Raw genomic sequence first — 50,160 nt, forward strand, 5'->3', positions numbered from 1 at the left:
CCCCCCACCCCCACCCACAAAGAAGCCCCGCAGCGCCACGAACGCGCTGCGGGGCTCTTTTTCCGGGCCTTCCGGACCATGTCCGTAAGGCCTCCTGCCCGTAAGGCCATCGATGCGGCCTAGTCGCCGATCAGGGCGTCCACGAAAGCCTCCGGCTCGAATGGCGCGAGATCGTCCGCGCCCTCGCCGAGGCCGACCAGCTTGACCGGTACGCCCAGTTCGCGCTGGACCGCGACGATGATGCCGCCCTTGGCCGTGCCGTCCAGCTTGGTCAGCACGACGCCGGTGATGTCCACGACCTCCGCGAAGACACGGGCCTGCACCAGGCCGTTCTGGCCGGTGGTGGCGTCCAGGACGAGGAGGACCTCGCCGACCGGCCCGTGCTTCTCGACGACCCGCTTGACCTTGCCCAGCTCGTCCATCAGGCCGGTCTTGGTGTGCAGACGGCCCGCCGTGTCGATGAGGACCACGTCGGCGCTCTCGGCGATACCTTCCTTCACCGCGTCGAAGGCGATCGAGGCGGGGTCGCCGCCCTCCGGACCGCGGACGGTACGGGCGCCGACCCGCTCGCCCCAGGTCTGGAGCTGGTCGGCCGCGGCGGCGCGGAAGGTGTCCGCGGCGCCCAGGACGACCGACTTGCCGTCGGCGACCAGGACCCGGGCCAGCTTGCCGGTGGTGGTGGTCTTGCCGGTGCCGTTGACGCCGACGACCATGACGACGCCGGGGATCTCCTGGCCGTCCTTGCCGACCGCATTGTCGGTGGCGACCGCACGGTCGGCGTCCGTGCCGATCAGCTTGAGCAGTTCCTCGCGCAGCAGGCCGCGCAGTTCCTCGGGGGTACGGGTGCCGAGCACCTTCACGCGCTCGCGCAGCCGCTCGACCAGCTCCTGCGTGGGCGCGACGCCCACGTCGGCGGTGAGCAGGGTGTCCTCGATCTCCTCCCAGGTGTCCTCGTCGAGGTGCTCGCGGGACAGCAGGGTCAGCAGGCCCTTGCCCAGCGAGTTCTGGGAGCGGGAGAGCCGGGCGCGCAGCCGCACCAGGCGGCCGGCGGTCGGCTCCGGGACCTCCACCTCGGGCGCCGTGGGGGCGGGCGGCGCCTCGGCCGCCGGCTCCGCGACGGGCGCCTCGGCGGGCGGCAGGTCGACTTCCTCTATGGTGCGACGGCTTTCGTCGCGGGGGGTCTCGGCGTCCTCACCGACCTGCGGTTCCGCAGGAGGCGCGGTGACGGACGGGGTGGTCGGCGGGGCCGGCGGCAGCTGCTGCTTCTTTCTGCGGCTGCTGACGACGAGCCCGCTGATCGCGCCGAGCGCGACCACAGCGATGACTACAGCAAGGATGACGATTTCCATAACCCGTCCAGTATCGGTCACACCCCGCCGTGCGGGACCGCACACGCCGAACCTGGATGTGTCATATCCAGGTTCATTCGCCGCGGGTCCGTCCGCGGGGCACCGGGAGGGGAACCCGGACGCCTGACGTCCTGATTTTGGGCAACGGATTTGCCGGGGTCTGGAGCGCGGCCGGTGTCGTACGGCTGCTGCGCGAGCATGGCGCGAACCGCTCGGCCGACCTGCTCACCCCGGGGCCGGCCTGGTGCTGCGCCCTCGCCTGTACACGCTCGCGGACGGTGCCCGTACGGAGATCGCGTACGGAGATCGCGTACGGAGATCGCGTACGGACGTCCGATGCCGGCCACCGGCAGCCGGCTCGTCCGCCTGGCGTTTCCCGGGGCCGGGCACCTGCACGCCATCGCGGCGCCACACGGCGCGCCGCACGAGCTGGGGCGCCGAGCGCCGCCTCGGCGTCACCGTGACCGGGCGAGCGAGCAGGCCGCCCGCCTCGACGGCGGTATGGAGATCACCGCCCGTACGGCCCTGTGAACCGCGGGCGTACGGGCCGCCCCGCTGACGGCGCAGATCCCCGCCGAGCGCGACAGGCTGGGGCGGCTCGCGGTGGACCCGCATCTACGGGTGGCCGGCGTGCCTGGTGTGGAAGCGGTGTCCACGACCGACCGGGAGCGCGCGCTGCGGCAGGCGCCCGCGGGTTTCGCCAAGGTGCTCAAGCGGGAGATCAACGAGACGTGGATCCGTCCGCCGGCCGATGCCGCGGACGCGTTGCTGCGGCTCGCGGACTTCCGGATTCCCCAGCGCCGGCCGGTGGCCGAGGCGCCCGCGCCGGGCGCCGGGCGCACCGCCTGACCTGCGCCAGGGCCGACCGGCCCGGATACTCGGACGAGATGGGGGACGGTCGGCGGTCATCAGTGGACACAACAAGGCGCAATGACCGAAGTTGGATCAAAGTACGATAGCTCTCGGCTGCGCAACGCGCGTAGAGTCCTGGCAACCCCCTCCCCTTCGCCAGGCATCACAGCCGCTGCCTGAACCCGCACGGAGACACCTGCACCATGGGCACCACGTCCACGGACACCCTGTCCGCTCCTGAAACCGAAGGCGCCGTCGAGCAACGAGGCATCGAGCCCGTCCCCGACCATGAACGCCACGGCCGCGTCCGCGAGCTCTTCCCCACCTGGGTCGCCGCCAACATCAGCGTGCTGCTGCTCACCATGGGGGCCTCCCTGGTGATCACCAACGGCCTGAACTTCTGGCAGGTCCTGATCGTGGCCGCCATCGCCTCCGTCGTCTCCTTCGGCATGGTCGGTGTGCTGTCGGTCTCCGGCAAGTGGGGCGGCGCCCCGGGCGCGATGCTCTCCCGCGCCGCCTTCGGCGTGCGGGGCAACTACTTCCCCGGCGCGATCCTGTGGGTGGCCCGGTTCGGCTGGGAGACGATCAACGCGGTCAGCGGCGCGTACGCGGTGCTCACCGTCCTGAAGCTGCTGTTCGGCATCGAGGCCAACAACGTCCTCACCGTCATCACGCTGCTGCTCTTCGTCGCCACGACGTTCCTGGTCAGCGGCATGGGCCGGAAGGCGCTGAACATCTGCAACAAGTACTCGACGTACCTGTTCAGCGTCTTCAGCGTCATGGTGCTGGTGTACCTGATCGCCGAGATGCCGTGGGGGAAGATCTTCTCCCAGTCGGCGGGCAGCACCGCCCTGATGATCGCCGGTATCGGCACCATCGCGGCGGGCGGCATCAGCTGGGTGCCCACCGGTCCGGACTTCGCGCGCTACCTGCCGCACTCCGCCTCCGGCAAGAAGATCGTCGGCACCACCATCTCCGGCGCGGCCCTGGTGCTCGTGCCGATGGTGCTGATGGGCGGCATCATGGCCGTCTCCAAGCCGGACCTGGCCAACCAGAACACCGACCCGATGTCGTTCCTCGGCTCGGTGCTGCCGACCTGGCTGGCGGTGCCGTACCTGATCACCGCGCTGGTCGGGATGCTGCTGATCAACAGCCTGTCGATGTACTCGGCCGGTTTCACCGCGCAGACCATGGGCGTCAAGCTGCCGCGCGCCCTGGCCGTGAGCATCAACGCGATCATCAGCCTGGTCGGCGGCGCGTTCATGATGCTGGTGGCCAAGGACTTCATCGGCCAGTTCATCACCTTCCTGACCCTGCTGGCGGTGTCCTTCTCCGCGTGGATCGGCGTGTACGCCGTCGACATGGCGCGCCGCCGGAACATGGCGGTCCGCTACGACGGCGACAGCCTGATGGACACCACCCGCACCAGCCGCTACTGGTACGCGGGCGGCTTCTGCTGGCAGGCGCTGACCGCCTGGGGCGCGGCGCTGGTGGTGGGCCTGTGCCTGACCAAGGTCACCTGGTTCACCGGTCCGCTGGCCGAGACCTGGCCGGGCAAGCACGGCCTGGGCTGGGCGGCCACGATCCTGATCGCCGCAGTGGTCTTCGCGGTGCTGCCGAAGCCGAAGGAGACGGTGCCCGCGGGCGCCGCCACCCTGGAAAAGGAGCCGGCGCCGGTCGGCTGATTCGGCGCCCGCGCCCTTCTCACCTGATGTGACGTCAGCTAACGTCCCCTTCGCCAACCGGGCCACGGCCCTCGGTGAAGGGGACGTTCGCCATGCCCGTAACGGTCCTGCGCTTCAATCTCGCCGACCCCTCCCCCACCCCCGCCTCGCTCGCCGCCCGCTACCGGGCCGCCGTGGAGATGTCCGTCTTCGCCGACGAACGGGGCCTGAGCACCGTCCAGACCGAGGAGCACCACGCCACGGACAACGGCTGGATGCCCGCGCCGCTGGCCTTCGCCGGCGCCGTCCTCGGCGCCACCCGGCGGATCACGGTCACCGTCTCCGCGCTGATCACGCCGCTGCACGACCCGCTGCGGCTGGCCGAGGAGATCGCCGTACTGGACCTGCTGAGCGAGGGCCGGCTGGTCACCGTCGCGGGTATCGGCTACCGGCCCGAGGAGTACGCGGCGCACGGCCGGGACTGGCAGTGGCGCGGCAAGCTCCAGGACGAGGTGCTGGAGACGCTGCTCGCCGCCTGGACGGGGGAACCGTTCCGCTACCGGGGCCGTACGGTACGGATCACCCCGCGCCCGTACACGCGGCCCCACCCGCTCCTGCTGGTCGGCGGCGCCTCCCGGGCCGCCGCGCGCCGGGCCGCGCGGCTGGGCCTGCCGCTGTTCCCCAGCGCGCATCTGCCGGAGCTGGAGGCGTACTACCACGCGCGGCGCGCCGCATACGGGACCGAGGGCTGGGTGCTCCAGCCCGCCGAGCGGACGTGTCTGCTGCACGTGTCCGAGGATCCGGACCGGGCGTGGGCCGAGTACGGCGGGCACCTGCTCCACGAGGCGCGTACGTACGCGTCCTGGCAGGCCGCCGGTGCCCGGTCGGCCGTGCGGTCCGCCGCCGGGGACGCCGAGGCGCTGCGGCAGGAGGGGATCTACCGGATCGTGACGCCCGAGGAATGCGTGCGGCTGGCCGCCGAGGCGGGGCCGTCGGGGTCGCTGATCCTGCATCCGTTGTGCGGCGGGATGCCGGTGGACGAAGGCTGGCGTTCCGTACACCTGTTCGCGGAGCGGGTGGTTCCGCGTCTGACGGGCGACTGAGGCGGCACGCCGGGAACGATCGGAGCGGGCGAGGGCGGCACCCGGGAAAAGGTTGAAGCGTCCACCGCTTTACGGAACGCCGCGCGGCGGGAAAAGGGAGCGCCGCGGAAAAGCCCCCGTAATGAAGGAGCTGCCCCGATCCGCAGGACGGACCGGGGCAGCTGCCCACAACTGAGGAGAAGGGCTGGCGGGGGGTGTTAGCCCATCTCCTCCAACGCCTTGCCCTTGGTCTCCTTCACGAATTTCAGCACGAAGGGGATCGAGAGCAGGGCGAAGACCGTGTAGATCACGTACGTGCCCGAGAGGTTCCACTCGGAAAGGCTCGGGAAGCTGACCGTGATGACCCAGTTGGCGATCCACTGGGCGCAGGCGGCCACACCGAGCGCGGCGGCGCGGATCTTGTTCGGGAACATCTCGCCGAGGAAGACCCAGACCACGACGCCCCAGGACAGGGCGAAGAAGAGCACGAAGGCGTGGGCGGCGATCAGGGCGACGGTGCCCTGGGCGGCCGGCAGCGTGTCACCCGTCTTCGACGCGAAGGCCCAGGCCTCCAGGGCCAGCGAGACGGCCATACCGGCGGAGCCGATCAGCGCCAGCGGGCGGCGGCCGATCTTGTCCACGAAGATCATCGCGATCACGGTGCCGATGATGTTGATGATCGAGGTGGTGAAGCTGTAGAAGAACGAGCTGCTCGGGTTGATGCCGACGGACTGCCACAGCGCCGAGGAGTAGTAGAACGCCACGTTGATGCCGACGAGCTGCTGGAAGACCGACAGGCCGATGCCGACCCACACGATCGGCAGGAAGCCGAGCTTGCTGCCCAGGAGGTCCTTGAAGCTGGACTTGTGCTCCCGGCGCATCGCCTCCTTGATCTCCTCGACCCGGTGGTCCAGGTCGACGCTGTGGCCCTCGACCTCGGCCAGCACCTCCTTGGCCTTGTCGGTCCTGCCGACGGAGATCAGGAAGCGGGGCGACTCGGGGATCGCGAACGAGAGCAGGCCGTAGAGCAGGGCGGGCACAACCATCACGCCGAGCATCCACTGCCACGCCTCCAGGCCGGCCAGCTTGCCGCGCTGGTCACCGTCGGCGAGGTTGAGGATGCCCCAGTTCACCAGCTGGGAGACGGCGATGCCGATGACGATCGCGGCCTGCTGGAAGGAGCCCAGCCGGCCCCGGTACGCGGGCGGCGCGACCTCGGCGATGTAGGCCGGGCCGATGACCGAGGCCATACCGATCGCGATGCCGCCCAGGACCCGCCACATGGCCAGGTCCCACAGGCTGAAGGGCAGTGCGGAGCCGACCGCGCTGACGATGAACAGCGCCGCGGCGATCTGCATGACCCGGATGCGGCCGATGCGGTCGGCGATCCGGCCCGCCGTGGCGGCCCCGATGGCGCAGCCGATCAGCGCGATGGCGATCACCTGGGCGAGCCCCGCGGAGCCCACCTCGTAACGGCCGCGGATCGCCTCGACCGCGCCGTTGATCACGGAGCTGTCGTAGCCGAAGAGGAAGCCGCCCATCGCGGCAGCCGCGGTGATGAAGATGACATGGCCGAGGTGGTCCGGCTGGGCCTTGCGGCCCTCCGGAATCGTCGGCGGCGCGGTGCTGGTCAACGTGTACTCCAGTGCCCGGCTGCGCTGCCGGGCGTAGGGGGCTGGCCCTTCCAGTGGCGCATAGGTTGGGGGTACCCACCACTTGAAGGTAAAAGCAACGTTGCAGACCCTATGCCTTCAAGTTTCGAAGTCAATAGGTCGTGATGAATTTGTTTCGGCGCGACTTCCGGGGCAATGCGTTCAAGTTATGAACCGTAGCGGGCCGTAATAATCGTGTACGTCACACCGAGTACCCGGCGCCGCACCGGCTACCCGGCCCGCGCTCAGCGCAGCCGCTGGCTGATGACCTTCGAGACGCCGTCGCCCTGCATGGACACCCCGTACAGCGCGTCGGCGACCTCCATGGTCCGCTTCTGGTGCGTGATCACGATCAGCTGGGAGCTCTCCTGGAGCTCCTCCATGATCCCGATCAGCCGCTGCAGGTTGGTGTCGTCCAGCGCCGCCTCGACCTCGTCCATCACGTAGAACGGGCTGGGGCGCGCCTTGAAGATCGACACCAGCAGAGCCACCGCGGTCAGCGACCGCTCGCCGCCGGACAGCAGCGACAGCCGCTTGACCTTCTTGCCCGGCGGGCGTGCCTCCACGTCCAGGCCGGTGGTGAGCATGTTGTCCGGGTCGGTCAGCACGAGCCGCCCCTCGCCGCCCGGGAACAGCCGCGCGAAGACACCTTCGAACTCCCGTGCGGTGTCCCGGAACGCCTCCGTGAAGACCTGCTCCACGCGCTCGTCGACCTCCTTGACCACCCGGAGCAGGTCGGCGCGGGTCTTCTTCAAGTCTTCAAGCTGCTCGCTGAGGAACTGGTGACGCTCCTCCAGGGCCGCGAACTCCTCCAGCGCGAGCGGGTTCACCTTCCCGAGCTGCTGATACGCCCGCTCGGCGGCCTTGAGCCGCTTCTCCTGCTCGGCCCGTACGTAGGCCACCGGCTGGTTGCGCGGATGCTCCGGGTCCTCGGGAAGCTCCTCGCCCTGCGCGGCGGGGGACGGCGGTACGGGCTGGTCGGGGCCGTACTCGGCGACCAGCGCGGCGGGCTCCACGCCCAGCTCCTCCAGCGCCTTGGCCTCCAGCTGCTCGATGCGCAGGCGCTTCTCCGCGCCCAGCACCTCGCCGCGGTGCACCGAGTCGGTGAGCTTGTCCAGCTCCGCCTTCAGCTCCCGGCTCGCGTTGCGCTCGGCCACCAGGGCCTGTTCGCGCTCCTGCTTGGCCAGCTCGGCGGCCAGCCGCTCCTCCTCGGCCCGGACGACCGAGACCTCGACATGCGCCAGCAACTGCCGCGCCCCGGACGCGACCGCCGAGGCCACCGCGGCCTCGTGCCGGGCCCGCGCGCGCCGCTGCTCGGCCCGGGCGCGCGCCTCGCGTTCGGCCCGCGCCGCCCGGTCCAGACCGTCGGCCCGTCCCGCGAGCGCCTTGACCCGCTCCTCGTGCGTACGGACCTGGAGGCGCGCCTCCATCTCCGTCTGCCGCGCGTTGGCGCCGTCCGCGGCCAGCCGGTCCCGTACGGAGGTGTCCGGCTCCTCGTCGCCCGGCTCCTCCTCGGCCACCTCCAGCCGCGCGGCCAGCTCCTCGGCCTCCTGGGTCGCCTTGACCAGCGCTTCTTCGGCCTTGGCCGCGGCGGCGGCCGAGCGCTCCGCCTCGTCGGCGGCGCCGCGCGCCTGCCCGCCGAGGCGGCCCAGGTCGCCCGCGACCCGGGACTTCTCGCGGTCCGCCGCGCGCCACCGCTCCCCCAGTTCCTCGGCCAGTGCCGCGCACGCGTCGCGCCGCTGCCGGGCGGCGTCCTGAGCGGCGGTCAGCTCGGCGCAGCGCTCGCCCAGTTCGGCGGCCTCGGCCGCCGCCTCGTCGACGGACGCCTGCACCTCCAGCAGGCTCGGCGCGCCGGCCGAGCCGCCCTGCGCGAAATGCGCCCCGAGCACGTCGCCTTCGGAGGTCACCGCCGTCAGTTCCGGCCGGGCCGCCACCAGTTCCTCGGCGTCCTCCAGCGTGGCGACGACCACGGTGTCCCGCAGCAGCCACCGTACGGAGCGCAGCAACTCCTCGGGGCCCTGGACCAGTTCGGCCGCGAGGGGCGCGCCTCCGGTGTCCGGGGTCCGTAGCTCCCCGGTCGCCGGGCCCGCCCCCAGCACCATGGCCGCACGCCCCGCGTCCTCCTTGCGCAGCAGGCGAATCGCTTCGGCTGCCGTGGCCGGGTCGGCCACCGCCACGGCGTCCGCCGCCGCGCCGAGCGCCGCCGCCACCGCCACTTCGTGGCCGGGCACCACGGTCAGCAGCTCGGCGGCCGGGCCGAGCAGCCCGGTCAGCCGGCTGGCAGCCCCGAGCAGCGCGCCGGTCCCGTCCTTGCGGCGCAGCCCGAGGGCCAGGGCGTCGTGCCGGGCCGAGACCGCGGCGCGCTGCCGCTCCGCGGCCGTCAGCGCCTCCCGGGCGGCGGTCAGCTCGGCCTCCGCGTCGGCCAGGTCCCGCTTCGCGTCCTCGTGCTGCCGCGACAGGTCGGCGTCGCCCGCGTCCAGCCCGTCGACCTCGGCCTTCAGCGCCTCGTACTGCTCCTGGGCCTGTGCGGCGCGCTGCTGCGCCTCGTCCCGGGCGGCGGCCAGCCGGCCGATCTCGGCCTGGGCGGACGCGGCCCGGCCGCGCGCCGCGGTGACCTGTCCGTGCAGCCGCGCCAGGCCCTCCCGCCGGTCCGCCAGGGCGCGCGCCGCGTCCCGCAGCCGCCGCTCCTCGTCCTGGAGCTGCCGCTCCAGCTCGGCGCGGTGCTCGGCGGTGTCCTCCAGCGCGCGGCTCGCCGCCTCAAGAGCGGCTTCCAACTCGGCTTCCTGCTCGCGGACCCGGGCCGCCTCGCGCTCCAGGTCCTCCGGGTCCCGGCCACGCCGCTCCTCGGGCGGGGCGGTCGTCGCGCTCTTGACCCGCGCGTCGGCCAGCGAGACCGTGCCGCGCACCCGCTCGGCGAGCTGCGACAGCTCGTAGTACGTCTGCTGGGCCCGCTGGAGCCGGGGCGTGAGCGTCCGTACCTCTTCCTCCAGGGCTGCCTCGCGCCGCGCCGCCTCCTTGAGCCGTTCCTCGGCTGCGTCCTTGCGCTGCTTGAGCGCGGCCTCGTCGGCGATCTCCGCGCGCAGCGCCTCGCGCAGCGTCACCAGGTCGTCGGCGAGCAGCCGCAGCCGGGCGTCGCGCAGGTCGGCCTGGATGACGGCGGCGCGGCGGGCCACCGCGGCCTGCCGGCCCAGCGGCTTGAGCTGGCGGCGCAGCTCGTCGGTGAGGTCCTGGACCCGCGCCAGGTTCGCCTTCATCGCCTCCAGCTTGCGCAGCGCCTTCTCCTTGCGCTTGCGGTGCTTGAGGACGCCGGCGGCCTCCTCGATGAAGGCGCGGCGGCCCATCGGGTCGGCGTGCAGGACGGAGTCGAGCTGGCCCTGCCCGACGATGACGTGCATCTCCCGGCCGATGCCGGAGTCGGACAGCAGCTCCTGGATGTCCAGCAGGCGGCAGGTGTCGCCGTTGATCTGGTACTCGCTGCCGCCGTTGCGGAACATCGTGCGGGTGATGGTGACCTCGGCGTACTCGATCGGCAGCGCGCCGTCGGCGTTGTCGATGGTCAGCGAGACCTCGGCGCGGCCCAGCGGCGGCCGGCCGGTGGTCCCGGCGAAGATCACGTCCTCCATCTTGCCGCCGCGCAGCGACTTGGCGCCCTGCTCGCCCATGACCCAGGACAGCGCGTCGACGACATTGGACTTGCCCGAGCCGTTGGGGCCCACGACACAGGTGATGCCGGGTTCGAAACGCAGTGTCGTGGCGGAGGCGAAGGACTTGAATCCCCGCAGTGTCAGGCTCTTGAGATGCACGCCGTTGGACTCTACCGGCCGGTCGCCGCCGGATACCGCCCGGCACGAGGGCCCGTCGGCGACCGGTCCGGGGGGCGCACCCGGCGCGGTGCGCGGGCCGCGGACGGGTCGTCCGCTCCCTCACACCTATTCGATTTCGGTTTCGCCGCTGAAGGTGCAGGGCACATCAGACGATGAGGGTGCCGCGGGACGGAAGAGAAAACGGCGCAAACGACGAAGGGACGCCGAAGCGTCCCTTGAAGATCTTGCTAGCGGTGCCTCAAGCGGCTGGCGAACAGCCCGTCGGCCCCGGGGGATGGGGTCAGGTGAGCGCGGGCTCCGCCTGGGGTACGTCGATGCTCTCCAGCATCGAGTCGTCGTGACGTGCGGCAGCGGACAGCATGTCGTTCTCGGCCTGCATCCGGATGAGCTCGGATTCCAGGTCCTGGACGCGCTGCTGAAGCCGTCGCATCTCGGAGAGGACTCGGGGGTCGGAGCCGCCGACGTAACCGAGAAGCGCCTTTGCCATGATGGATGGTCCTCCACACTGAGTGACCGACCGAAGCGGTGTGGGTCGTGAGGGATTCGCACCCGCGGTGCTTGTCATTATCCTGCGAGCTCAATGCCAAACAGCTAAGGTGCGCGGGGCTTCCAGAGTCTCACCAAAAGGTTTGAGGGTCAACACGATCACGCCCCGTATCCTTGGGCGCCCGGGAGCCCGCGGTCACGGCAACGCCGGACCGGCTCCCCAGAAAAGCGCCACGGGGGCGTGGAGATCATCCTTACAGCGGCAGCCTTCCATGGGTCGGCCCAGTTGGCAACCACCAGGTCATGACTGCATTGTGCATGTGACGGGGACACGCGAAACCGACCCGCGGGCCGGTTCGCGCATCCCCGGCGCCGCAGCGGGTCAGCGGATCGCGAAGCCGTCGTAACCGCCGCGCGGAGTGTCCCAGATCTCAGTCACCCCTTCGACACGCCCGGGCGTGTCGCCGTTCCGCAGCCACTCCAGAAGCTCTTCGCAGCGCTCGCGCGCGCCCTCGGCGACGACCTGCACCCGGCCGTCGCCGAGGTTGGAGGCGAACCCGGCGAGGCCGCCGATGCGCAGGGCGTTGGCCCGGGTGAACCACCGGAAGCCGACACCTTGGACCCGGCCGCGCACCCAGGCCGTCAGGCGGACATCTTCGTTCATGTCTGCACGTTAACCGGCCAATTGCTCGGCGAGCACATCCGCCCCGCACGGCATGGCGTACAGTCGCCCGGCAATGGGCTCACCCTTACGGGTGAGGCTCGTTGACGCTCGTGTGGACAGAAGGAAGGCAGTGGATGGGCCGCCATCGACGCTCCGCTCCCGCATCGCCCGAAGCCGCCGGAGCCGCTGAAACCGGAGTCGCGGACCGGACCGGGACCCCGGCCGCCGCGCACCCCGCGTCCGCCGGCCGCCACCGCGGCCACCGCTCCGCGCGCGACCGGCGCACCGCTCCGGTGCGCACCGGACTGCTCGGCGCCTCGGCCGCCGTGGCGATGGGCGCCGTCGCCGTCGCCTCGGGCCTGCTGCCCGGCGGCAGCCAGTACGACTGGAGCAGCAACGGCGGCGCCGGGGAACGCGTACGCGCGGGCTCCCTGCCGACCGCGCCGACACGCGACGCGGCGTCCGTGACGCCCTCGGACCGCGGTACCGGCCAGGCCAGCCGCGGTGAGGACCGCCGCGACCTCCCGGAGCGGGAGCGCCCCGCACCGGCCGCCACCCCGTCGGCCGCCCCGGCCTCGGGGCAGCCCTCCGCGCCCGGGGACACCAGCGCCGGCGCGGGTACTGGCGCAGACGCCGACACCGGCACCGGCACAGACCGGGACCGTACGGAGCGACCGGGCCGTAAGGTCCCGTCCTCCTCCGCCGCGCCCTCGAAGACCGCCCCGAGGGCCACCGCCGCACCCGACACCTCGCCCTCGACCGCCGAATCCCAGGTGCTGACGCTGGTCAACCAGGAACGCGCCAAGGCCGGCTGCTCCCCGCTGACCGCCGACCGCCAATTGAGCGGCCTGGCCCGCGACTTCAGCGCCGACATGGCCCGCCGCGACTTCTTCGACCACACCGACCCGGACGGCCGCAGCCCGTGGGACCGGGCCAAGGCTGCGGGCATAGACGGCCTCGGCGGCGAGAACATAGCCCGCGGCCAGGCCGACGCCCGCGCGGTGATGGACACCTGGATGCACAGCTCCGGGCACCGCGCCAACATCCTCAACTGCGAGTACAAGACCCTGGGAGTCGGCGCCCACTTCGGCCCCGGCGGCCCTTGGTGGACGCAGGACTTCGGCTTCTGACCCGGCCGGGGCGGGCAGCGGCGGACCGCTCTTCTCCGGCCGGGGCAGGAAGCCGCGGGCCGGCCTCCTCCGGCCGGGCGGCCGGCGGCGGGTCAGTCCTCCGCGGACTCGGGCAGGCTCTCCCACTCCGGTCCGTCGCGGTAGAGCTCGTAGTCGTGCTCGGCGGCGATCTCCTCCGCGTGGGCGCGGCTGCGCACGGTGACCTCGTGCCGCTCGCTTACCACCTCTCCGTGTACGCCGCCCTCTTCGACCACCTCGATCGCGTGTGTCTCGTACACGACGCTGCCGGGCGCCGTCGAGCTCCAGACCAGATGCATGCTCGTCGCCATCGGATCCCAACCTCCGAAGGTATGGCCCCCTGGCTACAGGGTCGCATCTCCATCCGTACGAAAGCACGCGTATGCGGGTGGGTCGGCGTGTACAGGTCCCCGCGTACGGGCGGCACGCGCGGAACGGGGCGCGCGGGCCGGGCGCGGACCCCACCCGCGGGCGCCCGGCACCCGTGGGAGGCGGATCAGGCGGCGACCGCGGCGCGGCCGGCGGCGTAGACCGCCGCCTGGGCGGCAACGCGGCGGCCGAGGTGGTCGGCGGTGGCTATGTCGGCCTTGTGGACACCGTCCGGGCCCCGGTCGCTGTCGGTCTGCGCACCGGCGCCCAGGAAGAACCCGAGACGGTTGAGGTCGTTCTCGGAAGCGGTGGAGGAGTTCCAGCCGGGCAGCAGCCCGAGATTGACCCAGTGCATGCCGTGCTGGGCGGCCAGCACGGTGAAGAACTGCAGGGTGTGCAGCTTGTCACCGCTCTTGGAACCGGAGTTGGTGAAGCCCGCCGCCAGCTTGTCCTGCCAGGCGCGGGTGGCCCAGCGCTTCGAGGTGGCCTCGGCGAAGACATGGAAGGCGCCGGACGCGGTGCCCATGTAGGTCGGCGAGCCGAAGACGATCGCGTCGGCGGCGTCGAGCAGCTCCCACTGCTCCTCGGTGATCTCGTCGACCTTGACCAGGTGGACGGTCGCCCCGGCGTCGGCGGCACCGTCACGCACCGCCTCGGCGAGCACCGCGGTGTGGCCGAAACCCGAGTGGTAGGCGACGGCGACGACCGGCGGGACGGCAGCGGCCGGAGAGGCGGAGGAAGGAGAGGCGGCGGAAGAAGCGGACGGGGCGGGCGTGGTCATGGCGGGGCTCCTCACGTTCGTGCCACGCCGAGCGGCGCGGCCAACTAACCAAAGGAAAGCACTAACTTTCAGAAAGCGCAATGGATTGGTGAGCGCTGTGTGGGAGTACGCTGGCGGTATGACGCATCAGGGCAGCTCGCAGCAGGTGACGCAGGTCCCGGACGTCGGGACGGACCTGGCGACGGACATGGCGTTCGACGTCTTCGCGCGTACGTGTCCGTCCCGCGACACGCTCAAGCACGTCACCGACCGCTGGGGCAGCCTGACGCTGGGCGCGCTGCACGACGGCACGTTCCGCTTCAACGAGCTGCGGCGGCGGGTGGACGGCGTCAGCGAGAAGATGCTGTCCCAGACCCTGCACGCCCTGGAACGCGACGGACTGGTGCGCCGCGAGGCACAGCCGACCAACCCGCCGCGGGTGGACTATGAACTGACGCCACTGGGGCGGGAGGTGGCCGAGCGGCTGCTCGGGCTCATCGACCTGGTGGAGAGCCGGATGCCGGCGGTACTGGCGGCACGGGAGCGATACGACACGGCGCGCGCGGACGCCTGAAGCCAGACCCCGCGGGAGACGCACCGCCCCCTACGAAGCGGCGGCACGGCGCGTCCTTGCGCCCGTAGGCATCCAGCGACCGTTCGAAGCAACCCGCTTCACCGTTGACGTTCGCATAGAGGCCGTCTCGACCTGGTGGAAAGCCAGACACCGGCGGTACTGGCAGCACGGGAGCGATACGACACGGCCCGCGCGGACACCTGAAGCCAGACCCCGCAGTACACGCACCGCCCCTACGAAGCGGCGCCCCGCTACGGCCGCGGCGGCCGCTGGCAGCGCGGACAGAAGTAGCTGGACCGGTTCATCCAGGGACGACGCCGCATCGCCGTACCGCAGCGGCGGCACGGCTCGTCCTCGCGCCCGTAGGCGTCCAGCGAGCGTTCGAAGTAGCCCGACTCGCCGTTGACGTTCACATAGAGGCTGTCGAAGCTGGTGCCGCCGACGGCGAGCGCGGCGCTCATCACGTCCCGGATGTGTCCGAGGAGCTCGGCGGTGCGGGGGCGGGTGAAGGTGGCGGTCGGCCGGTCGTAGTGCAGGCGGGAGCGCCACAGTGCCTCGTCGGCGTAGATGTTGCCGACGCCGCTGATCAGCGACTGGTCCAACAGCGCGCGCTTGACGGTGGTGCGGCGGCGGCGCAGCGCCTCGTGGAAGGCGGCGTCGTCGAAGGCCGGGTCGAGCGGGTCGCGCGCGATGTGGGCGATGACGTCGGGCAGCCCCTCGGGGTCGCCGGGTACCGCGTCGTGCAGCGACAGTCCGCCGAAGGTCCGCTGGTCGACGAAGCGCAGTTCGGTGCCGGCGTCGTCGTCGAAGGTGAAGCGGATCCGCAGGTGCTTCTCGTCCGGGGCGTCCTGCGGCTGGACCAGGAGCTGTCCGCTCATGCCCAGGTGGGCCAGGACGGACAGGCCGTCGGTGACCGGCAGCCACAAGTATTTGCCGCGCCGCCGGGCCTCGCCGATGCGCTGTCCTTTCAGACGCGTGGCGAAGTCCACGGCGCCCGCGGTGTGCCGGCGGACCGCCCGCGGATGCCGCACCTCGACGTCGGCGACGGTTCGGCCCCGTACCCAACGTTCCAGTCCGCGGCGTACGACCTCGACCTCGGGCAGCTCGGGCACGGCTCTCCTCGTCAGGGAGCGTCCGCGCGGACGGCGGACGCGGTACGGATAGTGCAAGGCCGGGTACGGCGGCGAGCCCCGCACGGCGGCGCCCAGGGGCCCGGTCGGGCGCACGCGAAGCTCCACGAGTCCGTACAACACGCGCACGAACCCCGGCGAACCCGCACAGCACGCGCACGAACCCCGGCAAACCTGTGCAGCGCGCACACGCCCCCCGGCGAGCCCGCACAGCGCACGCGCGCCCCCGTATAGCACTATCCGGCCGCCCTTCCCATGCGGGAACCCCCACAGGACGGACGACCGGCAGTGCGTGAACCTCAGCCGACGACGGGCGGTTCCCCGGCCGGGGGAACCACCGGCTCACCGGCCGGCGGCGCGTCCACGGCCCGCTCGGCCGCTTCGTCCGCCGCCGCGCGGATCGCCCGCCAGGCGGACTCGGCCGCCTGCTGTTCGGCTTCCTTCTTGCTGCGGCCGGTGCCGGTGCCGTACGAGACACCACCGACGCGGGCAGCAGCAGTGAAGGTCTTCTCGTGGTCCGGACCGGTCTCGCTGACCATGTACTCCGGCACACCGAGACCTTCGGTCGCGGTCAGCTCCTGGAGGCTGGTCTTCCAGTCCAGGCCGGCGCCGAGACCGGCGGACTTCTCGATGAGCGGGTCGAAGAGCCGGTGCACCAGCTCGGCCGCCGCGTCGAGACCCTGGTCGAGATAGACCGCGCCGATCACCGCTTCCAGGGTGTCGGCCAGGATGGATGCCTTGTTGCGGCCGCCGGTGCCCTCTTCGCCCCGGCCGAGGCGGATGAAGGCGCCGAGGTCGAGGCCGCGGCCCACCTCGGCGAGCGCCCGCGAGTTGACCACCGCGGCCCGCAGCTTGGCCAGCTGGCCTTCGGGCAGGTCGGGGTGGGTGCGGTACAGCGTGTCCGTGACCACCAGGCCGAGCACCGAGTCCCCGAGGAACTCCAGCCGCTCGTTGGTGGGCAGGCCGCCGTTCTCATATGCGTACGAGCGGTGCGTCAGCGCACGCACCAGAAGGGCGGACTCGAGGTGGTACCCGAGCCGCCCTTCCAGAAGCGTGTGGGACGAGGCCGTGTCCGCCGGTGCCGTTTCAGCCGCGCGCTTGCGGGGAGACGTATGGGCGTCTGACATAGAGCCTGTCACCAGCCGATCAGACCTCGAGGACCTGTCGCTTGTTGTAGGTGCCGCAGCTCGGGCACGCGATGTGCTGCTGCTTCGGCTCGTGGCAGCGCTCGCACGCCACCAGGGTGGGGACCGCAGCCTTCCACTGCGACCGGCGGTGGCGCGTGTTGCTGCGCGACATCTTCCGCTTCGGAACAGCCACGGCTACTTCTCCTGCTTCTCGGCGGCGCGCGCTGAATCAGGCCCGTCGCCGCTCATGTTTTCGTCCTTCTCGCCGTCCGGGTCGGTGGCGAGTCCCTGCAGTGCCGCCCAACGGATGTCGACGGCGTCGTGGTGGTGGTCCGGGTCGTCCGCGAGCCGCTCTCCGCACTGGGAGCACAGGCCCGGGCAGTCGTCCCGGCACACCGGCTGCATCGGCAGTGCGAGCACCACCGCATCACGCAGCACGGGTTCGAGGTCGAACAGGTCGTCCTCGAGGAAGAGGGTGTCCTCCTCGTCCTCGGCGTCGTCGCCGGGCTCCGCGGTACGGGTCCTGGCATCGGCGTCGGGGTAGGAGAACATCTCCTGGAAGTCCGCTACGAGCTCACGCTCCAGCGGCTCCAGACACCTTACGCACTCCCCCTGGACCGATGCACGGCCGGTACCTGTGACAAGCACCCCGTCCATGACGGACTCCAGGCGGAAGTCGAGTTCCACCGGCGCGCCCTCGGGCACTCCGATGACCTCGTTGCCGAGGTCCCGGGGGGCCTCGACGGTGCGGGAGAGCCGCTGCAGCGCGCCGGGACGACGTCCCAGATCGCGCGTGTCGAACACGAGCGGGGAACGGTGGTCGAGGCGGGCGTTGATGGCTTCCTGCTTTCTACGCTGACGTACGGGCCGCCCGTTCACCGGGGGCGAGGCGGGCAGCAGAGATCGCGGACGTACACGCGACCGAAGAGCCAGGATACTGGAACGGTCCCGATAGGCCCAATCCGCTACTGCCGCCCCTCCTCGTACTGCCGCAGCCGGTCGAGATCGATCATGCTCGTGTCGAAGAGGCTGGTCTCGTCGAGCGCGGCGGGCTGCGGCGCCCGGCCGCCCGGGGCCTGCCCGGGGATCTGGGCCTGCTGCTGCGGCTGGAGGTAGCCCGTGTTCGGGTCGTAGGGCTGCTGGTGCTGCTGCTGGGCCTGCGGGTCCTGCCAGCCGTAGCCGTACGGGTCCTGCTGCGCGTACGGGGCCTGCGGATAGCCGTAGGCGTCCTGCTGCTGGTAGGCCGGGTCGGTGTAGTACCCCTGCTGGGGGTCGGGCTGCGCCTGGGGCGGCACGGTGGGCTGCGGCGGGGCCTGCGGCTGCGGGGGTACGGGGTCGGCCAGTTCGGCGAGGCCGGCGAGGTACTCGGCGTCGCCGGTGTGGCCCGGGTGCCGGCCGTCGGGCTGCGCGGCGAGGCCGCCCAGCTCGTCCGTCGGCCGGACGCCCTGGAGCTTGAGCCGCCCGCGGCCGACCGCCTCCAGGGTCTTGGTCAGTACGGCCTCGAAGGCGCCGAATTTGGCGTCCACGTACCGGTCGGCGCGCTCCCTGAGGGTCTGCGGGTCGGCGGTGGGCTCGGGCACCTGGATGCCGTCCTCGTCCTCGTGGCCGCCCTCGCCCGGCGCGCGGCCGAGCAGCTTCTCGCGGCCGCGGTCGACCGAGCCGATGGTCTTGGTGAGGACGACCTCGAAGTTGGCCAGTTTGCTGTCCACGTAGTCGTCGGCCTCGGCGCGGATCTCCTCGGCCTCGCGGCGGGCCTCGGCCAGGATGCGGTCGGCCTCGGCCTGGGACTGCCGGGCGACCTCGGTGTCGGAGATCAGCGAGCCGCGGTGGGCGTTGGCGGACTCGATGATCCGCTCCGCCTCGGCGCGGGCCTCCTCGACCATCCGCTCGCGGCCGCCGAGCAGCTCCTGGGCCTCGGCGAGCGACCCGGGCAGGGCGGCGCGCACCTCCTCCAGCATGGCGAGCAGCTCGGCGCGGTTGACCACGCACGAGGCCGACATGGGCATGGACCGGGCGCTGCCGACGGTCCTGACGATCTCGTCGAGCTTCTTCTGCACGTCCACCTTGGACTCGCCACTCTCCGGGTCGGTACGACGGAACGGGGACGACTGTACGTCCACAGGGCCCCGCACCGACACCTGCTGACGAGGCGTCAGCGGATCACTTGGCGCCCAGCCGCGCGGTCAGCTCTTCGAGGACGAAGGGCGGCACCAGGTGGGAGACGTCGCCGCCCCAGGCCGCGACCTCCTTGACCAGGCTGGAGGAGAGGAAGCTGTAGGTGGGGCTGGTGGGGATGAAGAGGGTCTCGACACCGGAGAGGCCGTTGTTCATCTGCGCCATCTGGAGCTCGTAGTCGAAGTCGCTGACCGCGCGCAGCCCCTTGACGATGGCCGGAATGTCACGCTGCTTGCAGAAGTCGACGAGCAGGCCGTGGAAGGACTCGACCTCGACGTTGCCGTACTCGGCGGTGGCACGGCGGATCAGGTCGATCCGCTCGTCGATCGAGAACAGGCCCTGCTTGGCCTTGTTGATCATCACGGTGACGTGGACGACGTCGTAGAGCCTGGAGGCCCGGGCAATGATGTCCAGGTGCCCGTTGGTGATGGGGTCGAACGACCCCGGACAGACTGCGCGGCGCACGTGAGTTTCCTCGCTCTCCGGTCCGGTCATGACGCGTTGTCGCACGTCGAAGCGGCGCGACCGTACCAAAGCGTTCCCTCGCCGTAGCGCCGGGACCGGATGGGTGCGAAACCGTCCGGCCAGGGGAACGGACCGCCTCTGGTGCTCCGCTCCACGGTGACGAGTGCCTCCTCGGCACACCAGCCCCCCTGGCGGAGTGTGAGCAGGATCTCCCCAAGATCGTCGTTGGTGACGGCGTACGGCGGGTCGAGGAAGAGCACGTCGTACGGGTCGGCCGGGGCCGCGCCCGCGACGATCTGCTCGGCCTTGCCGGGCCGGACCTCCGCGCCGGGCATCCCGAGGGTGCGGACGTTGTCGCGGATGGTGCGCACGGCGCGGGCGTCGGCCTCGACCAGCAGGACGTGCCCGGCGCCGCGGGACAGCGCCTCCAGGCCCACGGCGCCGGAACCCGCGTACAGGTCCAGCACCCGGGCGCCGGCCAGCGGCCCGTCCAGCGACTCCCAGGTGGAGAACAGGCCCTCGCGCGCCCGGTCGGAGGTCGGACGGGTGCCGTTGCCGGGGGGCACGGCCAGGCGCCGGCCGCCGGCCGTACCGGCGATCACGCGGGTCATGGTGCTCGGTCCTTCGCGCTGCGGATGGAAGCGGCCCGCCTGCGCGGGCCACTCCCCCACGATATGGCGTCACGGGGGCCGGGGCCGCGCCGCCCGGTGCGGGGCGGGGCGGGAGCCTGTGTCCGGCCTGCCTTGGGGCCGGTGCGGGGCGCGCCGGGGCCGGTACGGGGCCAGTGCGGGTGGCGCCGGAACTGGTACGGGTGGCGCCGGAGCCGGTACGGGGGCGGGGCGCCACGGGGAGCCAGCACGTGGACCGGGGTGGGTCGCGGCGGGTCCGGTACGGAAGCCGGAGGCAGCTCGCGCCGGGGCCCGTACGGAGACCGGAGGCGGGCTGCACCGGGGCCCGGAAGCGGGTCGCGCCGCGGGCCGGTACGGAGACCGACGGCGGGTCGCGCCGGGAGCCGGGGCAGGGCCCGGGGGACGGGTCGCGCCGGGAGTCGGCGCGGGGTCCGGGGGCGGGTCCCGCCGCAGCCCGGCGCCGGGCCCTCACCCCTTGTCCAAATACTGCTCCCGCTCCGCGTCCAGCAGGGCCTGGAGGGCGGTGCGCAGCTCCGGGTAGCCGGTCAGCTCGGGGTCGGCGGTGACCACCGCGGTGGCCTCCTCGCGGGCGGCCTCGATGACCTGCTCGTCCTCGATGACGGCGAGCATCCGCAGGGATGTGCGGGCGCCGGACTGGGCCTGGCCGAGGACGTCGCCCTCGCGGCGCTGCTCCAGGTCGATACGGGAGAGTTCGAAGCCGTCGAGGGTGCCGGCCACCGCGGCGAGCCGGGCGCGCGCGGGGCTGGCCTCGGGCATCTCGCTGACCAGCAGGCACAGGCCGGGCGCCGAGCCGCGGCCGACCCGGCCGCGCAGCTGGTGCAGCTGGGAGACGCCGAAGCGGTCCGCGTCCATGATCACCATGGCGGTGGCGTTGGGGACGTTCACGCCGACCTCGATGACGGTGGTGGCCACCAGCGCGTCCACCTCGCCGGCCGCGAACCGGCGCATCACCGCGTCCTTGTCGTCCGGGTGCATCCGGCCGTGCAGCACCTCGACGCGCAGCCCGGCGAGGGGGCCCTTCGCGAGCTGGTCGGCGACCTCCAGGACGGCCAGCGGGGGCCGTTTGTCCTCGCCCACGGCGGCCTCCTCCGCGGACTTCTTCTTGGCGCCCTTGCCCTTCGGCGCGTCCTCCTCGTCGCCGATCCGGGGGCAGACCACGTACGCCTGGTGGCCGGCCTCGACCTCCTCGCGCACCCGCTCCCAGGCGCGCGCGAGGAAGTGCGGCTTGTCCTTGGCGGGGACGACGTGGCTGGCAATGGGCGAGCGACCGGCGGGGAGCTGGTCCAGTACGGACGTCTCCAGGTCGCCGAAGACGGTCATCGCGACCGTACGGGGAATGGGGGTGGCCGTCATGACCAGCAGGTGCGGCGGCTGCTTGCCCTTGCCGCGCAGCGCGTCGCGCTGCTCGACGCCGAAGCGGTGCTGTTCGTCGACCACGACCAGGCCGAGGTCGTGGAACTGGACCTTGTCCTCGATGAGGGCGTGGGTGCCGATGACGATCCCTGCCTCGCCCGTGACGAGGTCGAGCAGCGCTTGGCGCCGGGCGGCGGCGCCCATGGAGCCCGTCAGCAGCACCACCTTCGTGCCCTGCTCGGCACCCCCCAGCGTGCCCTCCCGTCGCCCACCACCACCCTTGGTGGACTGCGCTTCGCGCAGGCCCCATTGATCGGCCAACTCCCCCATCATTTCCGTGATGGACCGATGGTGCTGCTGGGCCAGCACCTCGGTGGGCGCGAGCATCGCCGCCTGGCCGCCGGTGTCCACGACGGCGAGCATGGCGCGCAGGGCGACCAGCGTCTTGCCGGAGCCGACCTCGCCCTGGAGGAGGCGGTGCATCGGGTGGTCGGTGGCCAGGTCGTCGAAGATCTCGCGGCTGACCTTCTGCTGGCCTTCGGTGAGCGTGAAGGGCAGCTTCGCGTCGAAGGCGTCGAGCAGCCCGCCGGGTGTCAACGGGCGCGGGGTGGCGGGGAGTTGGGTCTCGGCCATCCGGCGGCGGGCCAGCGCCACCTGGAGGACGAACGCCTCGTCCCACTTCAGGCGCGAGCGCGCGTCCTCGATGTCGGCCTTCGTGCGCGGCCGGTGGACCTTCTCCAGGGCCTCCGGGAGCGGCAGCAGGGCCCGGCCCGCGCGCAGCGCCTCGGGAAGCGGGTCGAGCGCCTCGCGCGCGCTGGGCAGCACCGCGTCGACCGCCTTGGCGATCTTCCAGGAGGCCATCTGCTGGCAGGCCGGGTAGATCGGCATGAGCCGGCCCGCGAAGGCGTCCACGGCCTCCTCGCCGTCCTCGCCGTCCAGCAGCGCGTATTCGGGGTGGGCCAGTTGCAGCTTGCGGTTGAAGACCGAGACCTTGCCCGCGAACATGGCGCGGCGGCCGGGCAGCAGTTCCTTGTGCGGTTTGTGGATGCCCTTGCCGAAGAAGACGAGCTGGAGGCGGCCGCTGCCGTCGGTGAGGGTCACCTCCAGGCGCTGGCCGCGGCCGTTGTTGAACTTCAGGACCCGGGCGTCGGCGACGCGCGCGACGACCGTGACGTGTTCGTCCAGCGGCAGGTCGGAGAGGCGGGTCAGCTCACCGCGCTCCGCGTATCTGCGCGGATAGTGGTGCAGCAGATCGCCGACCGTGTTCAGGCCGAGCTGCTCGGCCATCACCTTGGCGGTGGTGCCACCGAGAATCTTCTTCAGGGGTTCGTCGAGCGCGGACACATGTCCATTGCACACCACGGCACTGACAGCGGGCGGCAAGCCCCGGAATACGCCGGGGCCGAACCGATTCTTCCCGCCGGTTTCCCGCCGTTTTTCCCGTCGGCTTTCCACCAGGTTTCCACCGGTTTTCCGCCGGGCTCCCGCCGGATTCCGCCGCTCCGGCCCGGCGTCATTCGACCCCGATGAGCAGCGGCGCCCCGCGCTGCCCGCCTTCGTAGACGACGGTGTCCACGGCCAGATGACGCTCCCGTACGTGCCTTTCCAGGCGTTCCGCGAGAGCGGCGGGGAATTCCGCGCCCAGGACGAACGTCACCATTTCCCCGCCGGCGGAGAGCATCCGGTCCAGGACGGTCGCCGCGGTCGCGGCCAGGTCCGAGCCGATCACCGCCACGTCCCCGTCGATCAGGCCGAGCACGTCCCCGGCCTGGCAGACGCCGGCCATCGTCCAGGACTGCCGTTCCGCGACGGCCAGCTCCGCGTAGCGGGTGGCGCCCGCGGCCGAGGTCATGGCCACCACGTCCTCGTCGAAGCTGCGGGCCGGCTCGTGCACGGCCAGCGCGGCGATGCCCTGGACGGCGGCGCGGGTGGGGATCAGCGCGACCCGTACGCCTTCGGTGCGGGCCTGCTCGGCCGCGGCCGCCGCGGTGTGCCGCAGCTCGGGGTCGTTGGGCAGCAGCACCACCTCGCGGGCGTGCGCCTGCCGGATCGCCTGGACCAGCTCGCCACTGGCGGGCGGCTCTCCGGTCCGTACGGTCACCGTGGTCGCGCCCGCCTCGGCGCACAGCCCGGCCAGGCCGTCGCCCGGCACCACGGCCACCACGGCGCGCGCCGCCGGCGCCGCCTCGCGGCGGCGCGCGGCCCGGCCCCCGTCGGCCGTCCCGAAGTGGGTGATGCGGATGCGGTACGGGCGGCCCGCCTCGATGCCCGCCTCGACGGCGGCGCCCGCGTCGTCCACGTGAACGTGCACGTTCCACAGGCCGTCCCCGCCGACCACCACCAGGGAGTCCCCGAGGCCGTCCAGCCGCGCGCGCAGCCGGGCCACGGCGGCGTCGTCGGCCTCCAGGAGGTAGATCACTTCGAAGGCGGGTCCGTCCGGCTCGCTGTCGCCGCCGTGCGGCCCCTCCGGCTCCGGAGCGTGCCCGTCAGCGGCCGGACAGCCGCCTGGCACCGGTGCGGAGGTATCAATCCGTACGGGGGCGTCGGACCGTACGTGAGCATCTGCCCGTACGGAAGCGTCCGGCCGTACCGCGAGAGCCGCCGTCGGCACCTCCCCGGACAGCGCCCCCGCCAGCGCGCCCAGCACGGCGACCAGGCCGCAGCCGCCCGCGTCCACGACGCCCGCCCGGCTCAGGACCGCCAGCTGGGCCGGCGTGGCCTCCAGGGCCGTACGAGCGCCCTCGTAAGCGGCCCGCGCCACCGCCGCCGGACTCCCGTCGGCCCGCCCGGCCGCCTCGGCGGCCACCGTGGCGACCGTCAGGACGGTGCCCTCGACTGGATGCGCCACGGCCTCGTACGTGGACTCGGCGGCCCGCCGCAGTGCCCGCTTCAGCGCTGCCGCCGCGCCGGGGGCCCCGTCCACGCTGCTCTCCCCCAGCACCTCCGCCATGCCGCGCAGCAGCTGGGCGAGGATCGTGCCGGAATTGCCGCGCGCGCCGATCAGGGCTCCGTGCGCCATCGCGCCGACGGCGTCGGCCAGGCCCGGTGCGGTGCCCGAGGCGCCGTGCCCGTCGAAGGCGGCCTCGACCGCGCGGGCCGCGGACTCCACGGTCAGGTAGAGGTTGGTGCCGGTGTCCCCGTCGGCCACCGGGTAGACGTTGATCGCGTCGATCCGCTCGCGTTCGCGCCCCAGGGCCTGGAGCGCCAGGGCGCACCAGGTGCGTACCGCAGCGGCGTCGAGCGGGTGCGGCACCGTCGTCCTCCTCGGCCAGCGGCCCGTGGCGGGCTCGGCTCGGTCATGCGATCCACCGCACAGTAGCCGCGGGCGGGGCGGCCCGCCGGGGCGGGGCCCGGGGCGATCGTGGTAGTTTCGTGTCACGGGAGCGGTCGTTGTATGCTGCTCCGGTTGCCCGATGCGAATCGGGCCATTCCTACTCCTGGCGAAGCCGGTCGGTTCAATGCACTCCGCTCGTCGGGATTTCACCGTAAGTGCATCTGAAGTCTTTGGAGTGACCCGTGGCTGCCAACTGCGACGTCTGCGGCAAGGGGCCGGGCTTCGGCAAGAGCGTTTCCCACTCGCACCGCCGTACCAACCGTCGTTGGAACCCCAACATCCAGACGGTGCGCGCGGTCATCGGGCGCACGCCGAAGCGGCTCAACGTCTGCACCTCGTGCATCAAGGCCGGCAAGGTCTCGCGCTGACGTCCTAGTCGTAGCGCAGCCCCCGCCGGTTGCCTGAAAGCCGGTCCACCTCGGTGGACCGGCTTTTTGCCGTACCCGTGTGCCGGCCGTACCCGCGTGCCGGCCGTACCCGCGTGCCGTACGCGCGCGAAGCCCCCGCGAACGGGGCTAGCCCCGCAGCCGCCACCCGTGGTCCACCGGCCCGATCCCCGCGCCCAGGCGGAAGCCGCCCGCGATGGCGCCGGTGACGTACTCCTTGGCCGCCGCGACGGCCTCCGGGACGGTGTCCCCCCGGGCCAGCCGCGCGGCGACAGCGCTGGCGAGCGTGCAGCCGGTGCCGTGGGTGTGCCGGTTGTCGTGCCGCGGGGCGCGCAGCCAGTGCTCCTCGGTGCCGTCGGTGAGCAGGTCGACCGCGTCGCCCTCCAGGTGGCCGCCCTTGATCAGCGCCCAGCGCGGCCCGAAGCCGAGGACCGCGGCGGCGGCACGCCGCATGTCGGCCTCCTCGTGGACCCGTACGCCCGTCAGCTGGGCGACCTCGTCGAGGTTGGGGGTGGCGAGGGTGGCCGTGGGCAGCAGCTTCGTACGGACCGCGTCCAGGGCGGAGGCGGCGAGGAGCGCGTCGCCGTGCTTGGAGACGCCGACCGGGTCCACGACGACCGGCGCGGAGAGCCCGGCGAGCAGGTCCGCGACCGTCTCGACCAGCTCCGGCGAGGAGAGCATGCCGGTCTTGACGGCCTGGACGCCGATGTCGTCCACGACGCTGCGGAACTGGGCCCGTACGGCTTCGGCGGGCAGTTCCCACGCGCCCTGCACGCCGAGTGAATTCTGCGCGGTGACGGCGGTCAGCACGCTCATGCCGTGCGTCCCGAGCGCCAGCATCGTCTTCAGGTCGGCCTGGATGCCCGCGCCGCCGCCGGAGTCGGACCCGGCGACGGTCAGGACGCGTGGAGGTGTAGGCATGCGGCCGAATCTACCGGGGCACCGCGCGGGGCCCGCCCGCGGTCCCTCAGAGGCCGGCCTGCTCGCCGTCCGGCTCCCCGCCGAAGTGGTCCCACCCCGCGTTGACCCAGGGCGCCCCGTCCACCGTGACCTGCGGCAGCGCCGACGGGTGCAGCACCTCGCCGATCACCTTCCAGCGGGCCGGCAGCTTCACGTCCGGCGGGAACGTCGCCACGATCGCGTGGTCCTCGCCCCCGCTGAGCACCCACTGCATCGGGTCCACGCCGACGGCCGTACCGATGTCGGACATCTGCGAGGGGATGTCGATCTGGCCGGAGCGCAGGTCGATACGGACCTTGCTGGCCTCGGCGATATGGCCGAGGTCGGCGACCAGGCCGTCGCTGACGTCCGTCATGGCGGTGGCGCCGAGGCCGGCCGCCGCCGGGCCCGCGTGGTACGGCGGCTCGGGGCGGCGGTGCGCCTCCACGAAGGCGCGCGGGGAGCGGAAGCCGCGGGTGAGGACCGCGTAGCCGGCCGCGGACCAGCCCAGCCAGCCGGTGACGGCGACCACGTCGCCGGGCTGGGCACCGGAACGGGTGACCGGCTCCTGGTTGCGCAGGTCGCCCAGGGCGGTGATCGCGACGGTGATCGTGTCGCCGCGCACCACGTCGCCGCCGACGACCGCGGCGCCCGCCACCTGGCACTCGTCGCGCAGCCCGTCCATCAGCTCGCTCGCCCAGGTCGCGGGCAGTTCGGCGGGGACGACCAGGCCGAGCAGGATGGCGGTGGGCACCGCGCCCATCGCGGCGATGTCGGCCAGGTTCTGCGCGGCGGCCTTGCGGCCCACGTCGTAGGCGGTGGACCAGTCGCGGCGGAAGTGCCGCCCTTCGAGGAGGACGTCGGTGCTGGCCACGACCCGGCGGTCCGGCGCGGTGATCACCGCGGCGTCGTCGCCCGGTCCGATCCGTACGGCCGGGGTGGCGGTGAGCCGGGAGGTCAGCTCCCTGATCAGCCCGAACTCGCCCAGCTCGCCCACGGTGCCCTTCATGCTGCTGCCCTTCCGACGCGTACGGACGATCCGTACTGCGCTGCCGATCCGTACTCCACCACCGCACGCCCGGCCCGTGCTTCCCCCGGGCGGACGGCCGCCGTGCTGCCCCTGGTCGTACCGCACGACGCGTTCCCGGCGGCGCGGGTCTCCCCGGCGCGCGCACCGACGCGGTACCGTGGCGTCCCTTCTTCCCACATGATCCTCGAAGCCGCCCTGGAGGTCCCGTGGTACAGGCGTACATCCTGATCCAGACCGAGGTGGGCAAGGCGTCGGCCGTCGCGGAAGTGATCGCCAAGATTCCCGGCGTGCTCCAGGCCGAGGACGTCACCGGTCCGTACGACGTGATCGTGCGGGCGCAGGCCGAGACGGTCGACGAGCTCGGCCGCATCGTGGTCGCCAAGGTCCAGCAGGTGGACGGCATCACCCGCACCCTGACCTGCCCGGTGGTCCATCTCTAGCTCCCCGTATGCTCGGCCGGGTGATCTCCTCGTCGCGCCGGCTGCTCGTACCGGCCCTGCTCACCGTGGGCTTCGCCGCGGTGGGCTGCTCGTCCTCGGTCCCCGTCGCCGCCCCCTCGCCCGAGGGCGCGTCCGCGCGGCAGTGCCGGGCGCTCCAGGAGGAGTTGCCGCGGACCGTGGACGGGCTGGAGCGCGGCACCGCCGATCCGGTCTCGGACTTCACCGCCGTGTGGGGCGATCCCGCCGTCCGGCTGCGCTGCGGGGTCGACAAGCCCGCCGTGCTGACGCCTGGAAGTGAACATTACAACCCCGGTGCGGACGCGGCGGAAGTCAACGGCGTCGAGTGGCTCTTCGAGAAGCAGGACGACGGGTACCGCTTCACGACCGTACTGCGCAAGACGTACGTAGAGGTGAGCGTCCCGGAGAAGTACGCCCCCGAGGTCGATGTGCTGACCGACCTCGCGGCCGCGGTCAAGAAGACGGTCCCGGCCGGAGTCTGAGCCCTCCGGCCGGGCGCGGTCCCTGCGGTCCGGGCGCCTCAGCGCAGGCCCGTCGGGCGCCGCAGGGCCGACCGGACCAGCCGGTCGATCAGCTCCGGGTAGCTCACACCGCTCTCCTGCCACATCCGCGGGTACATCGAGATGGGCGTGAAGCCGGGCATCGTGTTGATCTCGTTGATGACGTAGGTGCCGTCGTCCTGGAGGAAGAAGTCCACCCGGGCCAGGCCCTCGCAGGACAGCGCCTCGAAGGCGCGGACGGCCAGCTCCTGGACCTCGGCGGTCTGCTCCACGGTCAGCGGGGCGGGCACCAGGCCGGTGGCCGAGTCGATGTACTTGGCCTCGAAGTCGTAGAAGGTGTGGTCGGAGACGGGCGGGATCTCGGCCGGGAGGCTGCCGCGCGGCCCGTCCTCGAATTCCAGCACGCCGCACTCGATCTCGCGGCCGGTCAGCAGGGCCTCCACCAGGATCTTCGGGTCGTGGCGGCGGGCCTCCTCGATGGCCGCGTCCAGCCCGGAGATGTCGTCGACCTTGCTGATGCCCATGGAGGAACCGGCGCGGGCGGGCTTGACGAAGATCGGCCAGCCGTGTTCGGCGGCGAAGTCCACGATCCGCTGACGGGCGGCGGCGCCGCCGTCGGCCTGCTCCCACTCACGGGGGCGGACGACCTCGTACGGGCCGACCGGCAGCCCGTAGGAGACGAACACCCGCTTCATGTACTCCTTGTCCATGCCGGCGGCCGAGGCGAGCACGCCCGAGCCGACGTAGGGCACACCGGAGAGCTCCAGGAGGCCCTGGATCGTGCCGTCCTCGCCGTACGGGCCGTGCAGCACGGGAAAGACGACGTCGACGCCGCCCAGCGCCTTGGGCACCGAGCCGGGCTCGCTGTAGACGACCTCACGGCTGGTCGGGTCGGCGGGGAGCTGGACGGCCCCCTCGGCGGTCTCGGCCAGTTCCGCGACGCTCGGCAGCTTCCGGTCGGTGATGACCATCCGCGCGGGGTCGTCGGCGGTCAGCGCCCAACGGCCTTCGGCGGTGATGCCGATGGGCAGCACGTCGTACTTCTCGCGGTCGATGGCCGACAGCACGGCGCCCGCGGTCACCACGGAAACGGCGTGTTCGGAGCTGCGGCCACCGAACACGACGGCGACGCGGGGCTTCTGGGGAGGGGTCTGGCTGCTCATATCGGGTTGAGGGTACCTGCTGCCCCAGAGGGAGTCGGTGCCGCGGGCCGGTGCGGCACGCCCGGAGCCGCCGGGGCGCCGGGCGTGGCGGGGGCTCTCAGTGGCGCTCGGGCTTGGCGCTGCGCGACATCAGCTCCTTGAGGGCCACCAGCGGCGGCTTGCCCTCGTGGACGATGTCCACGACCGTCTCGGTGATCGGCATGTCGACGCCGTGCCGGCGCGCCAGATCCAGTACCGACTCGCAGGACTTGACGCCCTCGGCGGTCTGCTTGGTGACCGCGATGGTCTCCTCCAGCGACATGCCGCGGCCGAGGTTGGCCCCGAAGGTGTTGTTGCGGGAGAGCGGCGAGGAGCAGGTGGCGACCAGATCGCCCATGCCGGCGAGCCCGGCGAAGGTGTGCGCGTCGGCGCCCATCGCCAGGCCCAGCCGGGTGGTTTCGGCGAGGCCGCGGGTGATCAGGGAAGCCTTGGCGTTGTCGCCCAGGCCCATGCCGCCGGCCATGCCGACCGCCAGCGCGATGACGTTCTTGACCGCGCCGCCCAGCTCCGCGCCGACCACGTCGGTGTTGGTGTACGGGCGGAAGTACGGGGTGTGGCAGGCGGCCTGGAGGCGCCGGGCCACGGCCTCGTCCGCGCAGGCGACGACCGCGGCGGCAGGCTGCCGGGCGGCGATCTCCTTGGCGAGGTTGGGGCCGGTCAGCACCGCGACGCGCTCGGCGGGGGCCTTGGCGACCTCCTCGATGACCTCGCTCATCCGCTTGGCGGTGCCCAGTTCGACGCCCTTCATCAGGGAGACCAGGACGGTGTCGGCGGGCAGCAGCGGGGCCCATTCGGCGAGGTTGCCGCGCAGGGTCTGGGAGGGGACGGCCAGGACGGTGAAATCGGCGTCGTGCGCGGCCTCGGCGGGGTCGGTGGTGGCCCGTACGGACTCCGGCAGCTGTGCGTCCGGCAGGTAGTCGGGGTTGGTCCGGCCGGTGTTGATGGCGTCGACCAGGCCCGCTCTGCGGCCCCACATCGTCACCTCGCAGCCCGCGTCGCCGAGCACCATCGCGAATGCGGTGCCCCAGGACCCCGTGCCGTAGACGGCGCAGCGCGTCACTTGCCTTCATCCTCCTGTGTCTTCGGTGCCTGGTCGTCCAGTTTCACGCCCCGCTCGTCCAGCTCGCGCGCCCGCTCGGCCTTCTGCTGCTCGCGGCGGGCCCGGCTGCGCCGGACGGCGTCCTTGCGGTGGTCGTACGGTTCGGCGGGCGCCGGCTCGCCGCGCAGTTCGGCCAGCAGTTCGGTGACGGCGGCCATGACCTTCTCGGTCACCGCGCGCAGCACGTCGGCGGTCGGCTCCTTGCCGTAGAACTCGCTGAGGTCGACCGGCTCCCCCGCCTTGACCCGCAGAGTCTTGCGCGGGAAAAGACGCAGCTTCTTCTCCTTGGCGTAGGGCGGCATCACCTCGTTGGCGCCCCACTGGGCCACCGGGACGACCGGCGCCTTGGTGAGCAACGCCACCCGGGCGGCCCCGGTCTTGCCCTGCATGGGCCACAGGTCGGGGTCGCGGGTGAGGGTGCCCTCGGGGTAGAAGGCGACGCATTCGCCCTTGTTGATGGCGGCCACGGCGGCGCGGAAGGCGACCGCCGCGTCGGCGGATTCCCGGTAGACGGGGATCTGGCCGGTGCCGCGCATCACCGCGCCGACAAAGCCGCCCTTGAAGAGCCCGGACTTGGCGAGGAATCGCGGGACCCGGCCGGTGTTGTACTGGTAGTGCGCGTACGACAGCGGGTCCAGATACGAGTTGTGGTTGACCACGGTGATAAATCCGCCGTCGGCGGGAATGTGCTCCATTCCCTGCCAGTCCCGCTTGAACAGAACCAGGAGCGGCGGTTTGCAGATGACCGCGGCCAAGCGGTACCAGAAGCCGATTCTGCGGCGGGACACTGGGACACCCTCCTTGTGGGATCTGCTGAGCTGCTGCGACCCGGCAGCCGCACAAGTGTCGCCCCAGGTACCCGCTATGTCGAGAACACCGTAACCCCGCCGCTCACGGATGGCGGTGACGGCAGGTGAGAATGAGGGCGATGCGAAGTGATGGAGCGGACGCCGGATGGAGCCTGGTCGTCCCGCTGAAACCCCTGGTACGGGCGAAGAGCAGGCTGTCCGGGGCGGTGGGGGAACGGCTGCGGCCGCGGTTGGCACTGGCGTTCGCGCTGGACACCGTGACGGCCGTGCTGGCCTGCGAAGACGTCGTGGATGTGGCGGTTGTCACGGACGATGTGACGGCCGGGGAACGGCTTGCGGCCCTCGGCGCTCACGTCCTCGCGGACGTTCCGGGCCGTGGCTTGAACGCGGCGCTGGCCCATGGGGCGGCACAGGTGCGCCGGCGGCGCGCCGGGGCCGCCGTGGCGGCGCTGAACGCGGATCTCCCGGCGTTGCGCCCGGCGGAACTGAGCCGGGTGCTGACGGCCGCCGCCGCATTTCCCCGGGCATTTCTCGCGGATGCGGCGAAAATCGGTACGACGCTGCTGTCCGCGGCTCCCGGAGTGGAATTGGCGCCCGCTTTCGGGGGGCCGTCCCGGGCGCGGCACCGCGAATCGGGGGCGCACGAGATCCTGCTGCCGGGCACCGAATCCGTACGCCGGGACGTGGACACCGGCGCGGATCTGCTGGCCGCGCTGGAGCTGGGTGTGGGGCCGTACACCGCCCGCTGTGTGCCGGGGATACCGGACCGCGCGGGCCTGGAAGGCGTCAGAACGTCTGGAGCGTGACGAGCACGATGCGGCGCCCGTCGGTTTCCGTACCGCTGCCGGCCTCGCCCTCGACCTCGATGCGCACCCGCTGACCGGGCCGCAGCAGCCGCAGGCCGCCCGCGTCGAAGGCCGCCGCGCCGAAGGGCAGCGGCGTGCCGTCGTCGAGCAGCACGCTGCCGGAACGGGTCTGGGCGTCGTAGGTGTACGCGGTGGCCTGCATGGGGCCACCCTAAACGGCGCCCGCGGGCCGATCGCCCCGAACGGCGCCGGTGCGGGCGCGGGACACGCGGGTACGACGCACCGCGGGCCGGGCTCCCCGGGGGGAGTCCGGCCCGACGCGTGGCGTCGCCGCTGCTGATTACCGCTTGCGGGCGGTGGTCTTCTTGGCGGTGGTCTTGCGGGCCGTGGTCTTCTTGGCCGGGGCCTTCTTCGCCGTCGCCTTGGTCGCGGGCGCGGTCTTCTTGGCCGTCGCCTTCTTGGCGGTGGTGGTGGCCTTCTTGGCCGGGGTGGCCTTCTTCGCCGCCGTGGTGGCCTTCTTGGCGGTGGCCGTGGACTTCTTGGCCGTCGCCTTCTTCGCCGTGGCGGTGGACTTCTTCGCCGGCGTGGCCTTCTTCGCCGCGGCCGTCGTCTTCTTCGCCGGCGTGGCCTTCTTGGCGGCGGCGGTGGTCTTCGTCGCCGTCTTCTTGGCGGTGGCCTTCTTGGCCGCGGCCTTCTTCACGGTCGAGCGGGTGGAAGTACCACCGGAAAGGCTGCCCTTGGGGGCCTTCTTGACGGCCACGTCGTTCTTCGGGAGCTTCTTCGAGCCGCTGACCAGGTCCTTGAAGCCCTGACCGGCACGGAAACGGGGCACCGAGGTCTTCTTGACCCGGACCCGCTCACCCGTCTGCGGGTTGCGGGCGTAGCGGGCCGGACGGTCCACCTTCTCGAACGAACCGAAACCGGTGACCGATACGCGGTCGCCGGAGACAACTGCACGGACGATTGCGTCCAGTACCGCGTCCACCGCGTCCGCGGCGTTCTGACGGCCGCCGAGCTTGTCGGCAATGGCTTCTACGAGCTGCGCCTTGTTCACGTCTTCCCCTTCGGAGACATTGCTGGAACGAAAGTGTTCAAGCCTTTTCGCACGTTAGGCAGATATATACCGCAAATCAAACACGAAACGGGCTAATCACCCTTGTGCCGCAACGAACTCGACCTTCACGGAGTTCCGTCGGCGTGCACGTCTTCGGGAAAGCGACCCTCGTCGAGGTCGTTCATGAACCACTCCAGACGCCTTGCCGCGTCCGCCAGATCGTGTTTCGCCGCCGCCGTGATGACGAGCAGCTTCCGGGTCAGCGCCATGCGTACGCCCTCCGGGACTTGCAGTGTCCGCACTCGTGTGTGTGCGTCCTTGAGTCGGTCGGCGACGAGACCGTAGAGCTCGAGTTGGTCGTCGCGTTCCATGCGCTAATTGTGCCATCTGCGGCGAGTTGTCGCTTCACGGGGCCTCAACAGACGCCTCCACACGCCGATGCGCCCCCTGCCAACCAGCAAGGGGCGCATCGTACGCAATAAGGCTTTGAGCCAAAAAACCCGAGGTCAGACTACTACCGTACGCGGCTTGAACGACGGCCTGTTCGCCTCGTACCGGGCGATGGCCTCCTCCTCCCGAAGAGTGAGGCTGATGTCGTCCAGGCCCTCCAGCAGCCGCCAACGCGCGTTCTCGTCCAGCTCGAACCCTGCGGTGATGCCCGGTGCCCGGACCTGCCGGCCGACGAGGTCGACGGTGACCTCGGCCGCGGGGTCCGCCTCGGCGAGCTTCTGCAGCGCCTCGACGGTCTCCTGCGGCAGCACCACGGTCAGCAGTCCGTTCTTCAGCGAGTTGCCCCGGAAGATGTCCGCGAAACGCGACGAGATGACAGCCTTGAAGCCGTAGTTCTGCAGCGCCCACACCGCGTGCTCGCGCGAGGAGCCGGTGCCGAAGTCGGGCCCGGCCACCAGAACGGTCGCGCCCCGGTACGCCTCCTGGTTCAGCACGAACTGCGGATCCTTGCGCCACGCCTCGAAGAGCCCGTCCTCGAAGCCGTCGCGGGTGACCTTCTTGAGCCAGTGCGCGGGGATGATCTGGTCGGTGTCCACGTTGCTGCGGCGCAGCGGGACGGCCCGGCCGGTGTGCGTGGTGAAAGCTTCCATGGTTCAGACTCCCGCGGGCGTACGTACGTCGGCGTCGGACAGATCGGCCGGCGATGCCAGGTGGCCGAGAACCGCCGTTGCGGCGGCGACCTGGGGCGAGACCAGGTGGGTGCGGCCGCCCTTGCCCTGCCGTCCCTCGAAGTTGCGGTTGGAGGTGGAGGCGGAGCGCTCGCCGGGGGCCAGCTGGTCCGGGTTCATGCCCAGGCACATCGAGCAGCCGGCGTGCCGCCACTCGGCACCGGCCTCGGTGAAGACCTTGTCGAGCCCCTCCTCGACCGCCTGGAGGGCGACCCGTACGGAGCCGGGGACGATGAGCATCCGCACCCCGTCGGCGATCCGGCGGCCCCGCACGACCTCGGCCGCGGAGCGCAGATCCTCGATCCGCCCGTTGGTGCACGAACCTACGAAGACGGTGTCCACCCGGATGTCGCGCAGCGGCTGACCCGCCGTCAACCCCATGTATTCCAGGGCCTTTTCGGCGGCGTAGCGCTCCGATGCGTCTTCGTACGAAGCGGGGTCGGGGACGCGCTCCGAAAGCGGCGCGCCCTGCCCCGGGTTGGTGCCCCAGGTGACGAACGGCGCCAGCTCCGCGGCGTCGATGACGACCTCGTGGTCGAAGGCCGCGTCGTCGTCGGTGCGCAGGGTCTTCCAGTACCCGACGGCGGCGTCCCAGTCGGCGCCCTCGGGGGCGTGCGGGCGCCCCTTCAGGTACGCGAAGGTGGTCTCGTCGGGGGCGATCATCCCGGCCCGGGCGCCCGCCTCGATGGACATGTTGCAGATGGTCATCCGGGCCTCCATCGAGAGCTTCTCGATGGCCTCGCCGCGGTACTCGATGACGTAGCCCTGGCCGCCGCCGGTGCCGATCCGGGCGATGACGGCCAGGATCAGGTCCTTGGCCGTGACGCTCTCGGGCAGCTCGCCCTCGACGGTGACGGCCATGGTCTTGAACGGCGCCATCGGCAGCGTCTGGGTGGCCAGCACGTGCTCGACCTGGCTGGTGCCGATGCCGAAGGCCAGCGCGCCGAACGCGCCGTGGGTGGAGGTGTGGCTGTCGCCGCAGACCACGGTGGTGCCCGGCTGGGTCAGTCCCAACTGCGGTCCCACCACGTGGACGACGCCCTGCTCCACGTCGCCCAGCGGGTGCAGCCGTACGCCGAAGTCCGCGCAGTTCTTGCGCAGCGTCTCCAGCTGGGTGCGGGAGACCGGGTCGGCGATGGGCTTGTCGATGTCGAGGGTCGGGGTGTTGTGGTCCTCGGTGGCGATGGTCAGGTCGGTGCGCCGCACCGAGCGGCCGGCCTTGCGCAGGCCGTCGAACGCCTGCGGGCTGGTGACCTCGTGCAGCAGGTGCAGATCGATGAAGAGGAGGTCGGGCTCGCCTTCCGCGCGCCGGACGACGTGGTCGTCCCAGACCTTCTCCGCGAGTGTCCGTCCCATCGCTTTCCCTCCGGCCGGCCGCATCGCCGGCCCAACTCGACTGTGTGCGCAGCGCCCGTCCCCCTGCACCGGACGTCGTGCCGGGCCCTGGTCGGGGGCCGTGGATACAGATTGGCGGGTTCGCCGGAACTTTGAACTTGCGTTTCACACTGTGAGACGCGAGTATCGTTGCATGGACAACTCTAGCGGCGTCGGCGTTCTCGACAAGGCAGCTCTGGTACTGAGCGCTCTGGAGTCCGGTCCGGCCACCCTCGCCGGGCTGGTCACGGCGACCGGGCTCGCACGGCCCACGGCCCACCGGCTGGCCGTGGCACTGGAACACCACCGGATGGTGGCCAGGGACATGCAGGGCCGGTTCATCCTCGGCCCGCGGCTCTCCGAGCTGGCCGCGGCGGCCGGTGAGGACCGCCTGCTGGCCACGGCCGGGCCGGTGCTCACCCACCTGCGCGATGTGACGGGCGAGAGCGCGCAGCTCTACCGGCGCCAGGGCGACATGCGCATCTGCGTGGCCGCGGCGGAACGGCTGTCCGGACTGCGGGACACCGTCCCGGTCGGCTCCACGCTCCCCATGAAGGCCGGCTCGGCGGCCCAGATCCTGATGGCCTGGGAGGAGCCGGAGCGGCTGCACCGCGGCCTCCAGGGCGCGCGTTTCACGGCGACGGCCCTGTCCGGCGTACGGCGCCGGGGCTGGGCCCAGTCGATCGGCGAGCGCGAGCCGGGCGTGGCCTCGGTCTCCGCCCCCGTACGCGGCCCTTCGAACCGCGTGGTCGCCGCCGTCTCGGTCTCCGGACCGATCGAGCGGCTGACCCGGCACCCCGGCCGGATGCACGCCCAGGCGGTCATCGACGCCGCGGCGCGGCTCAGCGAGGCGCTGCGCCGTACGGGCTGAGCCGACCCGCCGAAAACCAGGCCGACCTGCTAGAACGCCGACCGGCCGGTGCGGACGCGACGCCCGCACCGGCCGGTCGGCCGTATCGCACCCCGTCTACGCCACGCTCACGGCGGCGCCGCGCGCCCCGCGCCGGCCGGACGTGACGCCGTACGCGGCACCGAGTCCGGTCGGCGGCATCGAGCTGTAGAACGTGCTGTACGCGCCCGCCGGCACGACGTACGTCTCGTGCCAGATGCCGACTCCCCCGCCGCCGCGCCGCGCGCGGCGGTTGAACGCCGCCCACGCGGGGCGGTGCCGCCGGTCCGGGTCGGAGGCGTACGCGTACAACTTCTCCCGCGACTCCCAGTATTGGACGACGCCGAAGAGGCGCGGCCCGCCGCCCAGCGCCCGGTACCCGAGCAGCCCCGAACTCCGATCGCGCGCCAGCTCCTTGAGCATGGGCGGCATCGCGAGCAGCGCCGGCAGCCAACTGCGCACCGCCCAGAGCCGGTTGATGCGCATTCCGATCATGAAGACGACCACTTCCCCGTCGACGTCCGCCACCGCGCGCCCCGGCACGACCTTGTCCCCCATGGCGATCTCCTGCCTCTCCATTCTTTGGATAGCGGCACTATCCATGCTTGGATAGTGACACTCTCCAAGGAAGGGCGCAAGCGGATGCGACTGGCGGAACTGAGCGAACGCAGCGGGGTGCCCACCGCGACGATCAAGTACTACCTGCGGGAACGGCTGCTCCCGCCGGGCGAGCGGGTCACCGCCACCACGGCCGAATACGGGGACGCCCATCTGCGCCGGCTGCGCCTGGTGCGGGCGCTGGTCCAGGTCGGGAAGATGCCGGTGGCCACCGCGCGCGAGGTGCTGGCCGCGGTGGAGGACGAGTCGCTGGACCACCACATGCGCCTCGGCGCGGCCGTCTGGGCCCTGCCGCACGATCCGGGCCCCGAGACGGAGACCCCGGAGACCGCCGCCGCGCGCCGGACGGCGGACGAGCTGCTGCGCCGCCTGGGCTGGCGGTACGGGCTGGAGACGGGGCCGGCCTCCCCCGCGTACGGGATGCTGGTGAACGCCCTGGCCGCGCTCGCCCGGCTCGGTTATCCGCACGCCGCGGAGAACGTGCTGCCGTACGCCCGGATCGCGGGCGAACTGGCCGTCGCCGACCTGGACTTGGTGGAGGAGTACGAGACGCCGGCCGAGCAGGTGGAGGCCGCGGTGGCGCTGACCGTACTGCTGGAACCGGTGCTGCTGAGCCTGCGGCGGCTCGCGGAGGCGGAGGAGTCGCACCGCCGCTTCGGCAGCGGCGCGTGAGCCGGGAGCCGACCTCATGCGAAAAGGCCCCTCCCTGTCGGGAGAGGCCTTCCGTATGCGTACCCCCGACCGGATTCGAACCGGCGCTACCGCCTTGAGAGGGCGGCGTGCTAGGCCGCTACACAACGGGGGCTCGCTCTGCAGAACCGCAGTTGACCTGCGGTTTCGCGCTGGGCTACCAGGACTCGAACCTAGACTAAATGAACCAGAATCACTCGTGCTGCCAATTACACCATAGCCCATGGTGGTTTAGACCAGTACCCCCGACCGGATTCGAACCGGCGCTACCGCCTTGAGAGGGCGGCGTGCTAGGCCGCTACACAACGGGGGCCCTAGCGATCCTTGCATCGTCGCATCCGGGAGCGACCCGAAGGCGACGGAGAGAAAGGATCTGTACCCCCGACCGGATTCGAACCGGCGCTACCGCCTTGAGAGGGCGGCGTGCTAGGCCGCTACACAACGGGGGCTTGCACTGCGCGATCAAGAGACCTTGAGAAGATCTCTTGCTGGGCTACCAGGACTCGAACCTAGACTAACTGAACCAGAATCAGTCGTGCTGCCAATTACACCATAGCCCACCAGAACTCAACTCCCTGCGGGAGTCCTGTTCGGCTTGCGCTTCCCGGCCCGGCCTTTCGGCCCGCCCGGGCGGCGCAGAAAGAACATTACCCGAAGGTGGACGACGCTCCAAAACCGATAAGGCCGCGCACCAGCGCGGGCAGCTCGGCCAGCCCCCCGATCCGCGTCACACCGTCCGGCACCTCGCCCCGCTCCCCGGCCCGGTCCACCCACACCGCGCCCAGCCCGGCGTCCCGCGCGCCGATGGCGTCCACGTCCAGCCTGTCCCCGACGTAGACGACCCGCTCCGGCGCCAGCCCCAGCGCATCACAGGCCGCCCGGAACGCCCCGGCCGCCGGCTTCGCGTACCCCACCTCGTCGGCGCACAGCACCACCTCGAAGTGATCGCGTATGCCCAGTGCCCGAAGCTTGCGGTCCTGATTGGCGACGGAGGAGTTCGACAGCACGCCCTGCCGGGCCAGCGGGGCGAGCGCTTCGAGGGCCTGGACGGAGTCCGGGAAGAGGGTCCAGGCCGCCTCGTAGAGCGCGACGTACCGCCCGAACCAGGCATCGGCCTCGTCATCACTCAGCGGCTTCCCGAGGAAGGACCGAGCCCGCTCCCTGCGGTGCTCCAGAAACCCCACCTCCCCCGCGAGGAAGCGGGCGAAGGCGACCTCCATGCACTCCCGCCACCGCCCGAGCGCGCACTCCGCGTCGGCGTACGCCCCGAGCAGCCCCTCGGCCTCGATGTGCCGCAGCGCCCCCGCGCGGTCGGATCCCGTGTAGTCGAAGAGGGTGTCGTCCACGTCCCAGAGAACGGCATCGATGGTCATGGAATCGACCGTACCGGGGTGGGTGGCGCGAGATCCGGGGTTTTGGCCTGCGCACGTCAATGGCATGGCATCCTGTCACCTTGCCGGGGTGCCGTCCGCGCTCCGCCGCGCTTCAACGGGGAGTGATCGACATGAAACGTGCTGCTGTGGTGGGCCTGGCCGTGGCCGGCCTGAGCTTCGGAAGCCTGGTGACCGCCGCACCGGCCTCCGCGAACGGAACGGCCCCCGCCTGCGTCAAGCGCAACGTCTTCACCGTGGTGGGCCGCTACTGGGAAGCCCGCGTAGAGAACACCTGCGGCCGCACGATGCGCGTCCGCGTGGTCGGCTCGTTCGGCCCCTTCGACTGCCACACGCTGAAGCACGGCGCGAGCTACCGGCACCACAGCGACTGGGGCAAGTACAAGCGCGTCGAGGTGTGCTGAGGCGCGGGGGCGCGCGGGCGCGCCGGGGGCGGCGTGGGGGTCCGGGGCCGGTGGTCGGCTTGCCGGGCCCCGAGCGGGCTCAGCGGTTACGTACGGGCGGGCGCGCCCCATGCCCTTTGATCGCGACCAGGAACGCGGCGAGGCCGTCGCGGGTGACCGGGAGGACCGTCTCCGGAGCGTCGCTCTCGCGGAGGCGAAGGGTGCCGTCGGGGGCGGCGGCGACATTCAGGCAGTTCACGCCCTCGTTACTGTACGAGGACTTCTGCCAGGTCATGCTGCGCCTCGCCTCCCCTTGATCACGGCCACGAGTCCGGCCAGGCCCTCACGGGTGGTCGACAGGATCACCTCCGGATCATCGCTCTCCCGGAGGCGTACGGTGCCGTCGGGCGCGGCGGCGACGTTCACGCAATTCACCGCCGCGTTGCTGTACGAGGACTTCTGCCAGGTCAGGCGGGACATGCTGGGCCCTACTCCTTCACGACTTGTTCACCATCGTCCTTGACTGCTGCCAAGAACGCAGCCAAACCGCCGCGGGCGATCGACAAGATCACCTCCGGATCGTCGCTCTCTCGTATTCGCAGACTGCCGTCGGGGGAGGTCGCAACGTGCAGACAGTTCGCCCCTGCGTTGCTGTAGGAAGACTTCTGCCACCGATAGGCGTACATCGTCAGGCCACTCACAGACTTTTGGCGATCTTGTGGATGAATGCGCTGCTTTCGGCTGGGCTGAGGGCGCAGCGCTCCATGCGGTCCAGCACCGTCCGGTACCGAGCGAGCTGTGCCTCCGCAAAGAGAAGCTCGCAACCGTGATCGGAGTCCAGCAGCACCGTGTCGAGCTGCGGCGTTGGCCCGCAGGCATAGGTGATCGGCTGGCCGGCCGCCGGGAATCCTGCGCGCTCGAAGGGAATCGCCAGAACGTTCACGTGTTCTTGCTCCCCCATCTCGATCAGGTGATGCAACTGGGCCCGCACGACATCTGCGCCACCCACTCCCATACGCAGCACGGCCTCGTGGATGATCGCCGTATAGGGCAAGGGCGAGCTCCCGCCCAGGACGCCTTGGCGCCTGATGCGGAAAGCCACGTGGTGCTCGATCTCATACGGCCGGAGAGCGGGCACGTTCTGGCCGTACGACGCGCGAGCGTGCTCCGCCGTCTGCAAGAGGCCCGGCATGGCCACCAGGACAGCGACCCGCAACGCCCTGGCGTCATGTTCCAGCTCCGCCACCTCGACAAGTGACACGGGCAGCAACTCCCGGTACTCGTCCCACCAGCCACGCCCCCGCCGCCCCGTCATGCTCCCCAGAGCTTCGACCAGCGCGGCATCGTCACACGCATAGCAGCGGGCCATGGCCCGTACCCGGTCTGCGCTCACCCCGTAACGCCCGGCCTCGATCATGCTCATGCGGGCCTGCTGGATGCCGACCCTGGCCGCCGCCTCTGTCGATGTCAGCCCGGCCTGTTCCCGCAGTTTGCGCAGCTCGGCGCCCAAGCGGCGCTGCCGCAATGTTGGCGGCGTGGCTGCCATCAAAGCCACCCCTCTCAGTGGACGCGCGTGCAAGGCGTACCTCACACCAGTGAATAAGCGAGGACTATCAGCGATTCAGGGATAGAACTATCACGGGGTGGCTAGCGTTGAGTCGTCAACTCCTCACGCTGATGGGAGACTTCATGACCACCGTATCCCCACCCCCACCCCTCCCCGACCCTCCCGAAGGCTTCGCCCAAGAGATCCAGGATCTGGTCGACGCCAGCGCGCCCCGTCTCTTCGCCGTCGTCGAGGAGTATGCCGTCGGCGGGCTGCGGGACGCGCGGGTCGCTGCATGGGGGCTCGCCTATGAGGACGGGCGGGCGGATGTTGCCGCCGTGGGCTGCGGCTTTCGGATGTCGGTGACGGCGCCGGAGCGCGCGGCCCGGTTCGCCTCGTTGCGGCCGGGCGTGGTGGGGAGCGTCGTATGGCCGGGAGCCTGAGGGTGCCGGGCGGAACGGAACGATTCGATCGTCACCGGTCATGACACGTCCGTCGGGACACGGAAGCCCGGATCTCCTGGATGCGTGCCCCGCCGCCGCCTACCGTGGGTCCCGCCTTGCCTACACGTACCGGAGGTCGCCGGCCATGGACAGAGAAATCGAAGTGGATCGGACCGCCTGCGAGCGGACTCCGGACGCCATCCGCACGGCGTTGCAGCGGCGCCCGGACTGGCTGCAGTACTTCGAGCAGGACTGGCTCAGCGCGGCGGCGGATTTCGATCGTGCGGAGCTGGACCGGGTCGTCGACAAGTGGTTCCCCTTCGCGTGCGCGTGCGCGACGCCCGGCTACCTGGATCAGGTGGAGCAGATGGCCAAGCGCCTGGCGGAAGGGGACACGGAAGGCATGGTCTTCTGGGACGCCGAGGGCAACGCGTACGACGCCGAGAACCATCCCATCAACGTCGGGCCGGTGACCGCGTGACCCACCCCCGCCACATACGAAGGGGCGGCCACCGACACCCGGTGGCCGCCCCTTCGGCGTACAACGTGACAGCCGCGCGCCTACGCGCCCAGCTTCGCCAGCGCCGCGTCGATGCGCGCCAGCGTCCGTTCCTTGCCCAGGATTTCCAGGGACTCGAAGAGCGGGAGGCCGACCGTGCGGCCGGTTACGGCTACGCGGACCGGGGCCTGGGCCTTGCCGAGTTTGAGGCCGTGGGTCTCGCCTGCCGCCAGGACGGCCTGCTTGAGGGAGTCGGCGCTGGACCAGTCGGCGGCCGAGAGGTTTTCGCGGGCGGTGGTGAGGAGGGCCACCGGGTCGCCCTTCATCGCCTTGGTCCAGGACGCCTCGTCCTCGACCGGCTCCTTGCGGAAGAGGAAGTCGACGTTGGCGGTGATGTCGGAGAGGACCGTCAGGCGGGTCTGCGCGTGGGGGGCGATGGCCTGCCAGGCGGCCTCGTCGAAGTCGGCCGGGTCCCAGTTGGCGTGGGGGGCCTGGAGCCAGGGGCGGCACGCCTCGGCGAACGCCTTCGGGTCGAGGCGGCGGATGTGGTCGGCGTTGATCGCCTCGGCCTTCTTCAGGTCGAAGCGGGCCGGGTTGGCGTTGACGTCGGCGATGTCGAAGGCCGCGACCATCTCGTCGATGGAGAAGACGTCCTGGTCGGCGGAGAAGGACCAGCCGAGGAGGGAGAGGTAGTTCAGGAGGCCCTCGGGGAGGAAACCGCGCTCGCGGTAGAGGTTGAGGGACGCCTGCGGGTCGCGCTTGGAGAGCTTCTTGTTGCCCTCGCCCATGACGTACGGGAGGTGGCCGAAGAGGGGGATCGACTTGGCGATGCCCAGGTCGATCAAAGCCTTGTACAGGGCCACCTGGCGGGGGGTGGAGGAGAGCAGGTCCTCGCCGCGCAGGACGTGGGTGATCTCCATCAGGGCGTCGTCGACCGGGTTGACGAGCGTGTAGAGGGGGGCACCGTTGGCGCGGAGGATGCCGTAGTCGGGCACGTTCTCCGGGGTGAAGGTCAGCTCGCCGCGGACCAGGTCGGTGAAGGTGATCGGCTCGTCCGGCATCCGGAAGCGGACGATCGGCTCGCGGCCCTCGGCCTCGTACGCGGTGATCTCGTCGGCGGTCAGGGCGCGGCACTTGCCGTCGTACCCGGAGGGCTTGCCGGCGGCGCGGGCGGCCTCGCGGCGGGCGTCCAGCTCCTCGGTGGAGCAGTAGCACTTGTACGCGTGGCCGGCGTCGAGCAGCTTCTGCGCGACGTCCTTGTAGAGGTCCATGCGCTGGGACTGCCGGTACGGCGCGTGGGGGCCGCCGATCTCGGGGCCCTCGTCCCAGTCCAGGCCCAGCCAGCGCATCGAGTCGAGCAGCTGGTTGTAGGACTCCTCGGAGTCGCGGGCCGCGTCGGTGTCCTCGATGCGGAAGACCATGGTGCCCTGGGTGTGCCGGGCGAAGGCCCAGTTGAACAGGGCGGTGCGGACCAGGCCCACGTGGGGGTTGCCGGTCGGGGAGGGACAGAAACGGACGCGGACGGGGGTCGCGTTAGCCACGCTTGATCACCTTGTTGGTGAGAGTGCCGATGCCTTCGATGTGGACGGCGACCTCGTCGCCGTCCTGGAGGGGGCCGACCCCGGCCGGGGTGCCCGTGAGGACGACGTCGCCGGGGAGCAGCGTCATCGCCTCGGTGATGTGCACGATCAGGTCCTCGACGGAGCGCACCATCTCGCTGGTGCGGCCGAGCTGGCGCTGTTCGCCGTTGACGGTGCACATGATCGTCAGGTCGCCCGGGTCCAGCTCCGTCTCGACCCAGGGGCCGAGCGGGCAGGAGGTGTCGAAGCCCTTGGCCCGCGCCCACTGGGACTCGCGCTGCTGTACGTCGCGCGCGGTGATGTCGTTGGCGCAGGTGTAGCCGAGGATGACGTCCTTGACGCGCTCGCGCGGGACCTCGCGGCACATCCGGCCGATGACGACGGCGAGCTCCGCCTCGTGGTGGACCTCCTGGGAGAAGGAGGGGTACTGCACCGGGTCGCCGGGGCCGATCACCGAGGTGGAGGGCTTGAAGAAGGTGACCGGCACATCCGGGACCTCGTGGCCCAGCTCGCGTGCGTGTTCGGCGTAGTTGCGGCCGACCGCGACGACCTTGTTGGGCAGGACCGGGGGCAGCAGGCGGACCTTGTCCAAGGGGACCTTGTGGCCCGAGCGCTCGAATTCCGCGAAAGGGTGTCCCTTGATGACGTCGATCTCGTCGCCGTCGAGGACGCCGAAGCCGACGTTGCCGTCGATGGAGAATCTGGCGATGCGCACGGGTTGCCGCTGCCCCTCATTGATCACTGGCCGGAGTTGACACTCCAGGCTATCGCGGGGGCGCGGCCGGCCCGCGTCCCCTTTGTTATACGGCCGCGTCCACGGTCTCGTCCGGCGCGGCGGCCTGCGCGGGCACGGTGTGCGGCGCGGGGGCGACCTTCAGGACGGTGCGGCGCGGGTTGGCGGTCTGCGTGGGCAGTTCGACGGCGTGCTCCGGCACCTCGGCCGTGGCGCTCCGCAGCTCGTCGGCATCCTTGAGATGCGCGAGGGTGGTGCGCCGCGGGTTGGCTATGTTGCGGAACATCATCGTGGTCTTCACTGCTCGGGCCTCGCGTAGGGACGTCGGGAAACAGGGCCGCCCGGGAAAGTTCCGGGATTGCGGCCTTGTCATTTCGGGCAACTGTGTAAAGCGTCAGGCTATGCGCGCTATTCCCCGCGGCGCTTCGGGAAAGTCGACCGGGCGCCTGTGAGTTTGCTCACGAAGTGTGTGACAAATGCCGCATTTCCCATGATCAACAACCACGGGCGAAACGGACATTGCTGGATTGAAGCCCATGTTCCGCTCCCGATCACCGCACCTGGGACAGGGGACACGCGTGAGCGACTCGCGGGCATAAGTCCGTTATCGGCCGCGCCACTCTCTACGTGCGGTGACGCGTCCCGTACATTGCGTCACGCATGTCCCATAGGGCCGCACCGCCCTTGTTGGAGATCCGGCACTGTGCTGGAATTCCACGGACCGCCGCAGGTATCCGCCGGACGGCGCGCAGGGGGCGCAGCGAAGCGCCGCGCGGTGGTGCCGCTCTCTCGGCCAGAGGGGGCAGCTCGCCGGTCACTCACGACCGCCAAACGGGGGCCCCGGCCCCTACGACTCGACAACCGTCCCGCCGTTGACGCGGAGGGACGCCTGGTCCAGAGGTTGCGACGCTAGTGCAGGGACGTTTCAAGAGGGATGGGTCTCCCCAGGCCCGCCAGGGCCAAGGGGAAGCTGCGGCGGACCCGGAGCTGCGCGGCAAAAGCGACCGCGCCTCCTCGCCCCAGCATGGCCCGGGCACCGGCCCGGCGGCCGGCGGCGACTCCGCCGACGGCGCCGCGCCCAAGCCGGCCAAGGACGCCAAGGAGCCGAGCGGCCCCGGGGCGCGCATCGCCATGCGCAACTGGCGCATCAGCACCCGCCTGGTCTCCCTGCTGGCGCTCCCCGTCATCGCCGCGACCACGCTGGGCGGCATGCGCATCAACACGTCGCTGGAGAACATCGACCAGCTCGACAAGATGCAGCTGCTCACCGAGATGACGCGGCAGGCCACCGAGCTGGCCGACGCGCTCCAGGTCGAGCGGGACAAGTCGGCCGGTCCGATCGTGGGCAGCGGCAACGTCAAGGACGACGCCAACGTCGTCGCGCCGCGCGAGGCCACCGACCGCGCGAAGCTGGCGTTCAACAAGGCCACCGGCAGCGTCCAGCGCGACGACCCGGCGATGGCCGGTGTGCAGGCGACCCTGCTGGACATCGGGCGTCAGCTCAACACGCTCAACGAGATCCGCAACAACGCGTACAAGGACGCCGACAACTCGGCCCGTACGGTCAGCAGCTACAACCAGCTGATCACCTCGTTGCTCGCGCTGTCCCAGGACATGGCGCAGGCGACCAGCAACCCCGAGATGATCCGCTCGACCCGTGCGCTGGCGGCGTTCTCCTCCGCCAAGGAGTACGCGTCGATGCAGCGCGCGATCGTCAGCGCCGGTCTCGCGCACAAGGGCGGCGCGCAGCTGTCCCCCAACGACCGGCTGGCCGGCCGTACCGCCGAGGACAACGAGAAGGCGGCCCGCGACCGCTTCTCCCAGATCTCCGAGGGCGCCAGCGACCTCACCAAGGGCCTGGACGGCAACAACGACGACATCAAGGCGGCCGTCGCCTTCGCGCACCGGGCGTTTACCAACGACAACGGCATCCAGAGCGAGGACTACAAGTACCTCGACTGGTACGACACCGACACCGTCAAGATCGAAGAGATGTCGAAGATCGAGAGCTCGCTGCTCTCGCAGATGGAGCAGACATCCCGCGAGCTGCGCAACGACGCGACGCGCGAAGCGATCATCAACGGTGCGCTGATCCTGCTGGTCCTCGGCATCTCGCTGGTCGGCGCGTTCGTCGTGTCCCGGTCCATGGTGCGCTCGCTGCGCCGCCTCCAGGACACCGCCCAGAAGGTCTCCCAGGAGCGCCTGCCCGAGCTGGTCAAGCAGCTGTCCGAGCCGGACCCGCAGGACGTGGACACCTCCGTGGAGTCGGTCGGTGTGCACAGCCGCGACGAGATCGGCAAGGTGGCCGCGGCGTTCGACGACGTGCACCGCGAAGCCGTCCGGCTGGCGTCCGAGCAGGCGCTGCTGCGGGGCAACGTCAACGCGATGTTCACCAACCTCTTGCGCCGCAGCCAGGGCCTGATCCAGCGCCAGCTGTCGCTGATCTCCGAACTGGAGTCCCGCGAGGCCGACCCGGACCAGCTGTCCTCGCTGTTCAAGCTGGACCACCTCGCGACCCGTATGCGCCGTAACGGCGAGAACCTCCTCGTCCTCGCGGGCGAGGAGCCGGGCCGCCGCTGGACGCGCCCGGTCCCGCTGGTCGACGTGCTGCGCGCCGCCGCCTCCGAGGTGGAGCAGTACGAGCGCATCGAACTGAGCGCGGTCCCGCAGACCGAGGTCGCCGGCCGGGTCGTCAACGACCTCGTCCACCTCCTCGCCGAGCTGCTGGAGAACGCCACCTCCTTCTCCTCGCCGCAGACCAAGGTCAAGGTGACCGGTCACGCGCTGCCCGACGGCCGCGTCCTGGTCGAGATCCACGACACCGGCATCGGCCTGTCGCCCGAGGACCTGTCCGCGATCAACGAGCGGCTGGCCAGCCCGCCGACGGTGGACGTCTCGGTCTCCCGCCGCATGGGTCTGTTCGTGGTCGGCCGCCTGTCGCTGCGGCACGGCATCCGCATCCAGCTGCGGCCGTCCGACTCGGGCGGTACGACGGCGCTGGTCATGCTGCCGGTCGATGTCGCCCAGGGCGGCAAGAAGCCGCAGCCGGGCAAGGGCGTTCCGGGCGCCGGGCACGGCGAGGGCAAGCCCAGCACCCCGAACGCCTCCGCCAACCGCCTCGCCGGCCTCCAGCCGCGCGGCCAGGTCGGCGCGGGCGGCGCGCGTCCGGCGCTGCCGGGCCGCGGCGGTCCGGGCGGCCCCGGTGGCCAGGGCGGTCCGGGTGCCGGCGCGTTCGGCGCCCCGGGCGGCCGTACGGGCAACAACGCGCCCGCCGGCCCCGCGAAGAGCGGCGCGGGTCAGCTGAGCGACGGACGTCCGGCGCTGCCGACCCGTGGCGCGCCGGCCGGCGCGAACGCGGGCGCGGGTGCCGGTGACACCTCCCAGATGCCGGCGGTTGCGCCGCCCACCGGCGCGCCCCGCCAGGACGAGCGCCCGCAGCTGCCGCAGCGCGGTGCCGCCGCGGAGCTGACCGGCGGTGCCGACACCGCCGGTGGCGCCCCGCAGCCCGGCACCACGAGCTGGGGCGCCCGCCGCGAGCGCGGTGCCGCGGACGACTGGCCGATGGCGCCCCGCCAGGAGCAGGACCGGCCGCGGGGCCACGAGGAGCCGGAGACCGGCGCCTTCGCCCGTCCGGCGGCCGGCGGCCCCGGCGACACGGCCGAGTTCGCCCGTCCCGACTTCGACGCCCCGGCGCCCACTGCCGACGGCACGCAGGGCCGCGGCCCGGGTGACACCGGCGAGTTCGCACGGCCGGACGCCTTCGGTGCCGGCGCGCCGCAGCACGGCGAGCAGACCACCGGTGAGTACGCACTCCCCGCCGACCTGCGGAGCGAGTCCCCGCAGGGTCCCGGCGACACCGGGCAGTTCGCCCGCCCGGAGGCCGGGTTCGGCGACCGCTCGTACGAGAACAACGGGTACGACGCCAGCGCGGGCAGCGCCTTCGGCGGCGCGCCGCAGCAGCAGGGTGCCGGGACCACCGGCGAGTTCGCCCTGCCCGCCGACCTGCAGAGCGGGTCGCCGCAGGGCACCGGCGAGTTCGCGATGCCGTCCCAGGAGCGGGAGCGTCCGGCCGACGGCTCCGGCGACCTGCTCGGCGGCGGTTCGCCGGCCGGTCCGGGCGACGGCCGTACGCCGATCTTCGACACCATCGAGTCGAACTGGTTCAGCCACCCGGCGTCCGGCGCCTCCGTGCCGCAGCAGGCCGCCGACGAGCCGGCGGCCCCGTCGGCGGAGCGCTCCGAGGCGCCGCCGCTGCCGCGCCGCGAGCCGGGCGCCGCGACCGGTGCCGCGTCCGGCGGTACGTCCGGCGCGGGCCTGAGCCTGAACGGGGCCGGCGCCGACGACCGCGGCCAGTGGCGCGCCTCGCCCAACGACGAGCGCTGGCGGCAGGCGGAGCAGATCCGCCAGCCCGCCGCGGGCGGCGTCACCACCTCCGGGCTGCCCCGCCGCGTACCGCGCGCCAATCTGGTCGCCGGCACCGCGCAGCAGCAGTCGAACCAGACCGGTCCGCAGGTCTCGCGGGCGCCCGACGACGTACGCGGCCGTCTGACCAACCTTCGCCGGGGTATCCAGCAAGGCCGTTACCGGGCCGAGGAGAACGCCTCCACCGGCAACCACGGCATTGTCGACCCCACTCACCAGCAGGAGCGTTAGTTGAGTCCGATGAGCCAGGCGGCGCAGAATCTGAACTGGTTGATCACCAACTTCGTGGACAACACCCCCGGTGTGTCCCACACGGTGGTGGTCTCCGCGGACGGACTGCTCCTCGCCATGTCCGAGGGTTTCCCGCGCGACCGGGCCGACCAGCTGGCCGCGGTGGCGTCCGGGCTGACCTCGCTGACCTCCGGTGCGTCCCGCATCTTCGAGGGCGGCGCGGTCAACCAGACCGTGGTGGAGATGGAGCGCGGCTTCCTCTTCATCATGTCCATCTCGGACGGATCGTCGCTGGCCGTACTGGCGCACCCGGAGTGCGACATCGGCCTCGTCGGTTACGAGATGGCCCTGCTGGTCGACCGCGCGGGCACGGTGCTCCACGGTGCTCACGCCCGACCTGCGCGCCGAGCTCCAGGGCAGCCTGCTGCACTGAGTCCCGCCGAACGTCACGACCCGACCCACCGACCACCGTGCCGCACCCCCCACCGGCCCAACCCGACGACAGTCAGTTGTCCCGTCCGGAGGACCCCATGACCCCGCCACCTGCCTCGCCCGGCCCGTACGGCGCCTACAGCCAAGCGCCGTACGGGGGCGAAGGTGACCAGCCGCTGGTCCGCCCGTACGCCATGACCGGGGGACGGACCCGGCCGCGCTACCAGCTCGCCATCGAGGCGCTGGTCAGCACGACCGCCGACCCGTCCCAGCTGCCCGGCCTGCTGCCGGAGCACCAGCGCATCTGCCACCTGACCCGCGAGGTGAAGTCGGTCGCCGAGATCTCGGCGCTGCTGCACATCCCGCTGGGGGTGGCCCGGATCCTGGTCGCGGACCTGGCGGAGGCCGGCATGGTGGCGATCCACCAGCCGGGCGGCAGCACCGAGGCCGGCGGTACGCCCGACGTGACGCTGCTGGAAAGGGTGCTCAGTGGACTTCGCAAGCTCTGACGGAGCCGGACCCGCCGCCGGTCAGGGCGGCGGGTCCACCACCTCCGCGAAGATCGTGGTGGCGGGCGGCTTCGGCGTGGGCAAGACCACGTTCGTCGGGGCCGTCTCGGAGATCAACCCGCTGCGCACGGAGGCCGTGATGACCTCCGCCTCGGCGGGGATCGACGACCTGAGCCATGTCCAGGACAAGACCACGACGACCGTGGCGATGGACTTCGGCCGTATCACGCTGGACCAGGACCTGATCCTGTACCTGTTCGGCACCCCCGGCCAGGACCGCTTCTGGTTCATGTGGGACGAC

At 71.6% G+C, this 50,160-nt stretch carries 53 protein-coding genes, 5 tRNA genes and 1 pseudogene; 19 read left to right on the forward strand and 40 right to left on the reverse strand.

The features are described from left to right. Positions 1 to 119: 119 nt before the first annotated feature. Positions 120 to 1,349 (reverse strand): signal recognition particle-docking protein FtsY, encoded by a 1,230-nt coding sequence (gene ftsY, locus ADK86_RS30490; RefSeq protein WP_053699512.1) that lies wholly within the window; start codon positions 1,347 to 1,349, stop codon positions 120 to 122. A gap of 336 nt (positions 1,350 to 1,685) precedes the next feature. Between ftsY and ADK86_RS30495 the strand changes: the two genes are divergently transcribed. The 4 genes from ADK86_RS30495 to ADK86_RS30510 all read left to right on the forward strand — a co-directional run bounded on the left by ADK86_RS30495 (position 1,686) and on the right by ADK86_RS30510 (position 4,968). After that, entirely contained in the window at positions 1,686 to 1,880 is a 195-nt protein-coding gene (locus ADK86_RS30495; RefSeq protein ID WP_053699513.1) for a hypothetical protein, read from the forward strand. 99 nt (positions 1,881 to 1,979) lie between these two features. After that, complete coding sequence (locus tag ADK86_RS42630) at positions 1,980 to 2,198, forward strand: hypothetical protein (protein ID WP_159393999.1); 219 nt, start codon at positions 1,980 to 1,982, stop codon at positions 2,196 to 2,198. Between the two features lie 206 nt (positions 2,199 to 2,404). Next, positions 2,405 to 3,886 (forward strand): purine-cytosine permease family protein, encoded by a 1,482-nt coding sequence (locus ADK86_RS30505; protein WP_053699515.1) that lies wholly within the window; start codon positions 2,405 to 2,407, stop codon positions 3,884 to 3,886. A 92-nt stretch (positions 3,887 to 3,978) separates the two neighbouring features. Then, a complete protein-coding gene (locus ADK86_RS30510; RefSeq protein WP_053699516.1) occupies positions 3,979 to 4,968 on the forward strand; it encodes an LLM class flavin-dependent oxidoreductase in 990 nt (329 codons plus the stop codon). Positions 4,969 to 5,165: 197 nt separating this feature from the next. Here the strand turns inward: ADK86_RS30510 and ADK86_RS30515 are convergent, their stop codons facing one another. The 4 genes from ADK86_RS30515 to ADK86_RS30530 form a co-directional block, all read right to left on the reverse strand. Then, positions 5,166 to 6,581 carry a sugar porter family MFS transporter gene (locus ADK86_RS30515; protein WP_053699517.1) on the reverse strand — a complete coding sequence of 472 codons (1,416 nt, stop codon included), beginning with the start codon at positions 6,579 to 6,581 and terminating at the stop codon, positions 5,166 to 5,168. Positions 6,582 to 6,844: 263 nt separating this feature from the next. Beyond that, positions 6,845 to 10,402: a chromosome segregation protein SMC gene (smc, locus tag ADK86_RS30520; protein WP_053699518.1), complete on the reverse strand. Its 3,558-nt coding sequence runs from the start codon at positions 10,400 to 10,402 to the stop codon at positions 6,845 to 6,847. Positions 10,403 to 10,703: 301 nt separating this feature from the next. Beyond that, complete coding sequence (locus ADK86_RS30525) at positions 10,704 to 10,910, reverse strand: hypothetical protein (protein WP_030376453.1); 207 nt, start codon at positions 10,908 to 10,910, stop codon at positions 10,704 to 10,706. A gap of 381 nt (positions 10,911 to 11,291) precedes the next feature. After that, a complete protein-coding gene (locus tag ADK86_RS30530; RefSeq protein ID WP_003987228.1) occupies positions 11,292 to 11,573 on the reverse strand; it encodes an acylphosphatase in 282 nt (93 codons plus the stop codon). Positions 11,574 to 11,707: 134 nt separating this feature from the next. Between ADK86_RS30530 and ADK86_RS30535 the strand changes: the two genes are divergently transcribed. Next, a complete protein-coding gene (locus ADK86_RS30535) occupies positions 11,708 to 12,703 on the forward strand; it encodes a CAP domain-containing protein (RefSeq protein ID WP_053699519.1) in 996 nt (331 codons plus the stop codon). A gap of 92 nt (positions 12,704 to 12,795) precedes the next feature. On the opposite strand, the gene ADK86_RS30540 is transcribed toward ADK86_RS30535, so the two are convergent. Next, positions 12,796 to 13,032, reverse strand: a complete 237-nt coding sequence (locus ADK86_RS30540) for a hypothetical protein (RefSeq protein WP_003987226.1) — start codon at positions 13,030 to 13,032, stop codon at positions 12,796 to 12,798. A 185-nt stretch (positions 13,033 to 13,217) separates the two neighbouring features. Next, a complete protein-coding gene (locus tag ADK86_RS30545) occupies positions 13,218 to 13,871 on the reverse strand; it encodes a flavodoxin family protein (protein WP_078952361.1) in 654 nt (217 codons plus the stop codon). 187 nt (positions 13,872 to 14,058) lie between these two features. Here ADK86_RS30545 and ADK86_RS30550 point away from each other — a divergent pair, with 187 nt between their 5' ends. Beyond that, entirely contained in the window at positions 14,059 to 14,424 is a 366-nt protein-coding gene (locus ADK86_RS30550; protein ID WP_063789123.1) for a winged helix-turn-helix transcriptional regulator, read from the forward strand. A gap of 251 nt (positions 14,425 to 14,675) precedes the next feature. Here ADK86_RS30550 and mutM read toward each other — a convergent pair whose 3' ends face one another. The 9 genes from mutM to ADK86_RS30595 all read right to left on the reverse strand — a co-directional run bounded on the left by mutM (position 14,676) and on the right by ADK86_RS30595 (position 24,577). Next, positions 14,676 to 15,536: a bifunctional DNA-formamidopyrimidine glycosylase/DNA-(apurinic or apyrimidinic site) lyase gene (gene mutM / locus ADK86_RS30555; protein WP_030602778.1), complete on the reverse strand. Its 861-nt coding sequence runs from the start codon at positions 15,534 to 15,536 to the stop codon at positions 14,676 to 14,678. 317 nt (positions 15,537 to 15,853) lie between these two features. Continuing rightward, on the reverse strand, positions 15,854 to 16,681 hold the full coding sequence (rnc, locus tag ADK86_RS30560) for a ribonuclease III (protein WP_003986647.1): 828 nt from the start codon (positions 16,679 to 16,681) through the stop codon (positions 15,854 to 15,856). 19 nt (positions 16,682 to 16,700) lie between these two features. Beyond that, positions 16,701 to 16,874 carry a 50S ribosomal protein L32 gene (gene rpmF / locus ADK86_RS30565; RefSeq protein WP_003951102.1) on the reverse strand — a complete coding sequence of 58 codons (174 nt, stop codon included), beginning with the start codon at positions 16,872 to 16,874 and terminating at the stop codon, positions 16,701 to 16,703. Between the two features lie 2 nt (positions 16,875 to 16,876). Continuing rightward, the gene (locus ADK86_RS30570) at positions 16,877 to 17,560 is read right to left on the reverse strand and encodes a YceD family protein (RefSeq protein ID WP_053699521.1); all 684 of its coding nucleotides are present in this window, start codon (positions 17,558 to 17,560) and stop codon (positions 16,877 to 16,879) included. Between the two features lie 86 nt (positions 17,561 to 17,646). Next, a complete protein-coding gene (locus ADK86_RS30575; RefSeq protein WP_053699547.1) occupies positions 17,647 to 18,744 on the reverse strand; it encodes an ATP synthase F0 subunit B in 1,098 nt (365 codons plus the stop codon). 97 nt (positions 18,745 to 18,841) lie between these two features. Next, positions 18,842 to 19,351 (reverse strand): pantetheine-phosphate adenylyltransferase, encoded by a 510-nt coding sequence (coaD, locus tag ADK86_RS30580; RefSeq protein WP_030185812.1) that lies wholly within the window; start codon positions 19,349 to 19,351, stop codon positions 18,842 to 18,844. Continuing rightward, entirely contained in the window at positions 19,348 to 19,932 is a 585-nt protein-coding gene (gene rsmD, locus ADK86_RS30585; RefSeq protein WP_053699522.1) for a 16S rRNA (guanine(966)-N(2))-methyltransferase RsmD, read from the reverse strand. The genes coaD and rsmD overlap by 4 nt, the downstream gene beginning before the upstream one ends. A 486-nt stretch (positions 19,933 to 20,418) precedes the next feature. After that, positions 20,419 to 22,668 (reverse strand): ATP-dependent DNA helicase RecG, encoded by a 2,250-nt coding sequence (recG, locus tag ADK86_RS30590; RefSeq protein ID WP_053699523.1) that lies wholly within the window; start codon positions 22,666 to 22,668, stop codon positions 20,419 to 20,421. Between the two features lie 169 nt (positions 22,669 to 22,837). Continuing rightward, a complete protein-coding gene (locus ADK86_RS30595; RefSeq protein WP_053699524.1) occupies positions 22,838 to 24,577 on the reverse strand; it encodes a DAK2 domain-containing protein in 1,740 nt (579 codons plus the stop codon). A 263-nt stretch (positions 24,578 to 24,840) separates the two neighbouring features. Between ADK86_RS30595 and rpmB the strand changes: the two genes are divergently transcribed. Beyond that, the gene (gene rpmB / locus ADK86_RS30600; RefSeq protein ID WP_003984695.1) at positions 24,841 to 25,026 is read left to right on the forward strand and encodes a 50S ribosomal protein L28; all 186 of its coding nucleotides are present in this window, start codon (positions 24,841 to 24,843) and stop codon (positions 25,024 to 25,026) included. Positions 25,027 to 25,173: 147 nt separating this feature from the next. Here rpmB and thiD read toward each other — a convergent pair whose 3' ends face one another. Together thiD and ADK86_RS30610 are read right to left on the reverse strand one after the other, a co-directional pair. Beyond that, positions 25,174 to 25,965, reverse strand: a complete 792-nt coding sequence (gene thiD, locus ADK86_RS30605) for a bifunctional hydroxymethylpyrimidine kinase/phosphomethylpyrimidine kinase (RefSeq protein ID WP_053699525.1) — start codon at positions 25,963 to 25,965, stop codon at positions 25,174 to 25,176. A gap of 46 nt (positions 25,966 to 26,011) precedes the next feature. Next, entirely contained in the window at positions 26,012 to 26,992 is a 981-nt protein-coding gene (locus ADK86_RS30610) for a thiamine-phosphate kinase (protein WP_030602800.1), read from the reverse strand. Positions 26,993 to 27,219: 227 nt separating this feature from the next. On the opposite strand from ADK86_RS30610, the gene ADK86_RS30615 reads away from it, so the two are divergent. Both ADK86_RS30615 and ADK86_RS30620 read left to right on the forward strand, forming a co-directional pair. Then, positions 27,220 to 27,453: an Lrp/AsnC family transcriptional regulator gene (locus ADK86_RS30615; protein WP_003984698.1), complete on the forward strand. Its 234-nt coding sequence runs from the start codon at positions 27,220 to 27,222 to the stop codon at positions 27,451 to 27,453. A gap of 8 nt (positions 27,454 to 27,461) precedes the next feature. Continuing rightward, the gene (locus ADK86_RS30620; protein ID WP_053699526.1) at positions 27,462 to 27,953 is read left to right on the forward strand and encodes a DUF3515 domain-containing protein; all 492 of its coding nucleotides are present in this window, start codon (positions 27,462 to 27,464) and stop codon (positions 27,951 to 27,953) included. 38 nt (positions 27,954 to 27,991) lie between these two features. On the opposite strand, the gene ADK86_RS30625 is transcribed toward ADK86_RS30620, so the two are convergent. The 3 genes from ADK86_RS30625 to ADK86_RS30635 form a co-directional block, all read right to left on the reverse strand. Continuing rightward, the gene (locus tag ADK86_RS30625) at positions 27,992 to 29,134 is read right to left on the reverse strand and encodes a D-alanine--D-alanine ligase family protein (protein WP_053699527.1); all 1,143 of its coding nucleotides are present in this window, start codon (positions 29,132 to 29,134) and stop codon (positions 27,992 to 27,994) included. Between the two features lie 97 nt (positions 29,135 to 29,231). Further along, positions 29,232 to 30,233 (reverse strand): NAD(P)H-dependent glycerol-3-phosphate dehydrogenase, encoded by a 1,002-nt coding sequence (locus tag ADK86_RS30630; RefSeq protein WP_053699528.1) that lies wholly within the window; start codon positions 30,231 to 30,233, stop codon positions 29,232 to 29,234. Next, positions 30,230 to 31,060, reverse strand: a complete 831-nt coding sequence (locus tag ADK86_RS30635; RefSeq protein ID WP_030376199.1) for a lysophospholipid acyltransferase family protein — start codon at positions 31,058 to 31,060, stop codon at positions 30,230 to 30,232. Before ADK86_RS30635 ends, ADK86_RS30630 begins: the two co-directional genes overlap by 4 nt. A 140-nt stretch (positions 31,061 to 31,200) precedes the next feature. On the opposite strand from ADK86_RS30635, the gene cofC reads away from it, so the two are divergent. After that, positions 31,201 to 31,887 carry a 2-phospho-L-lactate guanylyltransferase gene (gene cofC, locus ADK86_RS30640; protein WP_053699529.1) on the forward strand — a complete coding sequence of 229 codons (687 nt, stop codon included), beginning with the start codon at positions 31,201 to 31,203 and terminating at the stop codon, positions 31,885 to 31,887. On the opposite strand, the gene ADK86_RS30645 is transcribed toward cofC, so the two are convergent. From ADK86_RS30645 to leuC, 5 genes are all read right to left on the reverse strand, one after another. After that, a complete protein-coding gene (locus ADK86_RS30645; RefSeq protein WP_053699530.1) occupies positions 31,868 to 32,089 on the reverse strand; it encodes a hypothetical protein in 222 nt (73 codons plus the stop codon). The two genes, cofC and ADK86_RS30645, sit on opposite strands and share 20 nt — an antisense overlap. 138 nt (positions 32,090 to 32,227) lie before the next feature. Further along, positions 32,228 to 32,941 (reverse strand): HU family DNA-binding protein, encoded by a 714-nt coding sequence (locus ADK86_RS30650; RefSeq protein ID WP_053699531.1) that lies wholly within the window; start codon positions 32,939 to 32,941, stop codon positions 32,228 to 32,230. A 125-nt stretch (positions 32,942 to 33,066) separates the two neighbouring features. Further along, the gene (locus tag ADK86_RS30655; protein ID WP_003984706.1) at positions 33,067 to 33,312 is read right to left on the reverse strand and encodes a hypothetical protein; all 246 of its coding nucleotides are present in this window, start codon (positions 33,310 to 33,312) and stop codon (positions 33,067 to 33,069) included. 135 nt (positions 33,313 to 33,447) lie between these two features. Next, entirely contained in the window at positions 33,448 to 34,041 is a 594-nt protein-coding gene (leuD, locus tag ADK86_RS30660; RefSeq protein ID WP_053699532.1) for a 3-isopropylmalate dehydratase small subunit, read from the reverse strand. Positions 34,042 to 34,044: 3 nt separating this feature from the next. Further along, on the reverse strand, positions 34,045 to 35,475 hold the full coding sequence (gene leuC / locus ADK86_RS30665) for a 3-isopropylmalate dehydratase large subunit (protein ID WP_053699533.1): 1,431 nt from the start codon (positions 35,473 to 35,475) through the stop codon (positions 34,045 to 34,047). Positions 35,476 to 35,647: 172 nt separating this feature from the next. Here leuC and ndgR point away from each other — a divergent pair, with 172 nt between their 5' ends. After that, a complete protein-coding gene (ndgR, locus tag ADK86_RS30670; protein ID WP_003984709.1) occupies positions 35,648 to 36,364 on the forward strand; it encodes an IclR family transcriptional regulator NdgR in 717 nt (238 codons plus the stop codon). Positions 36,365 to 36,460: 96 nt separating this feature from the next. Here ndgR and ADK86_RS30675 read toward each other — a convergent pair whose 3' ends face one another. Then, a complete protein-coding gene (locus ADK86_RS30675) occupies positions 36,461 to 36,940 on the reverse strand; it encodes a DUF4188 domain-containing protein (RefSeq protein ID WP_053699534.1) in 480 nt (159 codons plus the stop codon). Positions 36,941 to 37,024: 84 nt separating this feature from the next. Between ADK86_RS30675 and ADK86_RS30680 the strand changes: the two genes are divergently transcribed. Continuing rightward, entirely contained in the window at positions 37,025 to 37,672 is a 648-nt protein-coding gene (locus ADK86_RS30680) for a MerR family transcriptional regulator (protein WP_199834504.1), read from the forward strand. 60 nt (positions 37,673 to 37,732) lie between these two features. On the opposite strand, the gene ADK86_RS30685 is transcribed toward ADK86_RS30680, so the two are convergent. From ADK86_RS30685 to ADK86_RS30710, 6 genes are all read right to left on the reverse strand, one after another. Further along, a tRNA-Glu gene (locus ADK86_RS30685) sits at positions 37,733 to 37,805 on the reverse strand. A gap of 37 nt (positions 37,806 to 37,842) precedes the next feature. After that, positions 37,843 to 37,914: transfer RNA gene (locus ADK86_RS30690), tRNA-Gln, on the reverse strand. Positions 37,915 to 37,930: 16 nt separating this feature from the next. Continuing rightward, positions 37,931 to 38,003, reverse strand: a tRNA-Glu gene (locus ADK86_RS30695). A 63-nt stretch (positions 38,004 to 38,066) separates the two neighbouring features. Further along, a tRNA-Glu gene (locus tag ADK86_RS30700) sits at positions 38,067 to 38,139 on the reverse strand. 39 nt (positions 38,140 to 38,178) lie between these two features. Continuing rightward, a tRNA-Gln gene (locus ADK86_RS30705) sits at positions 38,179 to 38,250 on the reverse strand. A gap of 87 nt (positions 38,251 to 38,337) precedes the next feature. Continuing rightward, on the reverse strand, positions 38,338 to 39,063 hold the full coding sequence (locus tag ADK86_RS30710) for an HAD family hydrolase (RefSeq protein WP_053699536.1): 726 nt from the start codon (positions 39,061 to 39,063) through the stop codon (positions 38,338 to 38,340). A gap of 131 nt (positions 39,064 to 39,194) precedes the next feature. Here ADK86_RS30710 and ADK86_RS30715 point away from each other — a divergent pair, with 131 nt between their 5' ends. Continuing rightward, positions 39,195 to 39,485, forward strand: a complete 291-nt coding sequence (locus ADK86_RS30715; protein WP_159394001.1) for a hypothetical protein — start codon at positions 39,195 to 39,197, stop codon at positions 39,483 to 39,485. 79 nt (positions 39,486 to 39,564) lie between these two features. Here the strand turns inward: ADK86_RS30715 and ADK86_RS30720 are convergent, their stop codons facing one another. Genes ADK86_RS30720 through ADK86_RS30730 form a run of 4 tightly spaced genes read right to left on the reverse strand, consistent with a single transcriptional unit; the run spans position 39,565 to position 41,010 of the window. Further along, positions 39,565 to 39,759 (reverse strand): DUF397 domain-containing protein, encoded by a 195-nt coding sequence (locus ADK86_RS30720; RefSeq protein ID WP_053699538.1) that lies wholly within the window; start codon positions 39,757 to 39,759, stop codon positions 39,565 to 39,567. After that, positions 39,756 to 39,944, reverse strand: a complete 189-nt coding sequence (locus tag ADK86_RS30725) for a DUF397 domain-containing protein (RefSeq protein ID WP_053699539.1) — start codon at positions 39,942 to 39,944, stop codon at positions 39,756 to 39,758. The genes ADK86_RS30720 and ADK86_RS30725 overlap by 4 nt, the downstream gene beginning before the upstream one ends. Before the next feature lie 8 nt (positions 39,945 to 39,952). Beyond that, entirely contained in the window at positions 39,953 to 40,150 is a 198-nt protein-coding gene (locus tag ADK86_RS41555) for a DUF397 domain-containing protein (RefSeq protein WP_078952363.1), read from the reverse strand. 11 nt (positions 40,151 to 40,161) lie between these two features. Next, positions 40,162 to 41,010: a helix-turn-helix domain-containing protein gene (locus ADK86_RS30730; RefSeq protein ID WP_053699548.1), complete on the reverse strand. Its 849-nt coding sequence runs from the start codon at positions 41,008 to 41,010 to the stop codon at positions 40,162 to 40,164. Between the two features lie 143 nt (positions 41,011 to 41,153). Between ADK86_RS30730 and ADK86_RS30735 the strand changes: the two genes are divergently transcribed. Together ADK86_RS30735 and ADK86_RS30740 are read left to right on the forward strand one after the other, a co-directional pair. Next, on the forward strand, positions 41,154 to 41,453 hold the full coding sequence (locus ADK86_RS30735) for a hypothetical protein (protein ID WP_053699549.1): 300 nt from the start codon (positions 41,154 to 41,156) through the stop codon (positions 41,451 to 41,453). A gap of 145 nt (positions 41,454 to 41,598) precedes the next feature. Next, positions 41,599 to 41,934, forward strand: a complete 336-nt coding sequence (locus ADK86_RS30740; RefSeq protein WP_053699540.1) for a DUF6247 family protein — start codon at positions 41,599 to 41,601, stop codon at positions 41,932 to 41,934. An 80-nt stretch (positions 41,935 to 42,014) separates the two neighbouring features. Here the strand turns inward: ADK86_RS30740 and gltX are convergent, their stop codons facing one another. From gltX to ADK86_RS30755, 3 genes are all read right to left on the reverse strand, one after another. Continuing rightward, positions 42,015 to 43,493, reverse strand: a complete 1,479-nt coding sequence (gene gltX / locus ADK86_RS30745; protein WP_053699541.1) for a glutamate--tRNA ligase — start codon at positions 43,491 to 43,493, stop codon at positions 42,015 to 42,017. After that, entirely contained in the window at positions 43,486 to 44,247 is a 762-nt protein-coding gene (locus ADK86_RS30750) for a fumarylacetoacetate hydrolase family protein (RefSeq protein ID WP_053699542.1), read from the reverse strand. Before ADK86_RS30750 ends, gltX begins: the two co-directional genes overlap by 8 nt. 85 nt (positions 44,248 to 44,332) lie before the next feature. Continuing rightward, complete coding sequence (locus ADK86_RS30755) at positions 44,333 to 44,566, reverse strand: hypothetical protein (RefSeq protein WP_078952364.1); 234 nt, start codon at positions 44,564 to 44,566, stop codon at positions 44,333 to 44,335. A 611-nt stretch (positions 44,567 to 45,177) separates the two neighbouring features. Between ADK86_RS30755 and ADK86_RS30760 the strand changes: the two genes are divergently transcribed. The 4 genes and pseudogenes from ADK86_RS30760 to ADK86_RS30775 form a co-directional block, all read left to right on the forward strand. Then, positions 45,178 to 48,918 carry a nitrate- and nitrite sensing domain-containing protein gene (locus tag ADK86_RS30760; protein WP_053699544.1) on the forward strand — a complete coding sequence of 1,247 codons (3,741 nt, stop codon included), beginning with the start codon at positions 45,178 to 45,180 and terminating at the stop codon, positions 48,916 to 48,918. Positions 48,919 to 48,927: 9 nt separating this feature from the next. Then, positions 48,928 to 49,351, forward strand: a pseudogene (locus ADK86_RS30765) (roadblock/LC7 domain-containing protein). A gap of 97 nt (positions 49,352 to 49,448) precedes the next feature. Further along, complete coding sequence (locus tag ADK86_RS30770; protein ID WP_053699545.1) at positions 49,449 to 49,859, forward strand: DUF742 domain-containing protein; 411 nt, start codon at positions 49,449 to 49,451, stop codon at positions 49,857 to 49,859. Further along, the coding region (locus tag ADK86_RS30775) for a GTP-binding protein (RefSeq protein WP_030602879.1) at positions 49,840 to 50,160 on the forward strand (321 nt) is incomplete at its 3' end. The genes ADK86_RS30770 and ADK86_RS30775, both read left to right, overlap by 20 nt.

It is taken from the genome of Streptomyces sp. NRRL F-5755 (assembly GCF_001279365.1).
Taxonomy (GTDB): domain Bacteria; phylum Actinomycetota; class Actinomycetes; order Streptomycetales; family Streptomycetaceae; genus Streptomyces; species Streptomyces rimosus.

Excerpts from the sequence above, each read along its gene's own strand:
- ftsY (WP_053699512.1), bottom strand. The coding sequence starts at position 1,349 with ATGGAAATCGTCATCCTTGCTGTAGTCATCGCTGTGGTCGCGCTCGGC.
- ADK86_RS30495 (WP_053699513.1), top strand. The coding sequence starts at position 1,686 with ATGCCGGCCACCGGCAGCCGGCTCGTCCGCCTGGCGTTTCCCGGGGCC.
- ADK86_RS30505 (WP_053699515.1), top strand. The coding sequence starts at position 2,405 with ATGGGCACCACGTCCACGGACACCCTGTCCGCTCCTGAAACCGAAGGC.
- ADK86_RS30510 (WP_053699516.1), top strand. The coding sequence starts at position 3,979 with ATGCCCGTAACGGTCCTGCGCTTCAATCTCGCCGACCCCTCCCCCACC.
- ADK86_RS30525 (WP_030376453.1), bottom strand. The coding sequence starts at position 10,910 with ATGGCAAAGGCGCTTCTCGGTTACGTCGGCGGCTCCGACCCCCGAGTC.
- ADK86_RS30530 (WP_003987228.1), bottom strand. The coding sequence starts at position 11,573 with ATGAACGAAGATGTCCGCCTGACGGCCTGGGTGCGCGGCCGGGTCCAA.
- ADK86_RS30535 (WP_053699519.1), top strand. The coding sequence starts at position 11,708 with ATGGGCCGCCATCGACGCTCCGCTCCCGCATCGCCCGAAGCCGCCGGA.
- ADK86_RS30540 (WP_003987226.1), bottom strand. The coding sequence starts at position 13,032 with ATGGCGACGAGCATGCATCTGGTCTGGAGCTCGACGGCGCCCGGCAGC.
- ADK86_RS30545 (WP_078952361.1), bottom strand. The coding sequence starts at position 13,871 with ATGACCACGCCCGCCCCGTCCGCTTCTTCCGCCGCCTCTCCTTCCTCC.
- ADK86_RS30550 (WP_063789123.1), top strand. The coding sequence starts at position 14,059 with ATGGCGTTCGACGTCTTCGCGCGTACGTGTCCGTCCCGCGACACGCTC.
- rnc (WP_003986647.1), bottom strand. The coding sequence starts at position 16,681 with ATGTCAGACGCCCATACGTCTCCCCGCAAGCGCGCGGCTGAAACGGCA.
- coaD (WP_030185812.1), bottom strand. The coding sequence starts at position 19,351 with ATGACCGGACCGGAGAGCGAGGAAACTCACGTGCGCCGCGCAGTCTGT.
- rsmD (WP_053699522.1), bottom strand. The coding sequence starts at position 19,932 with ATGACCCGCGTGATCGCCGGTACGGCCGGCGGCCGGCGCCTGGCCGTG.
- thiD (WP_053699525.1), bottom strand. The coding sequence starts at position 25,965 with ATGCCTACACCTCCACGCGTCCTGACCGTCGCCGGGTCCGACTCCGGC.
- ADK86_RS30610 (WP_030602800.1), bottom strand. The coding sequence starts at position 26,992 with ATGAAGGGCACCGTGGGCGAGCTGGGCGAGTTCGGGCTGATCAGGGAG.
- ADK86_RS30620 (WP_053699526.1), top strand. The coding sequence starts at position 27,462 with ATGCTCGGCCGGGTGATCTCCTCGTCGCGCCGGCTGCTCGTACCGGCC.
- ADK86_RS30625 (WP_053699527.1), bottom strand. The coding sequence starts at position 29,134 with ATGAGCAGCCAGACCCCTCCCCAGAAGCCCCGCGTCGCCGTCGTGTTC.
- cofC (WP_053699529.1), top strand. The coding sequence starts at position 31,201 with ATGCGAAGTGATGGAGCGGACGCCGGATGGAGCCTGGTCGTCCCGCTG.
- ADK86_RS30645 (WP_053699530.1), bottom strand. The coding sequence starts at position 32,089 with ATGCAGGCCACCGCGTACACCTACGACGCCCAGACCCGTTCCGGCAGC.
- ADK86_RS30655 (WP_003984706.1), bottom strand. The coding sequence starts at position 33,312 with ATGGAACGCGACGACCAACTCGAGCTCTACGGTCTCGTCGCCGACCGA.
- leuD (WP_053699532.1), bottom strand. The coding sequence starts at position 34,041 with ATGGAAGCTTTCACCACGCACACCGGCCGGGCCGTCCCGCTGCGCCGC.
- leuC (WP_053699533.1), bottom strand. The coding sequence starts at position 35,475 with ATGGGACGGACACTCGCGGAGAAGGTCTGGGACGACCACGTCGTCCGG.
- ndgR (WP_003984709.1), top strand. The coding sequence starts at position 35,648 with ATGGACAACTCTAGCGGCGTCGGCGTTCTCGACAAGGCAGCTCTGGTA.
- ADK86_RS30675 (WP_053699534.1), bottom strand. The coding sequence starts at position 36,940 with ATGGGGGACAAGGTCGTGCCGGGGCGCGCGGTGGCGGACGTCGACGGG.
- ADK86_RS30680 (WP_199834504.1), top strand. The coding sequence starts at position 37,025 with ATGCGACTGGCGGAACTGAGCGAACGCAGCGGGGTGCCCACCGCGACG.
- ADK86_RS30710 (WP_053699536.1), bottom strand. The coding sequence starts at position 39,063 with ATGACCATCGATGCCGTTCTCTGGGACGTGGACGACACCCTCTTCGAC.
- ADK86_RS30715 (WP_159394001.1), top strand. The coding sequence starts at position 39,195 with ATGAAACGTGCTGCTGTGGTGGGCCTGGCCGTGGCCGGCCTGAGCTTC.
- ADK86_RS30720 (WP_053699538.1), bottom strand. The coding sequence starts at position 39,759 with ATGACCTGGCAGAAGTCCTCGTACAGTAACGAGGGCGTGAACTGCCTG.
- ADK86_RS30725 (WP_053699539.1), bottom strand. The coding sequence starts at position 39,944 with ATGTCCCGCCTGACCTGGCAGAAGTCCTCGTACAGCAACGCGGCGGTG.
- ADK86_RS41555 (WP_078952363.1), bottom strand. The coding sequence starts at position 40,150 with ATGTACGCCTATCGGTGGCAGAAGTCTTCCTACAGCAACGCAGGGGCG.
- ADK86_RS30730 (WP_053699548.1), bottom strand. The coding sequence starts at position 41,010 with ATGGCAGCCACGCCGCCAACATTGCGGCAGCGCCGCTTGGGCGCCGAG.
- ADK86_RS30735 (WP_053699549.1), top strand. The coding sequence starts at position 41,154 with ATGACCACCGTATCCCCACCCCCACCCCTCCCCGACCCTCCCGAAGGC.
- ADK86_RS30740 (WP_053699540.1), top strand. The coding sequence starts at position 41,599 with ATGGACAGAGAAATCGAAGTGGATCGGACCGCCTGCGAGCGGACTCCG.
- ADK86_RS30770 (WP_053699545.1), top strand. The coding sequence starts at position 49,449 with ATGACCCCGCCACCTGCCTCGCCCGGCCCGTACGGCGCCTACAGCCAA.